This window comes from Thalassoglobus sp. JC818, assembly GCF_040717535.1.
GTDB lineage: Bacteria > Planctomycetota > Planctomycetia > Planctomycetales > Planctomycetaceae > Thalassoglobus.
The window spans coordinates 922,742-980,412 of record NZ_JBFEFI010000001.1 but is presented as its reverse complement, the minus strand read 5'-3'; the positions used below and the strand labels follow the sequence as shown (position 1 = coordinate 980,412).

Below are 57,671 nucleotides of genomic sequence, written 5' to 3'. Positions count from 1 at the left end.
GAAGCAAGTCGAAACGTCAATTCGAAGCCATATCCGCTCCACTCCGGATCGTCACCTTCTTTCTCGTACAGGTCAGAGAATCCATATGTCACATAATGGAAGTGTGGCTGTTGAGAGCGGCTCGGATAAGCACTGACCCCGGTCAGCGGATCGGGACCGCCGAGGGAGTAAGGGATTACCGTTCCCCAGTGCAGCGGCTCAAGATCGCCGTAAATTGCTTTGGCTGAATCATCGATTGCGGACCAGCCGATGGGTTCACCATCTTCAAATTCGTCAGAGGAGTCATCGGACATTGGTCACTCCTGATTGCTGATGCTGAAAGCCTGTTCTCGCCATCACTTGAAGTGATGGCGCAACAAGTGTCGTCCTTCCTCAAGAATTCGCTTTTGTCATGATGGCGTCAAGTTTCAACATGAAAATTGTCGCATCTCATTCAACGGGGATACTGACGTTTCGAACGCGATCACTTCATAGAGTGCTTAGCCACGACTCCAGCGGACACCTTCTTTGCCATCTTCGACTTCGACTTTCAGCTCTTTCAAGGCATCGCGAATTTTGTCCGCGACAGCCCAGTTCTTGTCGGCTCGTGCCTGTTGTCGGATATCGAGAACAAGATCCATGAGCCCGTTGACGAATTCATCATCAGCGCCGGACGACTTCTCGACAGGACGTTGAAAGACACCGACTAGCTGCGCCAGTTCACGCAGGAGAGTGACCATCGCGGTGAGTTGTTCAGACTGCTCCGGTGTGCATTTCTCTTCAAGCTTCTGCTGTTGAATGAATCCGTTGATCGCGCGCCGCATATCAAACAGAATTCCAACTGCTCCGCCGGTGTTGAAGTCGTCGTCCATGGACTCCAGAAAACGGCTGCGGAGGTCTTCGAAGGACTTCGCGAGATCGTCGCCGAGCAGCCTGAGTTGGACCGATTCTTCTCGAACACTTGGGATGCTGAGGGTGTAGGGATCGACTCCCGTGATACGCTGGAACGAGTCGAACAGACGGTAGAACCCGTCGAGGCTCTTTTCTGTTTTGGCGATGTTTTCGAGCGAGAAGTCGATCGGGCTGCGATAGTGAGTCGACAGCAGGAAGAATCGGACCACTTCCGGATGGTGATGAGCGAAGACAGCCGTTTTCACAGATTCCGCACCAGCCGATCCGGCCAGCTTGTTGGCAATTTGTGCGTCGGTCGAGTCCGGGGCAGGGGAGTCACCGTGTCGATCGTGACCTCCGCCAACTTTTCCGGTATTCTTGCCCGATTGCATCAGGCCGTTGTGCATCCAGTATTTAACGAAAGTCTCTCCAGACGCTGACTCTGACTGGGCCAGTTCGTTCTCGTGATGCGGAAACATCAAGTCGAGTCCGCCCCCATGAATGTCGATGGATGGTCCCAGCAGCTTACAACTCATGACCGAACACTCGATGTGCCAGCCAGGTCGGCCCGGTCCCCAAGGGCTGTCCCAGGCAGGTTCGCCATCTTTGGAGCCTTTCCAGAGCGCGAAATCTGCCGGGTTTTTCTTGGCGTCGTTCGCCTCGACTCGAGTGCCAGCCATCATCGCGTCTACGCTGCGCCCGCTGAGTTTCCCGTAGTCGGCATCAGCGGTTACGTCGAAGTAGACGTCCCCATTCAGCGGGTATGCATGACCGCGATCGATGAGTTGCTGAATCATCTCCTGCATGTCATTGATGTAATCAGTGGCGTACGGAAAATGGTCAATCGTGTTGACGCCCATGAGGTTCAGATTGTCGAAGTAGTCTTCGGTCATCTGTTCGGCGAGGGCTTTGACTTCGACGCCGAGTTCCTTGGCTTTGTTGATCAACTTGTCATCAACGTCGGTAATGTTGATGACGAAGGTGACGTCGTATCCGGCGTATGTCAGGTAGCGTTTGACGGTGTCGAAGATGACTGGGCCAACCATGTGTCCGATGTGGGCCGGCTTGTAGACCGTTGGTCCACACAGATACATCGTGACTTTACCGGGTTCGATGGTTGTGAACGGCTCTTTTTCGCGAGTCAGCGTGTTGTAAACTCGTAGTGACATCAATAGACCTTCCGTGCCTGTCGTTTACAGACGGTTCCCTGCTATTCCGGTTTAACGAGTCGCTTCACTTTTTGTCTGTGAACTCGCTTAGGCGATTCGGCATTGTGTTCGCGGGATTGACTCGTACAAATCTGCGAAGACTGATTCAATCAATGCTCGTGGGAGAGAAGAATCGTCTCTCCCTCGCCTGAAGGCATAGATTAGCGAACATGAGCGCGCTGTCCAAGATTGAGTTCAGAGAGCCAGCGAAGCATGCAGGCGATCCGCACAAAATGCGAAGAGCCTCAATTCGCTTCGAGTTTATTCGTCCCACTGAATTGATTCACATTCTTCGAGAATGGAGTTCTCGGACAGATCGAAGTGCAGGGGCGTGACGGTGGCCCAACCGTCGAGGAGTTCTTTGACGTCCGTTCCCGGGTCGAGTTCGTGATTGAGGATTGGATCGAGTCCGCTCCAGTAATATGGCCGGCCGCGTGGATCGATGCGTTTATCGACGGTTTCCGTGTGACGGCGGACTGCCATGCGAGCCATTCGAATTCCGCGCGGACCCTCAGGAGTTGTGTCCGGGAAATTCACATTCCACAACGTTCCGGGTCGCGGCACGGTCTTCAACAACTTCTCGATGAGCGGCACAGCTCGATTTGCGACCTGATCGTAATCGGGAGGTGTGCCTTGTGAGAGCGAAAGGGCGACCGATGTGATTCCGAAAAATGCTCCCTCAATCGCAGCGGCAACAGTCCCCGAATAGAGAACATTGATGCCGACGTTGGCTCCTGAGTTGATACCACTTACGATCAGATCGGGCTCTCCGTCACAGAATTCGAGAACTCCCAGCTTCACGCAGTCGGCCGGACTTCCATCGACGCCCCAACCGAAATCTGTTCCTCCCTCGAGAACTTTCTTGGCTGTGATCGGTCGCAAGTACGTCACTAAGTGACCGACGCCACTTTGCTCAACCAGTGGAGCAACGACAGTGACTGAACCGATTTGTTTCAGCGGATCGACGAGTGATCTCAGACCGGGAGCGTAAATGCCGTCATCATTGACGAGAAGAATTTTCATAGTAAGCCATCAGGAATCTGAGTTCGGCTGCATAACTGCAAACTCAGAGTAAATGCGGACTGCCAGCCGTTGACAGACCAACCCGGCATGATCCGGTGATCTGTTACGACTTTCGCGGAGGATGCTACCAAACAGTTGCTTCAGCATCTGGGCTGTGAGCGAACCGAATTCCCTGATTCGGAATTGGCAGCTGATAGGAACTTGAGCCCGCGAAGACAGTAACTTCTTGCTCGTCGCCGCTCTGAATGACGTTCCCGGTTGAGTCGACAGATGCGTCCTCCGGTTCTTCTTCGGGAGCTGATTCATCATTCGAATCGCGAGCAGGGGTTGGCTCGATATTCTCGAATGGAGAAGGTCGGGTCGGTGCTTTGATTTCCGGATGCCGTCTTTCTAGGGTTTGAACTTTCAACTTCAAGCGAATCAATTCGGCTCGCATCGAATTCACCATCGACTGAAGTTCGGTGAGATTGTTCGGCGATTCCCGATCTTCGCCCCAGGAACTCGATTGCGGTTCGTTTTGAGGTCGTTCGTCGTTTTCCGTTTCCGATGAACCTTCGAGGGCTCGTCTGCGACTTTGTTCGGAACGCTCGCGTTCGATTCGGGTCCGTTCTTCGTAAAGTCGTCGAAGGCGTTCGGTATCAGGTCGCTGTTGTGCTTCCTGCGGGGAGAGACTCCGAAGTGCATCGTTCCAGGCTTCGCCAAATTCTCTTGAAGATCGCTCGGAACGTGACGGTGGTTCGCCTCTTCGTTCATCTTGCGGGCGTCGGCGGGATTCGTTCAATTGGCGAGTCAGTTCTTCGATCTGCCTTTGGGAGTTTCGAAGCTCGAGTTCCGCCCGACGTCGATGCTGTTCTGCCAAGTTTCTCTGTTGTTCGGCCTCTTCTCGCATTGCCCGTTCGCGTTCATGAACGTGTTGGAATTCACGATGATTTTCAGTGAGAACTTCCGCCTCGACACGGAGCATTTGCGAGAAGTGTCCCAGTCCAGCGTGTTCGAGATGTTCAGCCGCTTCGTGAATGTTCCGGATTCGATCGTCGATTGTAGTTTCTTTCGGGAGAGTTTCATGTCGGTGGAGCGATGCCAACTCATCACGGTGTTTCTCAATCACTCGCTCGACCTCTTCGGCTCGTTCGTGCTTCCCTGCCGCACGAAGCTCGTTCACCTCGCGTTGCAAGTCTTCGATTCTCTCGTTGATTTCTCGCCGCTCCGCGATAAAGCGTCTTTGCGATTCGTTGCGTTCTCGGGCGAGGTCCATCATCTGCTGACGCAGTTCATCCGATTCAGGACCACGCCCTTCACGTCTCAGTTCCATATATCGACGTGAGAGTTCTTGCATCCGTTCACGGAAATCTTGATCTTCCTGAGCAGTGGAGACAGACACGCACACGCCAAGTTGAGCGAGAACGACGATCGTCGCGACGAGCCATTTCATGTGAGTTGCAAGCTGCATTTGAGCACTCTCCGTAATCTGACGTGTTCGAACGACCCGCAGAAAGCGAGTCATATTCAGTGTACCGGTCGAATTGACCCCGCGCGAACCCAAGATCTGTGATGAATGCTTAAAGATAGAGTCAATTGGCTCGCGTCGAGAGGGATTGTTTCTCGGTGATGCGTTGGAGAGAACGACGTCGGTGCGTGATCAATTGTCAGATTACTTAATTGCTTTCTTCGCGGTTGATGATCTGTTTGAGCCGGTCGCGAATGTCACCGGGAAGTGCTTTGTCGACGTGTCCACGAGATTGATTCAATTCGTCGAGTTCCAAAGCTTGCTGGGCGGTTTCTTCTCCCGAGCGACCAGTGTCCGCCAGTGTGATCGCTAGTTCGGCGAGTCGTTGAGGATCGTTAGGATACCGCTCAACGCTCTTTTCGAACGCGCTCACAGCTTCATCTGCGTCCTCTTCAGACTGAGAGACGCGAAAGCGGTCCGTCCAGAATTTTCCCAGCCACCAGTACCGTGTCGAGTTTTGAGGATCGCGAGCGATGGCTTCGCGTTGGAATTCAATCACTTCATTGAAGAGTTCCTCGTCGCTTCGTCCTGAGTTTTTCCAAGCTGTGTAAGAGAGTTGGGCGAGGAGTTGATACGGTTCGGGATCGAGAGTGTCTGCGTTTGCTGCTCCAAGGAACTCCTGTCGTGCGAAGAGTTGAGCGGAGTAATTTGCGTTGCCTTGATACATCGACTCGCGACCGAGAGTGACCCGTGCTCCAGCCAGTTCGACCGGCAGGACACCCGTCAACAGGCTTGCGACTAACAAAACTCCCATCGAGCCAGCCAGAATTTGCTGACCGGTCCGTCCGATGGTGACCGGCGTTTGTGTGGTTGAAGATGATCGACTCAGAGCAACTGCGCCGAAGAACAGAAGGATTTGCACGATGGCTGGCATTTCGATTCCGCCACTCGCGAACAAGTGAAGGAACAATGCCGTTAGCCCACAAATGGCTGTCACAGTCGTCGGGCATTGAATGATATTCAACCAGTTCAGGAGTGAGACAACGATGAGAGCTGAGAGAAACAACGCGATCAGTTGATTGTCGATGGCTCCGCCGAATGCAAACGACGTGATCAGCAAGAGTCCGAAGCACCCCATCTGAACCAATTTTCCAGGCACGACTTCCTGAGACTTCTTGCCCGCATCTTCATCTTCGGGAGCTGAGGTCACGATCCCCGACGAAACAATACTGACCGTCCAAACGACGAGCCCGATGAGTGCCAGCAATCCTCCGTTGGCCCAGATATCGAGCAGGAAATTGTGGGGATCAATTACCTCTTCACTCGCACCGGGAAGCTTGTAGTGAAGATAGTTCGCGCGGAAGTTCCCGGGGCCGACTCCAAACACAAAGTGGTCGCTCAGCATTTGTGTAGTCGCGATCCAGTATTCAAGTCGGTACTGAAGACTCTTGGGAGCTTCCGAAATAACTTCCGGGTCGAGTCCGCCTGTCCAGACAGCAAGTAAAGCCAGCAGAGCAACGATCACGGCACCAGCTGAAATTGAGTAAGTGACAGTCTTGCGAACCGATTCAGATGCCTTTGCCTTCGACTTTCGAAAGAGCACCAGTGACTCAAGTCCGATTCCTAATCCTGTCGCGATCCATGCAGTGCGACTCTTAGTCAGAATGAGACACAAAACAACCAGGGCGAGGAAGCCGACACCCGTCAAACGTTGGCTTAACGTCCACCCCGAAAACCTCTTTAGAAACAACGGAAATAGAATCAGCAAACCGGCACACAACAGCCCAGCGAGGGAATTCGCCAAGGCGAATCGTCCGATTGGTTCGACGCTATCACGAATCCGAGCCACGAAGGAAAGCTTGCCTTGTGTGTCGAGGCTGGAATAGCTGGCGCCGAAGCTTTGAGAGAGTTCTTCATAACGCGAAATCTCGTGTGATGAAAGCGGTTCGCGTTTTTCGACTCGTTCTTGCAGCGTCACCAATTCATCGAGTTGTCGAGCTTGTTGCGGATACCAGACATAGTGTTGCCAGATCCCGAATCCGGAGAGCACGATGACACTCGTCAATAGCGAAGCTGTGAGTGTGCGACCGGTCAGCTTGTCCCGCAAGCTTGTCCGCAGCAAACCCCACAGACAGAGCAGGGACGTCCACTCCCAGACGATGTTCAATGCCGCTCGAAGATTGCCTCCTGTTCGAAGCAGTACTAGCGCAGAGAGAAGGTGGCCAGCGACGACCAGCACGATCGCAAGATCACTCCAGTGCGGAGTCCAGAAGAGCGGTTCTTTTTCTCTCGACTTCAGCCAGAGTGTGAGAGCAGCGAATCCGAACCACGCCATCGCGAGCCAGAGAGTTCCTCCGAGTTCGGCTCCTTCAGTCGGAACGAAGAAGCGACACTGGAACAGACCCACGAGGATGACTGTTTCCCAAAGCGGCGGGGGAATTTCGTTTGCGGCTGGATGAGAGCGAGCGCTGGATCGTGTCACGCGACGTCAACTTCCTCTTCAAATTGTGCAATGCACTCAGATAAATCGGCAGCTCATTTTCGATGGCGCGAACGTCACATAAAATGAGAGTTCATTCCAATTGATCTTCAGGAAACGCTGAAGCAATTTTATCTCTGATCTGCAGCGATTCGTGCCATTCATCGCAGCATGTATCAAATGGAATATGTTCAGGCGATTGCAGAGATACCATGAAAATCGACTCAGCACAATTCAGGCAGTCTGACTCGAAGAGAGAGCAGAATCAAATCATTCCGAGATCGATGGTAGGGAAATGACAAACTCGGTTGCGTCTGTTTTTTCGTTCGACAGAGTGAGTTGCCCGTGGTGCATCTGAATGACTCGCCACGCTTTGGAGAGTCCAAAACCAAGACCGCGCCCCGCTTGTCTGCCGGAATAAAAAGGATCGAAGCAAAATCGCCGTTCGCTCTCGCTGAACCCGGCTCCGTCGTCGATCATTCGCAGAATCGCAACGGGGCGGTCTTCGATGACTTCATGCAGACAGTCGACGATGAGCTTTCCCGAATCCTCCATCGCGTTTAAAGAGTTCCGAGTTAGTTCCGCGATGACTTGCTTGAGCTGCAGTGGATCTGCGTCGACGGGGACATTCTTGTGTCGATTCCCCCACAGGGAAATCTTTCGGCGCGTGAATTCGTCGGAGAAATGAGAGATGGTGGATTCGACGAGCTCCGTGAGATTCACTCGTTCGAGCTGCGGGGCAGGGGGGCGGGCGAACAACATGCTGTCGCCGATCATGTCCCGGATCCGAATGGTTTGCGCACCGATCGTTTGAAGCCATTGCAGTCGTTCAGGGTGCGATTCACCCTTGATGAGTTGTTCGGTTCGACCCTTAATAGCAGCGAGGGGGTTGTTGATTTCATGACCCGCAGCAGCTGCGTATTCGGCGAGCGAGTGGAGTCTCGCTTCGATGAGGCTGTCATCCCAACATTGACTGACCGCGAGCAATCTCGCCGTTGCTGAGAGAAGTTCTGGCGATACGGTTTGAGATGATGATTTCGAAAGCCCAAGGAAGCCAATCGATTTTGTTTCGACTTCTAATGGAGTCCAGTTCAGTTCTTTGAGCAGTCGGCTCGACTCAGGGAGACTTGCGATTAGAGAAGACTCTTCGCTGCCTGTCGGGAAAACGATCTCGTCTGGATTGCCAGTTTCGTCGACGAAGAGAGCTTCACCAGTTGCGGTGAAGGGGTTTCTCCAAAGCAGAGCGTAGCAAGAATGTGCGCCGAACGACATCCACGCGTTGAGGATTTTCACTCTCAAGTCGTTCGCGTTGTTAAATGGAAGTGTCGATTCGAGAAGATTCAGAACTGTAGAGGATTCCGATGTCGGCTGATTCTGTTGCACAACCGACCTCCGCTTCATGACCTGAACACCACCGCAAGGAAAATCGCCCTACGTATGGATGGCGATCTGATAATTGTCGCCTGTAAACCGAGTTTTGAAACACTCCGAAAAACAGCTGGCCGGTTAGCAGAAAACTGCCCTGTTCGGTGTCGGGGACATGATGTTTCTGTGCGAGTTGCCCGCCCAATTGACTCGCCAGTGATACGTGATCGTAAACAGTGCATTCGTCGAGAGTGCCGATGAGGCCCGCTGGTGACCTTCGACAATCGACGGCTGCGACGGCCTTATCGATCTGCGCTCACGGAAAGATCGAGAAGCTTGCAGACACGTTGCAAAACGGTTTCCATTTCAAATGGCTTCTGAAGGAAATCGTTCGCGCCGGCTGCTTTCAGTTCGTCGATCTTGTCAGCTTCGACCAAGCCTGAAATGCAGATGATTTTGACATCGTCGAGCGTGGAATCGCTTCGAACTCTCTGGCAAACTTCCTTACCATTAATGTCCGGAAGCATGACGTCCAGAACGATCACGTCGGGGCGATATTCTTTGACCATCATCCCGGCATCGAATCCGTTGTTGACCGCACGGACTTCGAATCGACCGTCTGATTCCAGCACGTCTGTCATCAAGTCGACAAGATCTTGATCATCGTCGACGACCAGCGCTTTGCGTTTTCCGCTTTCCAGCGCATCGGTGGGAATTCCGTTATCCTTCATGAACTTATAAAGCACGTCACGAGGGATGCGTCGGAAGCGCGAACCGGGAACGCGGAAGCCTTTGAGTTGGCCCGAGTCAAAGCAGCGAATGATGGTTTGTTGGCTGACTTTGCAGATTTTGGCAGCCTCACCAGTCGTGAAAACAGTTTTCATACAGGTCCCTCCGTTGGTTTCAACAGTGGCGACGATCTTTGAGGACAGTTTCAACCATGAGGTTGTCCTCAATGCATGTCGACCACTCGTATCTGGCCGTTCTTCATTCCATGAAGGTTCGCCAAGCTTGTTCGGTCTACCAGTAGTGTCGATCTTACCGACTTTCACACTTAGACCGATTGTATCTATCCTGCTGATTCGGTCAATGGGGATTATCGTGTCCCTAGTTACCGTTGCTTGTTAAGTTTCTTAAAGGGTTGTAAGCGAGGTAAATGCTGTATTTGCCCCATGTTACCGCTTGGAACTGCAAGTCACGGGGCGGAACGGAAGCACGCCTCAATTGCTCACGCATTCGCGGAATCTGCAACGAAAAGAATTGCACCCGTTAATACGTGCGCAGCATCACATCAGTGGATCGGACTTTGTCTGTGCGATCTGGGAATTTCGCCGAGCGACGGGATCTGCCGAGAATCGGTGCGGAGCGTCTAGCTGTATTTCGGGACGTTGGGTTCGCTGACTTCTTCCAGCAGGCGATGGATGATCGTGTCGGAATCGTATCCTTCAGCCTGAGCTTGGAAGTTCGGCGAAATTCGATGTCGAAGAACTGGCACAGCGACGCGACGAATGTCGTCGAACGAAATCGTGGGTCGACCGTCCATTGCTGCGACCGCACGGGCTCCGTGAATGAGGTATTGACCGGCTCGCGGACCGGCTCCCCAGTCAATAAGCTCGCGGACGAAGCTTGGCGAGCTGGAATCATGGGGGCGGGTGGCACGGACCAGTCGAGCGACGTAGGTGACAATAATCGGAGCAATCTCGATCTGATTGATTTGTCGCTGTAGATATTGGATCGATTTGGCAGAGAGGACCTTGCGGACCTCCGCTTTTTCGCCGCGAGTTGTCATTGTGAGGATCTGTTCTTCCTCTTCGACGTTCGGGTAATCGACCTTAATGTTGAACATAAAGCGGTCGAGCTGTGCTTCCGGAAGGGGATAGGTTCCTTCCTGCTCGATTGGGTTTTGTGTCGCGATGACGAAGAATGGATCGGGCAGGTCGTACGTTTGCTGACCAGCGGTGACTTCTCGCTCCTGCATGGCCTGCAACAGCGCGGCTTGGGTTTTGGGCGGCGTACGGTTGATTTCGTCGGCGAGCAGAATGTTCGTGAAGACCGGGCCCTGAACAAATCGAAAGTTTCGCTGGCCGGTCTCCGACTCTTCCAGCACGTTTGTGCCGGTGATGTCCGAGGGCATCAAATCGGGAGTAAACTGAATCCGGCGGAACTCGACATCGAGAATTCTGGCGATCGTGCTGACGACCAACGTTTTCGCCAGTCCAGGAACTCCAACGAGCAGGCAGTGGCCACCGGTGAAAATTGCCGAAAGGATTTGCTCGATCACAGCATCCTGACCCACGATCACCTTGTGGAGCTCGTCCACCATGAGGTCGTGATGCTTTTTGAACTTCTCAAGAAACTCGTCGAAATCACGCTTCTCGGTCGCCAAGGGATTCCTCACTGAGCCGGAATTGTTCGGTGGATGTCTATGAACCGTGTCGCGACTTATTCTGTGAGTCGCAACGGGTCCCCATGCTAGCGGGATCAAAACGATTTGGCGACAACGTTCGGTTGGTCGCCTGTCTCTTTTCTGATGTGAAATGAATCCGCAAGGCCAATTTCATGAGGTGAATGCCGTCGGACAGCATTTTTACAGGCGGGCATTTCGAACAGAAACGGCGCTCTGAACTGCTCCGACAATCTGCTTGTGATTGTTGGCAACCGCAGACTCTCAACGAATCCACAGGGCAGGGCGGTCGGTGATTTACGTCGATCGATGCCTGAAAAATGCAGTCTGCGGATAATTGATACGTCTCATACGAGTGGTAGATGGGGAAAAATCCACACAAGCAACATAATCGGTACAGTTTCCCAAATCCTCGATCCGATAAGAGCATCAGGTCTATTCCTCACTGCGCCGTCGAATTCACCAGAGTTTCGACCATGTGCGGTGATGAATGACGTTGAGGGAATAAAGGTCTATTCCTGGCTCGTCGGCCGGCTCACCTGAGCACGCCGATGGTCGGCCAACCTGTCAAGGACGTACTGATGCGGATTCAGCCCTGGATAAAGGCGGTTGCCAGCGCACTGATGCTGGCTACTGTTCAAACTGAGACATCAGGCCAATCGCCCGTTCCACCGGGACCGGCACCCCCGCCGGGAGCCTATGTCGCCCCGGGGCAAGGGGGAGGGCCCATGATGCCCCACTACCCACCACACCTGGCAACGGACCCTACAGCGATCTATCCACAGAACGCTCCACAAGGGTTTCAACCGTGGCCGGCGATTAGCCCGTTTTACCCACCCAACGTTGGCATGGATCAACATGTCAGCCAGGATGGGTTGTGGTTCCGGAATATCTTCTACCGTCAACGGAAGTATTTCGGCTCCGTCGAACTGATGTCTGTTCAGTTCCGCGATGCAGGCGATGCCCTCATCGGCTCGCCGTTTGCCCCACTGGCAAACTTCGATATCCAACGCCCAATCGGGGTTCCGATCGACACGATCTACGAATACCCGAGCGTTCCGAACCTCAGCCCGGATGTCGAAGGCTACTTCGCAGTGAGTCGAAGAATCTTCCTCGCACCGGCTCTGGATACGAATGCCAACGTGTTCAACGGACAGATCAACGGATATTTCTATCCTCCCCGCAACAGCGGAGACATTGATAGTCCGACAAGCACGCTCGGAACTCAGATTCGCTGGGGATACGAGAACGAAGACGGCACCGGCCTGATGGCAAATGGCTGGTGGGCGTTTGAAGACACAGGCTCATTCAAGAAAGGGGCAACCCATATCAATGGTGTGCCTGTGAGCCAGGACCTGACACTCATTCTGGATGGTCAGAACCTCCTCATTCACGGTGTTGTTCCTCTTTATAATGGAGAGCCTGTCTTCCCTGACTTTGGTCTCGGAACATCCGCCAAGTTCGACGTTCTCTTCGAAGTTGAACAGAAGACCGAAGCTGGGGGTACCAACCTGAGCTTCTACACTCAGCCTGTTTACAATCGCGGCGGAGTCAAGATTCGCCCGATGGTGGGTGCTCGATACACCTACTTGAAAGAGCAGTTCCGATTCCACGGGATCGACAGCGGTTTCACCTACACACTCGATGAAGACACTCATCGTCCTGAAACGAACAGCATCGTTCGTCTCTACGATCAGTACGATGCCCGACTCGAAAATGGTGTCACAAGCCACATTGCCGGTCCGGAAGCTGGTTTCCGAATTGACCTCGGAGACGACGACGCCAGCTTCAAAGCCTGGGCGGAGACAATCCTGGGTGTGAATGCGAATCACGAATCGATCGACATGTCCGGTGACAACATCGGAGATCCTCTGTTCGACGCACGATTCGTCAACATCCTTGATCCACGCATGCTGAACCCAGCCAACCAGTCGAAGTTCAGCGACGAAAAGTCATCCACACACGTTTCACCATTCTTCCAGCAATCGGTGATGGCAGAGTTCGCAGCTTTCCGAAGCTTGCCACTTATCCGCAACATCTCTGCTCTCGAGCACAGTTCTTTCCGGTTCGGTTACACATTCACCTGGATCGGAGCAGTCGCTCGACCAGCTGACTCGATCGAATGGAGAGGCTTCCCACTCTATCCCAAAATCGATACCGATCGCGAAGAGTGGTACATGCATCAGCTGAATTTTGGTCTTGATTGCAGCTTCTAAAGACCTTATGAACTGACAATCACAAATCGGGAAGGCGGAAAGCAAACAGCTTTCCGCCTTTTCGTTTTTCTCTGAAGTCTAAGTACATAAGGATACTCTGAAACCATGGGATGCAGAGTTCTATTGCTGATCGCGTTAGTTGTTTCGTTGGGATGCGGACAGGCAGAGCAGGGGGGAGAAGCACCTGCTGCTGTTTCACTGCCACGCGTGGAACTGGGAACTCAGGAATGGTCCACTCCACTCACAGCTGGAGAACTGTCTGCTTTCACGACGATCGTTGAGCATCTTCCTGACCGATCCGTCCCAGATTTTTCGTCCAGTTCGGTCGATTTCCGGGGAGCAGAGGAGTTCAACTCTGATGAACTGGTGACATTCATCCGAGACGAATATCGAAGCGCACTCGACATGCAGGCACTCGGCGAAACTTGGTGCCAGAATCCTGAGCTCGCAAAGCGATTCAAGCAAATGGGCGTTGATCCGGAACTCTTCGCAGCTCTGGCCACTCGGATCAGCCTTGCGTGGGCTGCTTCTTCAATCCGCCATGAAATCCCCATTCTTGCGACTGAACGCAAACTCGGAGAACGGCTCGCGCATCTGAAACGGCGTCATGATCACCCGGAAGCGGATATGACAGCCAATGAAAAGCAGTTGTTGATGGAAGAGATCGAGCAAACCGTCGCGATGTCTGAATTCTTATTGCTCCTCAAGACTGTGCCGGCTGAGAGCATTAATCAGGTTCGAGCGCTGTCGCCGAAATTGAAGACATTCTTGCCCGATTCCAACGCGTCCGCACAGTTTGAGAACGTCATCGAGAGTTCTCCAGAAGTGATGCGTGTCGGACACACAACTGAGTGACATCGACGCTCTCGTCGAGAACAGGGGACTGCCGTCCATTTGTCACTGGCGGTCGGCTTCGATATCGTCTGTGCGAGGATTCATACAGATTCTTTGCGTTCGAACTGTCACAATTCCTTGGATTTGCGACGCGAAGACAGACTTCGAACGCATATCAATCTTTGTTGCGAGAAGAATTGAAATTCAACTGACGGAGACTCGTACAATTCGGTACGAGGTTTCATCAGATCAACCCAAATTGATCATAAACGAAATACGACGACTGGGAGACGGAAGATGGCGGAAAAGGTTGTGATTATCGGTTCAGGTCCCGCCGGATGGACAGCTGCAATTTATGCTGCGAGAGCCAGCCTGGAGCCATTATGTATTGAAGGGGAAATGACCCAGGAAAACTGGGATCTCGGACGTCCTCCACTCGGACAGCTTGCCATCACCACGGAAGTCGAAAACTTCCCGGGTTTTCCGTCTGGGAATCTGGAGAGCTACCTCGACGACGCCATCGCTGACGATCGTCGTCGAATCATGGGTCCTCACCAGAAAGAAGGGGTGAGCGGACCTGAATTGATGGAATTGATGCGCCAGCAGGCGATCAATTTCGGAACGCGAACGATGATGGAAGATGTCGTCGAAGTCGACTTCTCTCAACGCCCCTTCATTCTGAAGACCTCCAACGGAGAAACGATCGAAGCCCAGTCGGTGATTGTGGCGACAGGCGCACGAGCTAATTACTTAGGTCTGGACTCAGAAAAGAAATTTAAGAATGCAGGGGTCTCAGCCTGTGCGGTTTGTGATGGAGCCCTGCCAAGATTTCGCGATCAACCCCTCGTTGTTGTCGGGGGAGGAGATAGCGCAATGGAAGAGTCCGACTATCTGTCTAAATTTGGCTCGAAAGTTTACATCGTCCATCGTCGGGAAGAATTTCGCGCCAGCAAAGTGATGGCTGATCGGGCACTTAAGAACCCGAAGATTGAAGTTAAGTGGAATTCGGTCATCGATGAAGTTCTCGGCGACGACGAAAAAGGTGTCACCGGCGTTCGTATCCGAAGCACGGAAGATGATAGCCAGACAGAAGAGATTCCGGCTTCTGGATACTTTGCTGCGATCGGACACACTCCGAATACAGAATTCCTCAAAGGCCATCTCGACATGAACGAGAAAGGCTACCTGAAGTGGACCGTTCCTTTCCGGACGAACACAAGCGTTGAAGGTGTGTTCGCTGCTGGTGATGTAGCTGACGATTACTATCGACAGGCGATCACTGCCGCTGGAACAGGTTGTATGGCAGCCCTCGATGCGGAACGCTATCTAAGCCTTCTGGAGAGTTAAACAACGAGCCATTGTTTAATGTGAGTGGCAATCGCTGCTTAAGCGGTACTTCTTTTCGGTTTCGTTGGTTCAATACATTCCCATGAAAATTCCTGCCGAGTTAAGCTCCATTCAGGAACTCGTCTTTGCGACGGAATTAGCAAAAGCGGGTGGGGATGTCTTGTTGCGTCACCGGAAAGAAGGGACGGTGATTCGAGAAAAGGCACGCAACGATCTCGTTTCCGAAGCGGATCTCGAATCTGAACGAGTCATCAAGCAGGCGATTGCGGATCGGTACCCCGATCATGTGATTCTCGCAGAAGAATCAGAGAACGGGCACGACAGCTACTCAGAAGCTGAACATCTCTGGATCATCGATCCGCTCGACGGAACCACCAACTTCGCACACGGAATACCTCATTTCGCGGTCTCGATTGCTTACTATCAGCGAGGCGTTGCGAAGTGTGGCGTGGTTTGGAATCCAGCACGCGAAGAGCTTTATTGTGCGGTCGCGGGCCAGGGGGCTTGGTTTCAAGGCGAGCGAATGCATGTCGGGACTCAAACGCGGCTGACTGATGTGTTGATTGCTGTGGGATTCTATTACGACCGCGGTGCGATGATGCGTCGCACATTGCGGACGATTGAAGGTCTCTTCGCTGAGCAGATTCGCGGCATTCGGCGATTCGGGACAGCTTCACTCGATCTTTGCGGAGTTGCCAGTGGTGATTACGGAGCGTTTGTCGAGTATCAACTCGCTCCCTGGGATTTCGCGGCGGGGCGTCTGATTGTCGAAGAGGCCGGCGGGAAGGTCACGTCCTCAGCAGGTGACGAGTTGCCAATCGCCGTATCAAGTGTGCTCGCCACAAATTCGGTGCTGCACCCTGCCATGCTCGACGTCATTGCTGCTTCAAAACTTCCCGCAGAAGAAGAATAGCGACGGCTTCTCACGTTCATTTTGACGAACGCTATTTCGTCGAAGTGTCAACCGGGGTTTACCAAAACGCCACGGGAGAGATACACTCTGTGACCTGAATACTTGGAAACGGAGTCCCGAGGTCATGTGGTACGATTTGGTCGTTTTGGCCATCCTCATCTTCTTTACGATTCGCGGTGCCGCGAAGGGCATGGTCTGGCAGTTGGCCGGAATCGCTGGCATTCTGTTGTGCTTCATTTTCGCTGACGGAATCTCAGCTGCCGCTGGCCCGTATGTGCACCTCGATCCGCCTCTGAACAATTGGGTCATTTTGTTTGGGGCGTACATCGTTTTCACGTTCATCGCGTATCTGCTCGCTGGGCGAATTGCCGATTTTCTGGAGAAGGTCAAACTCCGCGAATTCGATCGTCATCTGGGAGCGCTTTTCGGCTTCATCAAAGGTGTTGTCCTGTGTCTGATTCTGACGTTCATGGTTGTGACCGTTTCTGAAGACGCACGTGGAGCACTTTTGAAATCGCGAAGCGGATACGCAGCTGCGAAGATTGTCGACACGCTGCATCCGTATCTCCCAATTCTCCCAGAGAACTTGCGACTCGCACTCGAGGACTACATTCATCTGCTTGACCATCCGGATTTCGATCTGGATCACACTCACGATCCTGGCGATCACGGAACTCATACTCACGATGGTTCGAGTTCGCCAAACGTGGTCGATTCCGGAAACATCAATCTCGGTAATGATCGGGTGCTGCCCGGAACTCCATCGGGTGATGCGAGCAGCCAGTTGTGGAAAACTCTCAGTGGGCTGATCAGCGATCAAACGCAGAAAGCTTTGAGCGACGCGATCGCGCGCGAAGAGAGTCCGGATTCGCAGTCATCTTTGATCGCTGGTGTATCGAAGGTTCTGGAATCTGCATCGCCCGAAAATCGGAAGTTGATCGAACAGCATTTTCAACAACTGGGCAATCAAGGTTCGGAATATTTGCTCTCGTATCTCGGACAGCAACTCAACGTTGATGTCTCTCCGAGTGCGCCTCCGAACAATCCTGCTCAAACCCGCGCCAAGATCGCCGAGCTTTCGCGCAAGATCTCACAAGCTTACACATCGGTGCCAGCTCAGCAGGTTGCTTACGAACAACAGATCGTCGGGTTTTTGGGATCGCTGCCAGAGGTTGTGCAGCTCGGTGTGTTGGCAGATTGGAATGCAGATATCTGGTCGCTCGAAGATCCAGATTCAACAACGAATGCACAGAGTACGCTCGACCAAAGAATCATTCGGCAGCTGCAAGTCGCAGGGGTCTCGATCAATCAATTGGAGCCAGCGATGCAGCAACGACTGAGAGCGGCTGGGGCTGGTCAGCCTGGATCGTTTCGATAGTGAGCGTCATCTATGACGGTAAGAGATCACGGGAGTCACCAGCCACGAAGATTGGATCGTCACATCGATCAGCTCGGTGCCATTGAATGATCGTTGGATGAAGTGCATCTCTCGTTTGGATGTTGAGTCCAACCGAGAGTGAAGGGCCCGGGAGTCATCAGACTCTCCCGAAAAAGGAACATACCCCAACGTCCGATAATGTCCGTTATGTTCGATTCGGGTATGGAAAAGACCGTATGAAACGGTTTTTCGTGTTCCTCTGCGAATCACAGCGGATCATGATCGAGACTCTGGACAGCGGAGTTTCTGCGTTTCAGTGATCACCTCTCAATGGCCGAAGTGAATTGTCTCGAGGTTTTCAGAGAGCCGAGCACATCGGTCGTGCGCTTCGTTAGATGGGATGGTTGGAACTTCTCTCTGCGAGAGTTCGCGTTCAGTCATCAGCGAGCGGATCGCAACTTCTCCGGAGCACCGTCAGTGAGCCCACTGTCCGAATGGATGTGCGAGCAGGAGCCTCGAATCAGTGTCGTGCAGCGAGCGATGGTCCTCGAATTCTGACTCCCCTACCCGAGCCAGTTCTGCTTCATTCAGCGATGGTTTCAAGCGCGTAAAAACACATCCGCTTTGATCACTTTTTGTGAACGACTTGGAAGTCTTCGCGAGCCCGGCGTGAAGACGTTCAATCTTCGTCACGAATGATCTCTTGAAACCAGAGGACAAGATCTTCGACGGTGTGAGCGTTTGCGAAGTTCGCCTCGATCACCTCGTCCTGGAACCTGTGGTCATCAGCGACCTTCAGGATGACGAAGTGTTGAAAATTGAACTCAGTGGGATCGATGTGCAGATCGGTTTCGAAATTGTCGGTCGGTCGAATCTTGGAGACTGGGACATCGAAGAATTGCGCGATCGCCTCACGTACGATCTTCATGAGTTCAGGGTCGATGTCCGCTTTGGAGTAGAATTCCGCTTCGAAGAAGTCCGGCCTCTCGAGGATGCGCTGTCGTGTTTGTCGAGAAGCTTTGCGAAAGCGAAAGAGGTCGCGGAGACCGAGAATCAGGGTTGCGACAAATGCCATCGCAGATGTCATCACGGCCATGAAGATTCGTTCGCGAAGACCAGCGTCTTGAGCGAAGAGGCTTCCGAGGCCCCCGCAAAGGAGGGCCACGAATGCGATAGTCAGTGCCATGAAGATCAGCGATTGCATAGCCCAGGCGACTCTTCATGCCTGTTCGTTATGAACAGGAGGGGAACTCCGACGAGACGACTCTCAAATAGGACATGTTCAGATTGGGTTTGCACTGACTCGCACGAACAAACTCAGCTTTTGAATGAGTGAGACCGCACAAGCGAGTGCACTGGAAAGAGCAGCTTGCTCTAAGATTGCCCAACAGCGACAGACTCTTCGAAGACGCCGATCTTGCGGAACTTTTCATACCGTCGATCGAGCAGTTGGTCTTTCGGGACTTCACTGAGATCTTTCAATGCCGAGGTCAGCGAAGCGTGCAAATTGGTCGCCATCTGGCGATGGTTTCGATGTGCTCCTCCGATCGGTTCGCTGATGATTTCGTCAACAATCCCAAGTTCGAGGAGGTCTTTCGATGTGAACCGCAAAGCATGAGCGGCTTTGTCTGCGTGTTTGGCGTGCTTCCAGAGAATACCCGCACAGCCTTCCGGGCTGATCACTGAATAGTAAGCGAACTGCAAGACGGAAACGTGGTCGCCGATCCCAATTCCAAGTGCTCCGCCGCTGCCCCCTTCTCCGATGACAACGCAGACGATCGGCGTATCGATGCGGGCCATCTCTCGCAGGTTGAGAGCAATCTGGTAGGCCTGTCCTCGTTCTTCGGCTCCAACTCCGGGGTAAGCTCCGGCGGTGTCGATCAGGCAAATCACGGGCAGATTAAACTTGGCAGCCATCTGCATCTTAGAAAGGGCTTTTCGATAGCCTTCCGGATGCGCCATTCCGTAATTGTGTTCCAGGCGTTCGCGGAGGTTTCGTCCCTTTTGCTGCGCGACGAGCATCACCTTACGGTCACCGAGTTTGGCAAATCCGGTGAGGATCGCTCGGTCGTCTCCGTAGGCTTTGTCTCCGTGCAACTCGACGAATTCGTCGAAGACGAGTTCGATGTAGTCTAGCGCCTTTGGACGAGCATCATGCCGGGCGACCTGGACGATCTCCCAGGGATTGAGCTTCTCGTAGACTTCCCGCTTCAGCTTGTTGAGTTCGGTTCGGATGCGGCGAATCGATTCGCGAGTGACAGCTGTTGGATCTGGCTGTTTCTCCAGGTCCGAGAGTTGCTTTTCGAGTTCGAGGATCGGACGTTCAAACGGAAGTGGAAGCGGTGCGGACATCGTGACAGTTCAGAATATGGGGAGCGTTGTTATTCCAGTGATTCACTGCATTGAATCTTGAGGGGCGAGAATCGACGAGAATGCCGACTCCGACCCTGCGAAAACGATGCAGGAACGCTCGCATGATAATTCTGCAGGGCTTCAAGGGAAACAACAGAAGCGCTTTTAGTGCTGACTACTCGATTTGCAAGTCATCGAAGTTTGCAAGTGGGATGTCTTCCGGTGCCTTCTTGGGCTGCTCGTTTTTCGATTCAGCAGCTTGCGGGACAGACGGTTTGGGAGCAGAAGTGGGCTGCGGCGCGCTCGGTTGCGGAACACTGGGCTGCGGCATTTGCTGACCCGGCATTTGCTGACCTGGCATTTGCTGACCTGGCATTTGCTGACCTGGCATTTGCTGACCTGGCATTTGCTGACCTGGCATTTGCTGACCTGGCATTTGCTGACCTGGCATTTGCTGACCTGGCATTTGCTGACCTGGCATCTGCTGACCTGGCATTTGCTGACCCGGCATCTGCTGTCCTGGCATTTGCTGACCCGGCATTTGCTGACCCGGCATTTGCTGACCCGGCATTTGCTGACCTGGCATCATTCCGGGATAGTGCGGCATTTGCATTCCGGGCATCATTCCCGGGTACTGCGGCATCTGGCCTGGCATCTGGCCTGGCATTTGTCCCGGAAACATTCCCGGCATCATTGGATAACCAGGCATTTGCCCCCATGGAGCTCCGGGTTGGGGCTGCGGCGGAGCGGCCGGTTGTTGTTGTGCTGGTTTGGGCTGCGGCTTGGTCTCTTTGGCGAGGATTGGTTTGGGTTTTGGCTTGGGAGCCGGTTTTCGTTCGCCATCCTTGCTGCGATCGCGTTCTGCGTCTCGACGACTATTGAGGCGATCTTCTTGTGCTTGTGCGTCCCCTGCTGCCATTGCGTCGGCTCGTTCTTTAGCGACTTTGACAGGATCTTCCTTGAAGAACTTGAGGTTTCGGACTTCGGCGTAAACCTCCTGCATGTTGGCGTGCCGTTCTTTCGGCTTCTTGGCCAGCATCTTCAGAACGAGGTTGTCTGCCTCTGGAGTAATGTTTTCGTCAAGCTCAGAAGGGCGAGCTGGTTTGTCTCGCACGTGCATCATCAGCAAGTCGTTGGGATTCGCTGTTCGAAATGGCGGATTTCCGACGAGAGTTTCGTAGAGGAGAATTCCGAGGCTGTAGATGTCGACAGAAGAAGTCGTGGCTTCACGTCGCACCAGTTCTGGAGCGATGTATGTCCGCGTTCCCTGGATGGTCACCTTGCTCTTTTTGGTCATCGCCCGCAGGATCGCATTCGATGGGCGACCAGCGAGTGAGAAGTCGATGAGCCGGACTTCCCCGCCTTTGCTGATGAGGACGTTATCCGGTTTGATATCGCGGTGAATCCAGCCTTTTTCGTGGAAGTAACCCAAGGCTTGCGAGAGCGCTTCCATCAAGCTTTTCACGCGGGCCTGTGCTTGTGCCAAGTCGCTTCTGATCAGCCCTTTCAGGTTGCCTGAGCGAAAGTACTCCATCGTGTAGTAGCTGAGTTTCTTGGAAACCTTCACATCGAAAATCGAGATGATATTCGGATGCTGCATGGCTTTCCCGACCGTGGCTTCGTGCTTCAAAGCCGCCCTATTGGCGGGATCGGTCAATGCTTCATCGAGCATCAACTTCATGGCCAGAGGTTGGGAGCTGCCAGCCCGTTTGACTTCCCAAATCTGCGTCACACCACCAGTCGCAACACAATTGACTAATTCAAAGTCGTCGATTTTGTCTTGATCGGCCACTAACTACCTCGTTCCAATCGAAATTTCGTGGGTCGCCACTGTTGCACTGAAGAACAGATTTTCAGAAGAGAAGCGACGTGATGGGCAAACTGTCTCGTAAAACGCTATGTCTTGATTCGACATTTCACTTTCGGACAGTCGATGGGTTTTGTGTTCTGAATGCGGTTTGACGTCTCTCTATGAAGTTTACGCCATTTGAGGACGCGCCTGAAGAACGTTTTTGAGAGTTTGAGGTCAAAAGAGTTCGTGGATTTCGCGTTTTCCGAAATCGACCAGCGGGAATGGACGTCCTGCAGGTCCAGGAAGATGTGTCTCCAGATCCAATCCGAGGCTGTGGAAGACTGTCGCAACGAGATGACCGGGATCGACTGGTCGATCTGCCGGAACTCCACCGATCGGATCGCTGGCACCGACGACTTGTCCTCCCTGCACCCCTCCCCCTGCAAAGTATGAGGTGAAACACTGTGGCCAGTGGTCTCGTCCACCAGCGGGATTAACGCGGGGCGTGCGGCCAAATTCGGCGATATTGCAGACCATCGTGTCATCCAGCAGCCCGCGATCGTGAAGATCTTCGATAAGGGCTGAGTATGCCTGATCGTACATCGGACAGACGATGTCCTTCATGCCTTCGATGGATGTGAATGGTTTCGATCCGTGAATGTCCCAAGTCACCTCATTGAAGACGGTCAGGAAGGTGTTGATCGTGATGAATCGGACGCCAGCTTCGACGAGACGTCGCGAAAGCAGACAGCACTGCCCGAAGCGGTTCATGCCGTATCGATCGCGGACGGATTGAGGTTCTTTTGAAAGGTCGAACGCATCGCGGGCTTGCGAGCTGGTCATCATCCGAAATGCGCTGTGAAAATTGCTGTTGAGCAGTTGTGCACTCTCGGTTGCTTCGAAATTCTGGACGGCTGAGTCGACGATTTCTCGCATCGACCGTCGTCTTTCGAGTCGAACGGGGCCAATCTCAGATGGTGGAAGCAAGTCGGGGACGTTGAAATCTTTTTGCGATGGGTCGGCATTCAACGCGAACGGGTCATGCGCTTTTCCGAGAAACCCCCCTGCCTGTCCGTTCGGGAGATTTCCTCCACCGCGACCCATCAGTTCGGGAAGCACGACGAACGGCGGAAGGTCTGTTTTGCGGCCGCGAAGGTAACTCACCACTGCTCCGGCATGCGGTGTATTGACGCCTCCGCTGAAGAGCCGCCCCGTTTGCATCATCTGCCATCCCGCATCGTGAACGGCAGCTCCAGTGTGGTGACAGGACCGGACGAGAGAGAACTTGTCGGCAATTTTTGCGTGTTGAGGCAAAATCTCGGAAATCTGAATTCCGTCTGCAGATGTCGAAATCGGCTTGAATGGGCCGCGAATTTCGGAGGCTGCCTCGGGTTTCATATCGAACAGGTCAATATGGCTTGGTGCCCCGAGGTTGAAGATCATGATGCACGATTTATTGTCGTGCTCCGGTTTGACCATCCCCTGCTCTTTAGCCTGAAGATATTGTGGAAGCGACAAACCAATCGCACCCAATGCACCCACCTGCATGAAGTCACGTCTGGTCACACCATCGCAAGTCTGTGTCTTTCCACGGCCTTCGAGCTTGAACATCTGCGGGAGTTCCTCTGCGAAAATGGAATAATTACGTCGGGCGCGTCAATTTCTGTGCAGTGCGTCAATGCCGGACGATTTGTTCAATTGTACATCAATCGAGCGAAACGAAAAAACGATCGATCTATCAATACTAATGTGTATGTCGATCGGAATGCGAATGGAAGTGAGGAATCCTGTCGCGAAACAACCGATCGGTGGCTGCGGGAAGTTGTTGGATCGAGGGTAAAGATGCTGGTAAACGTGCGAAGAGCCTGATCGCAGCCCGTTTTTGGACAACCACTTCTCAAATTCTCACGATTTTTTCTGAAGATTGAGGCCAGCGACTGCATCTCTTCGGCTCGGAGCGGTCTTGACCTGACAGTCAGTGCTCCCATATCTTCGCGGTCCCTTCGAATTTCCTCGAATTCCATACATTTCGATCAAGTTGCGATCCCCTTCCCTGCTCTCTCAAAGCAATACAACGGGAATGAGATCGTCGCACCATCCTCCTCATTCTCATCTCACCCCCAATCAAGCGCCTGTTTGTCTTGAGGTCAATGCCTTGAGCCTGCGAGCGGAACGGTGTTGTCATGCAAGTTCGACGTCCCTCAACGTCCAGCCCCGAACGCCAACACGTTGACGCCACGACTGAAACGTCTGACAGTCGACGGTCGTTTCTCAAGCTGTGCGCTTCGTCTCTGATTTTCGGGTCGACGCTCTCCGGCTGCCACGAACTGAACATCAAACGTTGGTTTGATGACGAAGAAGCGATGCGGTTGAATGTTCAGGAGGCGATTCGTGGTGAAGATGGGCATTCCAAGCTGATTGGTGATTACATCAAGATCGCTGATTCCACCTTAGGATACATCAAGGTCCAAGGAGTCGGATTGGTGACTCGCCTGGACGGAACCGGTGAAGATCCGCCGATTTCTCCGCTTCGAACTCGCTTGCTTGATGACATTCGCAGAGAAGATATCGACGACCCGAACTCCCTGCTCCGCTCTTCTGAGACCAGTCTCGTTGTCGTGACGGCATATATTCCGCCGATCGCCCGGAAGGGAGACCGGCTCGACGTTGAAATTAACATGCCTGATGGAAGTGAGACAGTCAGCCTGAAAGGCGGCTGGCTGATGCCCTGCCGATTGAGCGAACATGCTTTGCTGGAAGGACAGGTTCATCAGGGCAATGAAGTTGTTTACGCCACCGGCCCGATTCTGATTGACGGGTTGTTCGAAGATTCCAATGGTTCGAGTGTTGCCTCGCGAAAAGGTGTCATTCCAAGTGGAGCGATCTATTCTGGACCGGATCGTATTCTCACAGTGGCGATCCGTAGCGATTACCGTCGAGTGCGTATGTCGACTCATCTTGCGAGCCGAATTGGACAGCGATTCCACGACTATGACAAACACGGGATTCGTCGCCCTTTAGCAACTGCGAAGAGCAACGCTCACCTTGAGTTGGTCGTTCAGGATCGATATCGAAACAACTACCCACGATTCCTGCAGTGTGTTCGACATATTACGTTGACGGAATCGCCTGTCGAAAAGCATCTGCGGATGCAGGATCTCGGTGAACGGATCATGTTTGGTCCGACGTCCGAACAAGCTGCTTTGCAATTAGAAGCGGAAGGAAGTGAAGGCGTCGCAGCACTCAAGCGAGCCTTAAACTCCCCTTCTCCTGAGGCACGTTTTCGAGCGGCAGAAGCTCTCGCTTATCTCGGCAAGCCAGAGTGTGCGACTGAATTGAGAGAAGCGGCTCGGAACGAACCCGCTTTCCGAATCTTTGCTCTCGCAGCACTCGCCTGTTTGCAGACAGGTGAAACGATTTCGGCGCTCGAAGAGTTGATGCACGAAGAAAGTCTCGAAACTCGCTACGGTGCGTTTCGTTCGCTCTCCACCATGGCTCCCGACGATCCCATCGTTCAGGGAATCCCCATGGATGGCGAGTTCCGAATGCATCTCATCGATTCGACCGCGACCCCATTCGTCCATATGACTCGTCGCAAAAAGCCGGAAGTTGTCCTCTTCGGAGCGGAACAGGAATTCCAGCTTCCAATGACGATTCGAGCCGGTGCTCGAATTCTGGTTCGAGGAAACACACTCGAGAACACCATCGATGTCAAACGTGTCGCTGCCGGTGAGGAAGATCAAACATTGACCGTTTCGGCACGCATCGCTGAGGTCATCAAAGCTGCGACCGATCTCGGTGCGAGTTATCCGGACATCGTGCAGATGCTCGTCGAAGCAAAGAATCAGAGCAACCTGCCCGGCAAGATCGCCATCGATGAAATGCCGAAACCGGGTCGAGTGTATCATCGCGTTCCGGAAGACTTCGCGAACGCAGACAATGTCAACGGTGCGACCTCGTCGGCACCTGCGACAATCGGAAGCGATGGGCTGATGCCGAATCTCTTCAACGAGCAAAGCAACAAGACAATCGTCACTGAAGCTCCGGAACCATCTGACCCGAAAGAGGCAGGTATGGAGCCGAATGGAATTATCGTGGAATAGTCTTCGCCCACAGGGGTGTTAATTAAATCGCTCTTAAGATTCGAACCTTCGGGGAGTTAAATCTCCCCTCCCCTATCTGCTTTTAAGTTTCTGTGGAATGCTCAAGTCGTTAGAACTCTTTGGATTCAAGAGTTTCGCGGATCGAACCCTGTTCGAATTCTCGAAAGGGATCACTTGCGTCGTTGGGCCCAACGGAAGCGGTAAGAGCAATGTTGTTGATGCACTGAAGTGGATTCTGGGTGATCAAAGCGCCAAGAGCCTCCGTGGTAAGGAAATGTCCGATGTGATCTTTAATGGATCATCCGGGCGCCGTTCCAGCGGATTCGCCGAAGCCACGCTCACCTTCGACAACTCCACCGGTCTACTTCCTGTCGATACCCGCGAAGTTCAGATCGGTCGACGACTCTATCAAAGCGGCGATTCCGAGTACTTGCTGAATCAGGCTGCCGTCCGCCTTAAGGATATCCGTGATGTCTTCATGGGGACCGGTGCGGGAACGGCGGCGTACAGCATCATCGAACAGGGTCGTGTCGATCAGATTCTGCAGGCGAACCCCACAACTCGACGTGTTGTGTTCGAAGAAGCTGCCGGTATCAGTAAATTCAAGTCGCGCAGAATCGACGCCGAACGGCGACTGGAGCGCGTGGCTCAAAACCTGCTTCGACTGACCGATATCGTCGACGAAGTGGAGACCCAGCTCAATTCGACACGTTCACAAGCCAGCAAAGCTGTGCGCTATCGCGAGTTGAATGAAGAACTCAAAGCACTCTGGACGGGACTGGCTGCCGATGACTTCCGGTTGATCTCGTCCAAGATTGACGACGAACAAGCCCGACTCGACGAATTGGAAGAAGAACTTCAGGAGTGTCGCGACTCCTTCGGCGAGCTTGAACAGCAAAAGTCATCGATCGAAACTGCAATCTCTGATTGCGACAGCCAGTTAATTCAACATGAACGTCGGATCGCAACTTATCGTGAAGAGATTACTCGTTCGCGTTCTGTCATTGATCACCAGACATCGCGGCTGGCTGAAATCGCCGCCGACCTGAAGAAGCTTCGGAAGCGATCGACACTCTCGCTGCTGCGTGCTCAAACGATCGAGAACGAACATCGGGCGACGGTCTTGCGAGTTGATCAGTTCGAGGATCAATTCGTTGAGGAGCGAGAGGCTCTTGTTCAGCGGGAAGAACTTCTCGAACAACTTTCCGAAACGCAAAAAACAGCTCGCCAGCGTATCAACGAGATTCAGAATGCCCTCAAGCAATTCGATTCCCGTCGAACAAACAATCTGGAAAAACTCGCTGGCCTCGAAGCTCAAAAGGCGGAAGTTTCCAAGTCTCAGGAACAGCTTCAGCGGCGGCAGGAACAAGCCGATGCGGGAGTGGAAGCGTCGACTCGTCGCAAGGAAGTCCTCGAACAGGAACTTCACGAAGCCGAAGAGACTCTTCAAGCTCAACGAGAAAATGTCGCGAGTGTTCAGCAGGAACGAGAAAACCGTGTTCAGCAGCGACAACTGACAGAGGAAACACTCCTTGAACTTCGACAGCGAGTCAGTGCTGACCGCGCGCGATTCAGTGTTCTGGAAGAACTAGAACAGCGGCAGGCTGGTATTGCCATCGGCGTTCAGGAGATTCTCGATCGGGCTGTCGCAGCCCACTACCCTCCCTGGAATCAGGTCCTTGGAGTCGTTCGTGATCTGTTGGAAGTTCCGTTGGAGCTTGGCCCAATCATCGATGCTGCGCTCGGAGAACGTTCGCAGTGGATCGCGGTTTCCAACCTGACTCCGATGCTCGACTATCTAAAACGAGGTGCCGTTCCGATTGATGGCCGGATCGGTTTCGTGGCTGTTCAAACTTCCGATCGAACGAACAGTTCCCCGCTCGACGGTGATGATGGGGTGGAACTCACGGGGGAAGACGGAGTTTACGGTCGCGCAGATCGTCTTGTTGCTGCGCACGCGCGAACACCCGGATTGGCCGAATCTCTGCTTTCAAAAACGTGGATTGTCGAATCTCTGGCGGATGCTCAACGTCTGGCTGCAAACACGCCCTCCGATCTCCGGTTTGTCACGCTTCAAGGTGAAGTCCTGACACCGCAGAACGAATTGCTGGTGGGACATATTCCTCACGAATCCTCGATCGTTTCCAGAAAGAGCGAATTGCGGGAACTGAGAAGCGGCATTCTGCAAAGTGAGCGACGGATTGAAGATCTCACGGAACGAAAGAAATTGCTTGAGATCGCCATTCAGGAGAAACACGCTGAGCTGGTGAGTGCACGTTCGCAACTTGAAAAGTTCTCTTCACACGTTGCTGAAGCAGCGACGAAGCTTGAAAGCGAGCGGCAAGAATTTGATCGTCGACAGAAAGCCGCCGATGAAATTCGCTCAACGATCGAATCGCTCAGCCAACGTCTGAGCCAAATTGATGGAGAAAGCCACGAACTTCAACGAGACTCTGAGGAATGCACGCAAGAGATTGAAACGTCGCAATCAGAGATCCAGTCGATCAAAGATCAACTCGCCGATCAGGAACAGGAGTTTCAGAAAGCGAAAAAGGAACTCGAAACGTATCAACTTCGATTGGCGAAAGCAGAAGAACGTCGTTCCAGCTTAATCAGCGAACGCGATCGTTCCGAACGAGATTTGAGTCAGGTACGTGTTGCAGTCGTTGAGTTTGCCGAGCAAGTTCGGGAACTGGAAACGGCACAAGCGCGTGGAGAAATGACGGTCCTGCAGGCGGAAGCGACGATCGCTTCGCAAACGTTGATTCTGGAAACCATTGTCGCCGAGACTCGCGAAGACTTTTCACGAAGAAACCAGCTTCGAGTTCAACGCAAGCAAATTCAGGAAACCGAAGAGTCCGCCCATCGCCGCCGCAGAAGCCTCGAAGATCAACAGCACCAGGTTGAATTCACATTGCAACAGCTTCAGCACCAACTGACAGCCACCGCTGATCGGATGGTTGAAGAATTCCATGTCCCACTTTCGGAGCTGGTCTCAGGCGGTGCTTCGGCTTACAAGATCTATCTGACAGAACAATACGGGGAAGAAGTCGCTGCCGAGATCACTCGACAACATAGTTCAGAGAGCGAAGAAGGTCTCGACGCCGAGGACGACTCGTTGTCTGAAGATGAGGAAGTTCAATCGTCTCTGGAAATTGAAGACGAGTTACAGGAAGAAAACGAAGAATCTGACGCTGAGGAGCCGGAAGAAACCGACGAGTTTGTGATGCCGGATTCGATTCCGACCTATGAAGAGGTGCGTGACGAACTGGAGTCACGCGTTGATCGATTGCGTCGCAAAGCGAAGATGATGGGACACGTGAATCCAGACGCTCTGGAAAGCCTGGAATCACTCGAAACCCGCTATCAAACACTCAGCCACCAATTGAAAGACTTGCAGCAAGCGAAGTCGGTGCTGGAAGAGATTATTCGCAAGATCAACAAGGAGAGCCAACGTATCTTCCTGGAGACGTTCGAAAACATTCGTGTGCATTTTCAGGAACTCTTCCGGAAATTGTTCGGCGGCGGCGATGCGGACATCATCCTCGAAGATCCTGATGATGTGCTGGAATGCGGAATCGATATCGTCGCCCGACCACCCGGGAAAGAACTTCGCTCGATCACCCTGCTCAGCGGGGGCGAGAAAACGATGACCGCTGTCGGTCTGCTCTTTGCCATGTTCAAGAGCAAACCGAGCCCTTACTGCATCCTCGACGAAGTTGATGCAGCTTTGGATGATGCAAACGTGGACCGCTACGTGAACGTGGTCAAGGAGTTCGTCGCGACGACGCAGTTCGTGATCATTACACACCGCAAGCGCACGATGACTGCTGCTGATATTCTCTACGGGGTCACCATGGAACAGGCTGGTATTTCGAAGCGAATCTCTGTGAACTTTGAAGACGTCGACGACAACGGAGAAATCAACGTCGCTGCTTAGAGCAAGTTGCTATGTCCGGTGCACTTCTCTTTATCCGCTCTAACGTGATGCTTCTAGGAAATGCTTGCGACAACAGCTTCATGTCGGCGTTATCGATCGTGAGCGATTGAGGTTCCCTGCCCTGTTCGAATTACGGGCGACATTGACGCCGGTTGATGAGACATCCGACCTCATTGCCTGCGGGTTGCAAGTTCTCGTGAATCTCTCAACAATCTCAAACTCGTAGAGAGCGAATCCGCAGATCTGTGTGCGGTCGCTGATCCGGGAAGAGTCCATTCTGAACGGTACGCTTTGCGAGACCTGTAAGCCCGAGCCGACAGCCAGAAATTTCCGATTGGAAATGGGCTGCGTTTGTTCTGGTTGGACGAGTCTTGCGAATGGCTGAATCGACTTCTTCTTCCCGTCCTATCGGTGTCACACAGTTTTCAGATGAAATTTCAAGACCAGATTGAGAATGTGATCCTATGGCCGCCAATCCTGAAGTTCTCCTCAGCGCCTTTGCAGATGAAGCAGCGAATCGGAAAACAGCGATCGAGCAGATGTCGTCCCTGGCTGCGTTGGGACTGAAGTTCTACAGCCCTCGATTTGTCGATGTGACCGGCAACGGGACCGTGAAGCACGTTGTTGAACTCGACGATGAAGAACTGAAACAACTGGCAGCGATTCACGAAGAATACGGGATGTCGGTCGCCAGCATTGGCTCACGCATCGGCAAGGTGAAACTGGTCGATCAGGAAGATGGATCGCACAACAAGTTCGTTCCGTTCGATGAATACATGGCTGGCGAGGTCGCTCAAACAGTCCGTGCTGCTGTCGCGCTGAATGCAAAACTGATCCGTGGATTTTCTTTCTATCAACCAAAAGGCGAAGAGCCGGAGCGGTATGTTGATCAGGCTGTGGAACGAGTCGGAGAGATCGCCGACGAATTCGCAAAACACGGCATCGTTTACGGACTGGAAGTGGAAGCGAATCTGATCGGACAGAACGGGCGCTTGCTTGCAGAATTGGCCACCAAGATTAATCGCGACAACCTGGTTGTGATTTTCGATGGAGGAAATCTCTCCTCACAGAACATGTCGCCCGTTCAGTGCTTCGAAGAGTACGAAGCGATGCGTCCGCATATCGGCTGGATTCACATTAAAGACTACGCCATTGATTCTTCGCTCGAGTGGAAGGGTTACGTCGACGAAGAGCGACTTAAGAATTTCGTGCCGTCGAACATTGGCGACTCAGGACACGAAATGATTCTGCGCGACTTCCGCGAGCACATCCCTGCCCTTGATGAACGGATGCGACGACTCGGCGGACCTGGAGTTTTTCTGGAACTCGAACCACATCTGAAAGGTGGAGGACAGTTCGGCGGATTTAGTGGCCCTGACGGGATGGGCGTCGCAGTTCGTGCTCTCTGCTCTTTGCTCGACTATGTGAACATCGACTACCGTTTGCGAACCATGCAGGACATTCGCGAGCTACGCGGCTTCTAATCATCGAACGTCCTCTTCGTGAAGCTTTTGGATGAGCGCAAAAAATTGAAGCGAGCGAGACTTACAGGATCTCGCTCGCTTCTTCTGTTTCTGTCCTTCAGGTTTACACGCAAACCATCAAACCCGATTAGTTTTCGATAGGAGGTCGCTGACGATTTCGTCCCTGTCCTTGTCCATCACGATCAGGGCGACCTTGTCCTTGTCCGTCACCACGATTTCCGCCTCGACCGCGAAACATTGATCGTCGATCGAGTTCAAAGTCTGCACCCTTCATCGCGGCGAAGGTCTCTTTCTGAGCGTCGGTGAGAACTGCTTCGAGTTTTTCATCAGTCTCTTTGGTGAGCGCTTCCATTTTCGTTCGGACTTCCATGAAGCCTTCTCGTCCACCGGAACGTGCTGCTTCCATGAGTTCTCGTGAAGAGTCTTCCATCGAGCTGATGATCGAATCAATCTTCCCGGTCTGATCTTCGGAGAGTCCGAGCTTAGCTGCGACATCTTTGTCTTGCAGAGCACGTGGGCCTTTGATTTGAAGAGCGATCTGCTGGAGTCGTGAGTTCTGTTCGTCGCTGAGCAACTTGGCCAGTTCGGCTTCTGCGTCTTTGGTCACAGTTTCGCGGGCTTCCCGAGCTTTCTCCATGGCGGCTTCCCGTTCTTCCCGGGACATATCACGGAAGTTACCGAAGTCGGCCATCATTTCGCGGGAGTCTTCACGCACTTTGTTTTGCAGGTCACGAACAGCGGCCAAAGCGTCTCCGCTAAGTCCGATTTCTTTCTGGACCTGCTCAAGTCCAGCCAGAGTCAACAAGCTTGTCTCATCACCTCCACCTCGGCCGAACCCTCCTCGACTTTGACCGCCACGACCGCCTCCGGGAGGTTGAGCTTCAAGGGCTGGAGTGAAAACGACAAGCATCGCCAAGGCAGCGATTGAAAGAACTGAACGCATCATCGGAACGGTCTCCACTGAATGTGAGTAGGATTTGAGAGGTGAAATGGATCAAGAATCCGTGAGAATGCATTGAGCGTTTGATTGCTCGAAGAACTCGCAGATTGAACGAGTTCAAACAGCAACGTCACGATGCAGCTAGAGCAAGTTGCTCTTTCCGCTGCACTCGTTTGCACTGTTTCATAAGTGAAAAGGCTGTGCTTGCTCGTGCACACAAAATGCAGCTAGTTCTGATCGGGCTAGCGTCGCTGCACTCATCTCGTACAAAATTCAACCCCGGTCATTCGAGCGAAGTTCCGGTGGAGTTTGTCGTAATCAGAAAAATTGCGAGTGCTGCCGACATGAGCTGTGCGGACAGCGCAGCTTTTTCTATGGCAGGGACGACAATGTTCCCTGCAGGCCTATGCCATCGGATTGAGAAGCCGCGCTCGTCTTTCGCGCAAACCCCTCACCCTCCGACCAGCGTTCCCGAATATCTTCGATTCCTAAATCACTGTCTTGTACTAGATGCGGGCACGATCCTCAGATCTCGTTTCAGTCTGCTGAATTCAATCAGAGGCCGAATCGCAGAAAACGAGGCTCAACCGAACTTATACACGAACGAGTTTGGTCACCCGGCCGGTGACCACCCATTCTGCACAGTAAATGTTTCCATCTGCATCGAAGCAGGCATCGTGCGGATGAATGAACTTTCCATCCTCCCACTGATCTGGCGTGCGACGCATTGCAAAGCCATCGCCGAGAACGCGTTCCCGCCAGGCTTCGTCTTCACCGAGTTGTGCCAGAACTTGATTGTTCTTGTCGAGCAGCGTGATCCGAGCGTGGAGATCCGGGACCAGCATGATTTCGCCTTGAATGTCGATATCGGCCGGGAAGAGGAAACCGTCGAGAGTCTGGACGTGATTTCCATCGAGGTCGAACCATTGGAGTCGCTTGTTCGCCCGGTCAGCGACGACGAGCTTGGCGGTTCCATCTCTCTCATCGAGCCACTGCCCGTGCGGAGTTTGGAACTGGCCAGCTTCGGTTCCAGAACCGCCGATCACGCGTACAAACTTGTCGTTCTTGTCGTACTCAAACAGATAGTTGCTGCCGTATCCATCACCGAGATAGTAGCCGCCGTCCGGCCGGAAGCTCGTGTTCGTGGGTCGGTATCTCACGCCCTCACCAAGAACGCCGCTGTCTTTCTGAAGTTCTTTCCGACCGCGTTTCCAGACAACTTCTCCGTCGAGAGTCATTTTTGTGTACCACAGTGAACTCTCGCTTGGGGAAAGGTAGATGAATTCGTCATTCCCTTCTCGGCGAATGTCGATTCCGTGGCCTTTTCCGTTGTTGTTGATGACATGCTCTTCACCCATCGCTTTGATGAACTGCCCTTTGTCATCGAAGACGAACAGCGATCCGGGGGTTCCCTGATGAGTGATGTAAATTCGACCTTGTGAATCGACGGCGGTTCCGTGTGAGGCCCCTCCGTATTCGTGATTCGCTGGCAGGCTGTCGTTCCCCCAGTAGTGATGGCATTCGTAAGTGTGTTCTCCCGATCCAACGACGGGGAGTTTGCGACCAGCTTTGTCGGAAGCATTCAGGAACATGGGAGCCCCGGCAAAAGCGGTGGCTGTGGCGACAGTGGCTTTCATGAAGTCGCGGCGAGAGTGCGTCTGTTTCATCGAATGCGATTCCGCTAAGTAGGTCGGTTGATCAACAAGGACTGATCTGAAGAATAGCGGTTCAGAAGCCGTTCCCGCAAACCATGAGGCAATCTGTTTTGTTGGGACAAAGATAAGTGTTGCTTGTCCGCTCGATGAGTTGATCACTATCCCTGCTGTGGGATGCACCCATTGAAAGGTTTGCACTTTGGCCGGTCGATTGTTGGCGTTTGTGCATGAATGCCGATCACCTTTCGACATCTTCGAGCGTCAAAATGCAATTGAAAGAGTCGTTTGAAAAGCTTGTTGACCCACCAAAGGGTGAAGGAAGCCTCCAGCATCATGGTTGAGAACACAACTCGATCTGCTGGAACATTCGGCGGCAAAGCGATATGCAAACGAAGACGCTAGAGCTTGGTCCAACATGAAGAGCAGAGTTGGGCGCGTCGTGCCGGAAGAAGTTCGACTTTTCTGTTGTGAAGTCGAAATGAAAGAAGCTTGAAGATTCGCTATCAGAGAAAGTCACAAGACGAGCTTGTTGAGTTGCGATTCAATCACTCAGTCCGAAACGTCTTACGGTCTCCACATCCTGCTAGTTGAAAGCAATCCAAAGGTCGTCCAATTGCTGTGACGAGGGAATGCTTCTCAACGATGATCGCAAGATTCGTGGAGACCGTTTCTGGGCGGAGTCAGCGTTACGAGAGTTGCCGTTTCGGGGCTGTGTCTCGAAGTGCTTTTGAAAGCAGAGCAAATGCTGCTTGCAAATCTTCGACTGAAGAAACTTGATCCTTATCGAATTCCGTGACGACTCGCGGGTGTCGGTTGTTTGTGTCACGACGATGGTTTTGACTACGGCGATTCGTGCGTCCTGGGCGTAGAACAGCCATTTATATTCTCCTAGAAATGTTGGCTTTGAGTTCGTCTCAAATCTCGAACTGGTCGAAGCTCTCGCTGACCGAATGGAAACATAGCGAAGAGCGTGCCAATTCGATTCGACTCGCGTTCAAAGAACGACTTTACGTTTCGAAAACTCAACTTCTTCAACGTGTCTATTGTCGATTTCGATGCAAAGAAGTTGCGTTTTTTCCGATCATTTTTGTGGAATTGCTCGTCCCGGAATCTGAATCCTCACCGTTAGTCGTGATGGCATTGGGAGTTAACGAGGCTCGAAGATTTCTGGAACGAAGATCTGTTTCAGCGCGATTTTGAGGGGCGAAACGTGGCGGGGAGTGGGAGTGTCATTGTCACAAATTGAGCCACGATGGTTGCTGGCAGATCGCAATCGCCGAAGAAGCATCGATTTCGAGGCACAATTGATCAAATTGACGACTTTTGTTTTGACAACACACGTGCGTGTTCGAGCACTTTCTTCGCTGCACTTCAGAGCCTGAGCCCAGCGAGATGAGCGATGGCATTCCATTCTTCAATGGCGTTCATTGAATCTGGGGCTGCATCAGGATCGCAGACAGCATGACTTCCACTCTCGCCCATTTGGAGTGACGTCAGGCTCTGACATCATCGCGATGCTCATTGACGAAAAGGTGTCTGTCGCATCTTCGTATGTGCAAATTCAGAAGCTTCTGTTTCCTGATGACTTTGTGCGGAATGCGTCGCTATTGGTTTCCAAGTTCCCAAGGGAGCGGCTAGGCTTTCGAATGTCGAATTGAAAAGAATTGGAGAAAGTTCTGTGAAGTCGACTGAAGACCCGGTTTACCGGCATTCAAAACGGGAAGCGATTGCGATCTTGTCGCTGTGGGCGGTGAGTTTCCTGTGGACGGTTCCGTACTGCTACGCGTACGGATACAGGAAAGCGGGTGAAGACCTCGAGCTTCAACTCTTTTGGGGCTTGCCTTCCTGGATCGTCTGGGGAGTCGCAATTCCATGGGTGGTCTGCGGCGTTGTGGCGATTGGGATGTGTGCGTTCTACATCCAGGATGACGATCTCGAACCCGTCTCTTCTGACATCGATTTGTCAGACGCTCCCAACCCGGATTAGACGGGTTCTATTGAACTCACGCGATTACATTCTCAGAAGCTTCCAGTCTCTACATGAAAGATGTCGGTATGGGAGGGGTTTCGGTTTCAGGTGTCCTCGCTGTCACAGCTTCGAACGCCGCGATTTGGACATTCGGCATTTATACGATCGCGGTCTTCGTCATCGCAGCATTCGCGAATCGCTTGCTTCAGGGAAAGAGCTTTCTCAGTGAGTACTTCCTGGGAAGTCGCGGCCTGGGGATGTGGGCATTCGCCCTGACTTTCGCAGCGACAAGTGCTTCAGGTGGAAGCTTTACCGGGTTCCCAGCCAAGATTTATTCGCATGGATGGATTCTGGCGCTGTGGATTTCGAGTTACATGGTCTACCCGATCTGCACGATGGGTTTACTCGGGAAGCGTGTGAATCAAGTCGCCCGAAAGTCCGGAGCTATTACGATTCCCGATGTCCTCCGCGACCGATTCGAGAGCCCCGCGTTCGGCATCGTCGCCATGCTGTTGATTGTCTTTTTCCTTTCGTTCAATCTCATCGCCCAATTCAAAGCGGGCAGCGTCTTGCTGCAAACACTGATTGAAGATGCAGACATTTTTCAATCGCTCAGTCATACCTGTGGGCTGCTGATTCAGGACCATGCTTTTTTTGAGGGAGTGGAACCGGGGTACTTCTGTTGTCTGCTCGCTTTTGGAATTCTGGTGATTCTCTACACCACCTACGGCGGGTTTCATGCAGTTGTCTGGACAGACGTGTTGCAAGGCATTGTGATGGTGTTCGGCGTGGCGATCATGCTTCCGCTGACGCTGTCCCAAGTTGGGGGAATGCAATCGGGCACAGAACTGATGTCGAAGATGATTCCACCGCGAATTGCAACCGGTCGACTTGAATTCGACCGTGCGATCGATCAGCCAGTCACGCTTAAAGATCTCTGGTTCGGTCATACCGATGGGGAGGGAGAAGAACACCTCTATCGACTCAGTGGTTCGATCTCCTTGCCTGCCGGAGCAAGCTCTGCCGAGAATGTGACGTTCGTGGAACTCATCACTCCAGAAGAGATTGATCTCCAATGGGAACGTCTGGAACAAAGGCGTTCCATCTCCAAATCGATGAAGGTGCAAGAGAATATCGCCGAAGCAATTAACTCTGGCGATGAAGAGGGAGGCGGCATTGATGTTTCAATGCCTGAGACAAGTCAAGCCTTCTGGCCGTTTGATGCTGGTTCCAACCCGTCCGTGAAACCGCTGATGGTCGCTCATTTCGATGAGTTTCAATCGTATTCTTACGGTGCCGGCGAGCCGGGGAATTATGTCTCCGGACCTGCTCCGATGGGACCGACGAAAGATGAGCGAACCGATGAAGAGGTCGCGGCGGCCGCTGGTTTTCTGCCTCTCGGAATGGCCATCTCTTTCTTCTTTATGTGGGCGATCTCGGGGACGGGACAGCCTCAATACATGGTCCGGTTGATGGCATTCAAAGACTCGAAGACTCTTCGTCGAGCCATCATGACAGTCACGATTTACTACGGGCTGATCTACTTTCCGCTCGTCATGATTTTCTGCTACTCCCGAATTTTGCTGCCGGGAATGGAGAATGAAGCAGACCAGATTATGCCTGCCATGGCAGTTACTCTGACCGAAGGAGTTGGACACGGATGGCTAGCCGGGCTGTTGATCGCTGCTCCGTTTGCCGCCGTGATGTCGACTGTCGACAGCTTCCTGCTCGTGATTTCTTCTGCCCTTGTCCGAGACTTGTATCAGCGAAACATTCACCCATCGGCCAGCGTCAAAACAGTGAAACGGTTGAGCTACCTGACGACATTAGTCATCGGTTCGATTGCCATGTTCTTTGCCATCAACCCGCCGAAGTTCCTGCAAGACATTATTGTGTATGTCGGAAGCGGACTGGCAGCATGTTTTCTTTTCCCTGTCGTGGCACTTCTCTACTGGAAGCGTGCGAACGTATGGGGCTGTCTGGGAAGCATGCTTGTGGGGTTCGGAGCACATCTGTTGATGCACATCGCCAGTTGGCTGAGAGGTGGCGAGTTCACGAATCCCATCAATCTATTCGGGCTTTCTCCAGTCGTCATTGGTCTCACAGCTTCATTGCTCGCTGTCCTGATCATCACTCCGCTGACTCCCAAGCCTTCGGAAGAACTTGTTGAGAAATACTTCACTGTACCGACGTCAGCATAACCGGTTCTGCGGCTTCCCATGTGTCTCGTATGAGCTTGCGAACGAAGTTATGAAACGAAAGAAGCGAAGAGCCAATTGACTCTTCGCTTCTCAGTCTCACTGTGCTTTTGCTCGATCATTGTGTATCGAGCTGGGTCTTATCAGGCGTTGGCCTGGTTGCGTCGTTTGCGACGAATCACTCCGGCAGATGCCAGACCGAGGGTCACGAGCGCCAGTGAAGAAGGTTCTGGAACTGACTGCAATGAAGCTGAGTCGACTCCAACGATGTCGAACGCGAATTGTCCGTTACGAGCAAATCCGTTGACATCCCAGAACTTTCCGGAGGAGTTTCCAGTGAACTTCTGAGTGAACTCTGGATCTCCAGTGAAGGCGAATCCATCTGAAAGGTTTCCAGCAATTCCGCCGTTCAGGAAGTTGTCGTACTGCGACAATGCCACAGTGTAGTTTCCTGGTCCAAGACCGAGGATTTCCATGTAAACGTCGTAGGTGCTGCCTGTGACTGGATCGATATTCACATCTGGGAATCCGCCATCGTCATTGAAGTCGATCACGTTTCCACTGGAATCGAACAAGTACAGGATCGGATCGAAACCACCAGCGGAAACAACGTTTCCGTCAGCTTGTGTTCCGCCGGCGTAACCGAACGACTGCAGAGTCACGTCCGAAGCGGAATTCAGCGTGAAGTTGAACAGCTGAACAGTGTCATCTGTTTGGAACTCCCCGCTAAACGAGAAGAATCCCGCTTCCGCTTGAGAAAGCATGCCCATCATCATGACGATGGACCATGCGGCCATAAATTTTTTCATTCTTCACCCACAATTCTTCTTAGTTATTGATTGCTCTTTTTCTCTCTCACAAATGTCTTCCCTGCAGTGGAAGCACGTGGGTTTGCAAACTTGCCCAACTATGCGAGAGGATTTTGAAATGGGCAAAGAGTCAATTCTCAAAAAACTTAGGACCTCCCTGACATGCGGATACGGGGGTTTGATTTGATGCAATTTCTCCACAAATCGACACAGGCTGAGGCATCGGACCACGGAACTCACGGAGTAACTCACGAGCCCTGAAATCTCACCAAATGGCAACAGAATTCATTCGAGCGGCGAAATCGACTAGAACTAACCCTTAGATAGACTTTCAGTTTGGATGGGTCGTAATGGTCATACAAATTCGACGGCTACTTGTGGCAGTACTTCTTCTCGGCAGCCTCACTTTTCAGAAAGGTTTTGCTGAGATCCCCGTTCTGAGCGTTGATGGCCAACCGCTGGCGGCGAATGTGGCGCGGCTCATTGAGTGCCGAGAGGCGATCGGAGACCCGTTTCCAGAAGCGCTTCTCAACGAACTCAAGAAAGCTGTTGAGAGCCGTGATTCGTTGCGGATTCAGGAACTTCTCGATTCCGAAGTTCTACTGGCTGTCCACTTGAATCCGGAGTATCGGGTGAAGGTGACTCGCGGACCAAAAAAGGCGGTCCTCACACAACATGGCTATCAGCCGTTTCTGGTCAAAGTCATCAACGAGTCAACACTCACGGAGCGCTTAAGAGTCTCTTCACCTCAGTCGGGGAATGTCTACTCCGGTGTCTCACCATTCATTCTGCAGCGACAGCAACAGGAACATCTCGGTGATTCCGACTCGCAGGAAACCAGTCCGACCAGCTCGAATGACTCAGCATCCGAGAGGATTTTCCAGTTCGAACTCTTCGATGATCCTCCGTTGACGGATCGACTAAGTGGGCTCGAAGTCGAATATGTTTTGCTGCTGGCTTACTGTTCCGAGGAAGGAAAACGCGAAGCGACGCTCGCATTCGATGTCGGTCAGGGAACTCAGGATCTGGGCTTTCGCGGGGAGATTCCGATACTCTTCGAATGTCAACCTGCGGTGCCGGTTCGTCTATCCATTCATGATGAAGATGGAACGCCTACGACAGCAAGGTTAATGATTCGCGACGCAAAGGGACGAGTTCTTCCGCCGCAACCGAAGCGGCTGGCTCCAGATTTCTTCTTTCAGGAGCAGATCTATCGACATGATGGAGAATCGATCCGCCTCGCTCCCGGCGAATACTCAATCATAAGTTCGCGTGGACCGGAATATGTCGTTCAAAAGCAACAGGTCACAATTGATCCGCAACAAGAAAACACAGTCGAAGTTCATCTTCAGAGATGGGTGAATCCGATGGAGTTCGGATTTTATAGCGGAGATCATCACATTCACGGAGCTGGGTGTTCGCATTATCAAGATCCGACACAAGGCGTTTCTCCGGTCGACATGTTTCGTCAGGTGAAGGGAGAAGGGTTAAACGTCGGCTGTGTTTTGACGTGGGGCCCCTGCTTTGATTTTCAGCGGCGGTATTTCTCACCTCAGGCTGACCTCGTCAGCGAACCGATGACGCTACTGAAATACGATCTGGAGATCAGTGGTTTCGGTTCGGCAGCCCTCGGTCACGTCTGTCTCCTCAACCTTTCCGATCAGGTTTATCCCGGGACGAACGGGACAACCGACGGTTGGCCGACTTGGACAGTGCCTGTCATGCGTTGGGCCAAAGATCAGGGAGGTGTCACCGGCTATCCGCACTCAGACATGCGGATTGATGAAGAGAAATACGCTGATTGGATTCTTCGGCGGCATGACAAGAATGGAGACAAAGAAGTCAGCATCGACGAATCGGAAGCGGCTCTTCTTCCCGACAAGTTCGGACTCATTGATGAAGACGCGACCGGGACTCTCTCTCGTGCCGAAATTGTGAGAGTGGCTGATCGCGCAGCGAACACGCTTCCCAATCTCGTTCTTCCCTCCATGAACGGATCTGGGGCGATGGAAATCTTTGTCAGTGCATCCGAAGGAGTTTGTGACTTCACCAGCGCCATGGATACCGGCCGGATTGGTGAGTGGAACACCTGGTATCACCTGCTCAACTGTGGACTTCCGATCAAGTTGAGCGGCGAAACGGATTTTCCGTGTATGAGTAGTCGTCGAGTCGGTCAGGGGCGCGTTTACGTCAATCTCGGAGAAGAAGAACGTCAGCAGATTCAGTTTTCTGACTGGTGTGAGGGATTGGCAGCCGGACGGTCGTACGTCTCAGACGGATATGCACACGCTCTCAAGTTTGAGGTCAGCGGAGTCGAACCCGGAACCGGTGCGCTCCTCTTGAAAGGACCTTCCGTGGTGCTTGTGGAAGGTCTAGTCAGCTTTGCGCCGGAAACACCTGTCGCTGTGGCTTACGGGACCCAACCCAATTCAGACGGGCGACGTGAAGTCGGGGACACGCGGATTCTGCACGGGACGAGAAGTAACCAGACGATTCAGGGAGGCGATCGCCGCGTTGAAGTCGTGAGAAACGGTGAAGTGGTCGCTTCGCAAGTCGTTCCCGCGGATGGAAAACCTCATCGAATTGCTTTGTCGGTGAATGTGTACCAAAGCAGCTGGATCGCTTTGAGACACTTTCCTCAACTGCATACAAACCCCGTCGACGTCATCGTCTCGAACGAGCCGATTCGAAGCTCGGAAGAGAGTGCGGAATGGTGCGCTCAGTCCGTCGAACTCTTGTGGGCATCTCGCAGCCATGTGATCGCCGAGAATGAGCGTGAAGAAGCCAGAGCAGCCTATGATCGGGCGATTGAAACCTATCGGGCTCGACGGATCGAAGCAAAACGCATCCGCGAATCGCTCGTCATTCCGTGATTCATCGCCCGAACAAGCCAGTGCGCCCTGAAAAGGAAAATGAACTCAGATGGTCCTCGACCGATGGGTTGAGTGTTCTGATCGCGAAGACTAGGCAAGTGAGAGTGAAACTCTGCCGTTTAATCGGGGACAGTTGATGCGTTCACCGGTTTCTGAATCTCTTTCCGGCTTTGAGAGCTGAAACATTCGCGTTTTGACAGCGTTGCGTCGTTGTAATGCGTTGCATTTTCACCCGTGGCATTCATACTTTGCCACCAACGAATCGTCTTCAATCATATCAACGCGATCGTCAAATCGACGGATCATCTCCTTCGACGGCCTATTTCGATCGTTCCAAGAATCCAGTGTGGAGAAAAATCAATGGCTGCAACTACGGATTTTCCGATTCCATTGCATGAGTACAAAGTGGTTCCTCTGGACCCGAAGCAGCCAACACTGACTGACGAACAGCGCGAACAGCTTGAGAAAAACATTCAGTTGTGTCGCGATGCCATTATCTTCTTCACAGCCATCGGTGGAGCAAAGGGACTCGGCGGTCACTCCGGCGGCCCCTACGATACTGTCCCAGAAACCTTGATCATGCATGGGTTTATGGAGAACAGTCGCCAGGGAGGAACGCCTGGCATTGTTCCCGTCTTCTTTGACGAAGCCGGCCACCGGGTTGCGACTCAATATTTGATGTCCGTCCTTGAAGGCGAAATGGACATCGAGAAGCTCTACCACTACCGCGAGTACTTGTCACACCTCCCCGGACATCCGGAACGTGGCTTCACTCCCGGCGTGAAATTCAGCTCAGGCCGATTGGGACACATGTGGCCGTTTGTGAATGGTGTCGCTCTCGCGAATCCTGACAAAGTCGTCTTCATGCTGGGATCGGACGGATCTCAGATGGAAGGCAACGACGCTGAAGCTGCCCGTTTGGCGGTTGCCCAGCAGCTCAATGTCAAAGTCATCGTCGATGACAACGATGTCACCATCGCTGGACATCCATCGAATTATCTCCCCGGATACGACGTTTCCAAGACACTCGCCGGACACGGACTTCGAGTCGATACCGGAGACGGAGAGGATCTCGACAGCCTTTATAGTCGCATGTGTGCGGCAGTCACCGAATCCGGTCCTGTCGCTTTGATGAACAAGCGAAAAATGTGCGTGGGGATCGAAGGTCTTGAAGGCAGCGCTCACGGTCACGATGTCATCGGGACGAAAGTCGCGATCGACTATCTCAAATCTCGCGGACGTGCAGAAGCTGTTGACTACCTCGAGTCAGTTGAAAAAGGACCAGGCGGACCGTCTTACGAAGGTTGTGACGCGAGCAGCGTCGGCAAGAATCGTGACCTGTTCGGAAAGATCTTGAACGAAATTCTCGACGCCATTCCGGAAGAGCAACGCATCGCCTCGGTCAAAGTTTTTGACTGCGATCTCGAAGGCAGTTGCGGCCTCAACCATGTCCGAAAAGAACATCCCGAAGTTTTCGTTCGGGGCGGAATCATGGAGCGCGGAAACTTCTCAGCAGCGGCCGGTTTCGGATACGAGACAGGCAAGCAGGGAATCTTCGCAACGTTTTCAGCATTCCTGGAAATGGTTGTTTCCGAAGTCACCATGGCCCGCTTGAATCAGAGTAATGTCCTTGCTCACTTCAGCCATGCTGGTTGCGATGACATGGCCGACAACACCTGTCACTTCGGTCTCAACAACATGTTCGGAGACAACGGACTTCCGGACGAAGATCGAGACAACACTCGACTCTATTTCCCTGCTGATCAGCACCAGTTCCGCAAGTGCCTGAAATCGATTTACAACGATCTTGGGTTGCGGTTCCTCTTCTCGACCCGCTCTGGTGTTCCAGATCTATTGAATGAAGATGGTGAGAAACTGTTCGGCGATGGATACGAATTCGTGTCCGGAAAAGATGACGTGATTCGCGAAGGAACCGCGGGTTACATCGTCACTTTCGGGGAAACGACATATCGTGCCCTGGATGCAGTGATCAAGCTGAAGGCCGCCGGGATTGATTTTGGTCTGATCTGCAAAGCGACTCTCAACGTCTACGACGAAGAGATGATGCAGAAGCTGGCCGCGTCACCAGCGGTTCTGGTTGCTGAATCGTTCAACGTGAAGACCGGTCTCGGTTCACGGTTCGGAACAGAACTACTCAAGCGAGGATTCACCGGCCGGTACAACAACATCGGAACACATCGTGAAGGTTCCGGCGGATTGTGGCAGCAGATGGGATATCAGGGGCTGGATTCCGAAGGGATTCAGAACACCGTTAAGGAACTCTTGAAGTAATCCTCTCAGCGAACTTGTTCAATTCGACTCCTCGTGACTGGCATTGGCTCGGTCACGAGGAGTTTTTGTTTGAACAGTGACCTTGCGTGCAGAGTTTTGGTTCGGCGCTCCCATCGCTCTCAAAGTGAAGCCCACTCACCTGACGGCTCCCCTGCCCTGTCACTTACAACAGCGAGAGGACTTCAGGTTCGAATGCGTAGAGAAAGAGCCTTAGATCGAAGTTAGCTTTGTCCGATGTATCGATTCACGATCGGGCTGTAGGCGTCGATTCGTCGATCTCTGAGGAAGGGCCAATGGGTTCGCTGCTGGTCGATCGTCGAGAAGTCACACTCCGCCATCAGGATCTCAGCTTGATCCTTGCTCGCTTTGGCGATGATGGTCCCGGATGGGTTGCACAGAAAACTCTGACCCCAGAACTGGATTCCTCCATCGGGATCACCTTCGTGTCCAATCCGATTTGCGGCAGCGACGTAAACCCCGTTGGCGATCGCGTGGCTTCGCTGGATCGTTTCCCAAGAGGAATGCTGGGCTTCGCCGTACTCGGCTTTCTCTGCCGGGTGCCAGCCAATCGCAGTCGGATAAAACAGAATCTCAGCTCCAGCAAGCGCTGTGAGCCGAGCTGCTTCGGGGTACCACTGGTCCCAGCAGATCAGGACGCCAACTTTTCCGAATCGCGTCGAAAAGACTTTGAATCCCAAATCGCCGGGAGTGAAGTAGAACTTCTCGTAGAACAGCGGATCATCGGGGATGTGCATTTTCCGATAGAGGCCAAGCTCTGATCCGTCAGCGTCGAAGACAACAGCGGTATTGTGATAGAGACCGGCTGCCCGCTTCTCGAACAGTGACGCCACGATGACGACTCCGCATTCCTTGGCTAGCTGCGAAAATGCTTTCGTGCTTGGTCCTGGAATCGTTTCCGCGAGATCGAAGTTCGCGTGATCTTCGCTTTGGCAAAAGTACTGAGAGCGGAACAGCTCCTGAGTACAGATGATTTGTCCGCCCTGCTCTGCAGCTTGGCGAATATCAGAAATCGTCGCTTCCAGGTTTTCCTGAGGGTCGGTCGATGCGGATCGTTGAATGAGTGCGACATTCACTGGGTGATTTTGCATGGGCATTGGGAGACATTCCTCACGAAGTTCCGAAAATCGACACAGCATGCTGCTCGATTGGAAAAACAGATTGCGGAAAAGGTCGAGCGAGCGATTGCTTCGCTGGACGGGTGCGCTGGCCGCGTTTGCATGCCAAACGTCCGTGCGGAAGTTTGCATGATTGGGTGGAAGAGTACGGTGTGACCGCCCGAAGGTCTACAGCTGCGTGATTGAGATTTCTGACGAGTCACTTCGAGATGGTGGGGTTCTCGTACCAGATGACTCCGAGATTGTCGCGTTCTTCGCAGGTCAGCAGGTCGAGATCTCCATCCTGATCCAAATCGATTGTCTGCAGCAGGTCAAACTTCACTCCATCTTCGAGTCCGGCTATATCGATGAATGACCACTCGTCGGACATGACGTTGTCTCTCTTGAGCCATTCGAGTCCGCGTTTTTCCCCGGAGTGCTCACACGAGAAAACGAGGTCGTTCAGGCCATCAAGATCGATGTCGAGTATCGCGATTCCTTTACCTGTGCCTGCATCCGAAGGCATCGGAATTTCATGTTCTCGCCAGTTTTGACCAGAAGCGCCAACACGTTCGTACCATGTGATCGGACCGTTCTTCACAGCGACAGCGATGTCGGATTGGCCATCATGATTGAGATCCCCCTGACTGAGAAACATGACTTCTCGATCAGTTCCTCCGATGGTGTGACGCGTCCATTGAGGAGTTCCGGAACCGTCTCGTTCGTATTCGAGCCAATGCAGACCTCTCCTTGAGAGCTTACGGTCGGTGTAGAGAATGTCATCATCACCGTCGCCGTCCATGTCGGTCACTTCGATGCTCATGATCCAGCCGACTTCTGTCAGCGGGTGCCATGTCCACTCGGAAATTTCACGAGGGTCTGAGGGCGATTGAAGCCATCCGAGTTGGGCATTGTTTCCCTTAGCACCGACAACAAGGTCGATCCCGTTCTGGTGGTCGATATTCATCGGAGTGCAGAACATCCAGAGACCTTGAGATTTCATTGCAGGGACGGCCACCGTGTCCCATGACTCTCCGTTCTGCCAGTGAAAGTAGACCGAACGGTTTTTTCCTTCGCAGCAACTGACGACCTCCATTTGGCCATCCCCGTCAAGGTCCGCGAAGACAGCATCCTCTGGGGAGGCAACGTGCCCGGCGATTGAGAGCGGCCACGCACTGTCGGCAGCCTTCGGTCCCGGGTTGGTGTAGACGCGAATCTGGCCACCTTCTTCCCACCCAGTGACGAGGTCAGGATGTCCGTCGGAATTGATATCCGCGACGCGGATTCCGTCTGCTCCGCGGGAAGTGTTGTCGATGGTGTGGCGGACCCAGACAGATTCTTCAGCGAATCCGATCTGAATGAAAACAAAGCATCCCGCGATGACCGTCGCTGTTTTGAACATACCGATAGACCTTGATTGCCTGGACTCAATGCTCCTCCGACACTTCAACAACTTCGGATGCGAAATTCAATTGAAAACGACGTCACCCTCAAGAGAGTGACGTCGTTTCGGCAATTTCAATTTGTTTAGCGAATCTCAAAACAGCTTTACTGCAGGTTTTCGTCCGCGAAGTTAGCGATCATCGTGCCCATGGCTTTCAAAATGGCTCGATGTGTCTGAGCGTCGCCTGTCAGTGTGTTCTCGGATGTGTTCTTGAGTTGGATTGTCAGAGTGTCGTCTTCCCCTTTCATGGCTTCGACGACTTTTGAGATCCATTCGAATGTCAAGAACGCGCTGGCTGCCTGTCGGCCGGTGCCGACTTCATCTTCTTCTCGCTGCGAGATTCGGTTCTCGACGCGTTCTTGTTGTCGGTTGAACGCTGGTGAGAAGATGCTGGCTTCGTCGTTGAGCAATCCATTCAGCGACTCGACGAGTGGAGTTGCTTTGGCTTTCACGGAAAGAACTGTTCCGTCGCTTGCGAGGTTCTGAGCAGACTGAGCTGCTTCGATTCGCTTCGAAAGTTCTTCGACGGCGTTCTCACCAAAGGCGAGCCAAAATGCTTTGTCGCTGGCCGCCACATATGCAGAAGCGACCGATTCACCGTACAGGTCAATCAGAGCTTGTGGAACGTTCTTGCCGAGACCGATTTTCGAGATTTTGGTCCCACCGACATCAGCGACGCCGTTTTCAACGGTCCAACCTTCGATCGACTCTGGGAGCTTGTCGACAATCGCTTGAATCGAATCTTGGCCGATGCAGCGGACTCCGAGAATCAACACGTGGTGGTCACCCGAAGGAACAACGTCAACCATCGCATCCAGCAGCGTCATATCGGTGCTGCGAATCAGCACGTCATTCAACAGCTTCGATGATTCTTTTCTCGCTACCTTTTCTGCATCACTCGCATTCTTGTCTTCATCGATTTGTTCTTGAGCGACGACTTCTGACTTCTTGTAGAGTTCGATGAGTCCCTTGGCAGTTCGATCATCGTGTGCGAGATGGACTCTGGCTGTCAGGATGGCATCGATCGGTTGTTGAATCGCGGCAAAGTAGCTCGCGTTATCGCTGATCCGTGCAATGTTCTCTGCAAGTGGAGTGTTAGGGATCGCAGAAAACTCAAGAGTCGCACCGAGGACATCGGTCTTTCGATCGAGATCTGTGCCCACTGTGAATTCTGAGCATTCGACAAACCACTGCTGGAAGATTGCCAGCTGCTCGTTCAACCAGGCCTGTCGAAGTTCGTGGGCATTCTGTGTTTCGTCAGTTCGCTTTTGAATCGATTCGATGGTAGAAGTACGCATTGAATCGAATGCGGTCGAACGAGCATCCATTTTCGCGGCGTCGTGAACGACATGTGCGAACAGGCCGTAACCCTTTTCGACGAGATCTTTGTGCAGGTCCGCTGGATGCTCCATATCTTTTGGGATCCATTCCTGTCGCGGGAAAATAACCGCGTAGTCAGGATCTCGGAGTGAACGCAGCCAACCTTCGTAAACGTTCCCGGTCAATTCGTAGAGGTTCCGATCTTTTCGATCCCGTTCCGGGACAATGTCGATGGGATCGAGATTGTCATCGAGAAATTCATCCAGATCACTGACCGGGATGATGGCCTGGATCTCTTGTCCGTTTTCAGCGGAGAAGAGCATGTCGAAGCGGATCGGATTTTCCTGATCGACTCCGATGAGAAAGATGTCGATGTTGGGGAAGATGTTGTTCTCGAAAGACTCCTGGCGGCCAGCGAGATCGGCGACCAGATACTCCATGTCTTCCAGCAAGCTTTGAGCGCTGCCAATACCTGCGATGAGCCGACTCGATTCCGGTTCAGCGCCTGTCGCCAGCGTCGCCATGCCAATGACGGCCGAAAACGTCAACAACAATAAACCATTGTGATGGGCGTCAGACTTCACGTGTGTTTCCTCTCTGCGTGTTCTTCTGTCTCACTCCGTTGTGGAACGACAGAGAATTGACGATTGCAAAGAATATGCGTTTTAGGACGATTCCGAGAATAGGCAATGACGCTTCGATGAGCAAGATGCAACATATGGGCGTTCTGTCGGCAACTCGCCAGAAGGACTCTTCTGTAAATGCCAAGTTCCTTCGCTCACGTGAAGACTTAAAGAGTTGTTGATGCATACTCGTCAAATCAATCGGAGATTGCCTACACTGGTAAAGACCATTTCTGGTGATCTTTCTCGGCTGGATGACCGAAACCAGTCTCAAGATCACTTCATTTCCTTAGCCAAAAACTCAGGGATCATTCATGTCTCAACTCAATCGTCGTATTTTTCTCGGTGCGGCAGCTTCAGGAATCGCAGCAACAGCCGGGCTGACACGCACCGCGACAGCTCAATCCACCAACCGAAATAACGAAATCGGCATTGGTGTCATCGGAATGGGCGGACGAGGCAACGAACTTTCCAATGGATTTCGCAGTGCTCCGGGAGCACGGATTGTTGCAGTCGCCGATCCAGACGAACAGCGCTCCGGTCAGGCGGGCGAGAAATTCGAAGCTCAGTCTTATCAGGACCTTCGCAAATTGCTCGACGACAAAAACGTCGATGCTGTTGTTGTCGCAACATGCAACCACTGGCACTGTCTGGCGGCGATCTGGGCGATTCAAGCCGGGAAAGATGTTTACGTTGAGAAGCCCCTTTCGCACTCTCAGTGGGAAGGGGAACAGGTCGTCAAAGCTGCTCGAAAAGAAAACCGAATCGTTCAGATCGGAACTCAACAGCGATCTGACCCGATGCAGGCTGAGATCAAACAGTTCCTTCATGAGGATCAGGCACTCGGAAAGATCCTTTATGCTCAAGCCAATCGGCTAGGACCACGTGCTTCGGTTGGAAAACGCGAAACACCGCTGCCGATTCCAGAAGGTATCGACTACGACCTGTGGTGTGGACCAGCCGCGATGGACGATCTCTATCGCAACAGCTTCCACTACGACTGGCACTGGGACTGGAATACAGGTTCTGGAGAAATGGGCAACTGGGGTGTTCATGTTCTCGATGATGTTCGCAATATCGCATATCAGGATTCCGTAAAAACACCTCAGCGAATTCTTGCATGCGGCGGACGCGTCGCTTGGAACGATGCTGCCGACTCACCGAACGTCCATTACGTCTATTTCGACACAGGCACGTTCCCAACTCTGATTGCTTTGAGCAATCTGAACAAAGCTCCCAACGAGCGTGGCGGATGGCCGACGAATACCGGCTTGCCAACGGACGGTCCTTCGTCTGGTTATGTTGTCGCCTGCGAAGGTGGCTACTATCTCGGACAACGTGGTCGAGGAAAGGCAGTCGACAAGGAAGGACGCGAAATTCGCGCGTTCAAGGGCGGCGATATTAATGCTCTTCACAAAGCCAACTTCCTCGATGCCGTTCGGTCGCGAGATCGAAGCAGCCTGAACGCAGAAGTCGAAGTCGGACATCACTCGACCGGTTGGTGCAATCTGGCCAACGTCGGATTCCGGGCTGGTGAAGCCTTCGATGCGACACAGGCTCGTTCCATCGATACTTCTCAGGAACAATGGGATCTGTTGTTGAAGTCGATGGAGTCTCAACTCGGAAAGTTCGACGTGAAGCTTTCGGACATGGAAATTCGAATGAGCCCGATCCTGACGCACAATCCGAAAACCGAACGGTTCGAAGGTGAGCACGCCGATTCCGCGAACAAATATCTGAAACGAGAGTACCGCGAGAAGTACACCGTTCCGGAAATCAGCTAAGTTTCCGCCATGTGATGATTGCCCAACGTTCTGATTCATGTTTGATGACATGCGTGGGACTTGAGTGGTCTTACTTGGTTGTGAAAATCATCCGCAGCAATTTGACTCGACGAACTGCTTCATGAAAATCTCGTGAAGCAGTTCATTTTTTTGACACCCATCAGTTCTCTCCAGAATATGCAGATCACATCTGTCAACGAGATCGAAGATCCACGAATCGCGGTCTACCGCCACGTTAAGAAAACGAATTTGACTCGATGGTCAGGTCAGTTCATCGCTGAAGGTCAGAAGGTTGTTGAACGACTTCTGCAGAGCGGCTTGAGTGTGGAGTCGATTCTGATCCGAGAGGGTAAGCTCGCACTTGCGGAGGAGTGGTCCAAACATAACGTCCCGGCGTTCGTCATTCCGGATGCGATGTCTCGTGAGTTGCTCGGATACAACTTTCATGCTGGGGTGCTGGCCTGCGGATTGCGGCCGGCGAATCCGCCGCTCGATGAACTTCTGAGTACCGATTCCAACAAGTGTTTGATTCTGGCCTGTCCATTTCTGACGAATCCAGAAAACGTCGGCTCCATCATTCGGCTGGCGAGAGGGTTCGGCGTGAGCGGTCTCATCGTCGGTTCTCAAACGAGTGACCCGTTCTCAAGAAGATCGATTCGAGTTTCCATGGGAAACGGTTTTCGAATCCCGATTCGTGAGAGCCAGAGTCTGCTGGGCGATCTCAATCAATTGCGGCAGCAATGGAACTTCAAAATCCTGGCAGCTGCGCTGTCTGACGATGCGATTCCTCTGTCTGATGTTCGGCGGCCCGAGCGATGTGTCCTGCTGCTTGGAAACGAAGATACCGGACTTGAACAAGAGTATCTTGCCTCGGCGGATCAGATTGTAACAATCCCCATGCAGGCGGACGCTGACTCATTGAATGTTGCCATGGCAGCAGGGATTTTTGTACACCATCTCTGTCATTCTTGAAGAATTGTATGACGTCATACTGCCGTGCACTTTCAATGCGTTAAGAATCGAGCCACTCCATTTCTGATTTGCTGCAATTCAAGCGAGCAATCTTCACTTCATCAAACAATGACTTTCTGGCGAGTGCAAAGAACCCATGAATGTGGTTTCGTCGCGGTATTGCTGATCGGCTTCATCAGGCGACTATTGAGTTGCCAATTCCGCAGATATGACCGTTCATATCCCAAGTTCGTTCACAGTTTGAGAACAACAAACCTCGAGAACAGCAAACCCGGCAACTCGATCGAAGAATCGAGTTGTCTTCATTTCGTCTTTACAAGACTGCAGTTGGGAAGCTGTCAGTCGAGACTCAATCCCGGAGGAGAAACATGAATTTACGGCTGATTGGGCTGACGGTCTTGATCCCGTTGGTCGGAATGACTTCCAGTGCTGCTTTTTCGGAAGACTGGCCTCAATGGCGGGGCGTGAATCGCGACGCTGTGTGGGATGAGACAGGAATCGTTACCGAAATCTCGGATTCCGGATTGAAGGTGAACTGGCGAACTCCCATCGCGGGCGGTTACGCAGGTCCTGCGGTCGTCGGCGACCGGGTTTACGTGACTGATTTCATTCGAGAATCGGGCGATCCCACCAATGGGCCGGGGACAGTCAACGAACTCGCTGGTACTGAACGCGTTTTGTGTCTGGATGCATCGAACGGCGAAATCATCTGGACCAACGCTCGCGAATGTAAGTACCGAATCTCTTATCCGTGTGGTCCCAGGACGACGCCCACTGTGGATGGTGATCGAGTGGTCACGCTCGGCGCTGAGGGGACCCTGCTCTGTCTCAACCGCCACAACGGAGAAGTCCTCTGGGAGAAGAACTTTCCTGAGGAGTATCAGGCGAAGACGCCAATCTGGGGATTCTCATCGCATCCGTTGATCGATGGGAACATGGTCTACTGCGTCGTGGGCGGACCTGGAAGTATTGCCGTCGCTTTTGATCTTGAAACAGGCGAAGAGAAGTGGCGTGCCCTGACCGCATCAGAACAGGGTTACTGCCCTCCAACGCTCATTGAAGCTGGCGGTCGGAAACAACTTCTCATCTGGGATGCTGACAACCTGAACGGCCTCGATCCGGAGACCGGAGAAGTTTTCTGGTCCGTCGCTTTGAAACCAAGCTACGGCATGTCCATCATGGCCCCGCAGGTGTCAGGCAATCTGCTGTTCGCGAGCGGAATCGGAGATGTCGGCGTTCTGTTGAAGCTCAATGAAGAGACTCCGACCGTCACAGAGCTGTGGCGAGGACATCCACGCAACTCAGTTTATTGTGCCAACAGCACACCTTTCATTGACGGGCAAACACTCTTCGGTGTCGACTGCAAAACAGGCGGGCTGCGTGGTGTCGATCTGGAAACTGGTGAGCGACTCTGGGAAACGTTTGAGCCAACAACCGGTTCTCATCGCATGGGGCACGGAACAGCGTTTCTGATCAAGAACGGCAGTCGATACCTGCTGTTCAGTGAGACAGGTGATCTGATCCTCGCCAACTTGACTCGCGAGGGATATGAAGAAGTTGGTCGCTTCCATGTTCTGGAGCCGACCGGAGAAGCGTTTGGACGCAACGTCGTTTGGACTCATCCTGCTTTTGCGAACGGTCAGTGCTACGTTCGAAACGATGAAGAAATCGTTTCCGTCTCACTGCGTGCTGATGAGCAGTAACACCGATTGACGAATGCTTGACGAAACTGAAATCGGCCGTGGAGGGGAAGCTGATCCCTTCCACGGCCAATTGTTCATTTAGAGCAAGTTGCTCTTTCCTGTGCACTCGCTTGCACTGTTTCATAAGTTAAAAGGCTGTGTTTGATCGTGCGAGATCGTGCATACAAAATCAGAAAGTGCTCAAGTCTTGAATGACGGTCTATTTGTTCACTTTACGAACAACCACGAGCCAATCCTGATCTGCATCTGCCGGCGGTGTGCCGAGTTTGACGGAAGCACCTCCTGATACGGATGCGACCGAACCACTCTGCAATTTGCCCCCTGCTCTGGGGTTGAACCATTCGACGCTGTATTTTCCGTCAGCTTGGGAAAGATCCAGATCGCTTGTTCCCCCGTTTGCCAGATAGACCAGATAGGTCTCTGAGTTCTTGGCAAAGCAGTACTTGGAGTTGTCTTCGTCCGGAACTCCCACCAGCGAGTTTTGAGTTGTCATTTCCCAGAACGGGATTTCATTCTCGTGGAAGAAGTTAATGGCGATTCGGCAATAGTCCCAGCTTCGATCCCGACTTCGCCAGTCTTCGCAGACAAGATCGTTCTCGGCGTACTTGTAGCCGAAGTAGTACTCGACGCCAGCTCCGCCTCCCATGAGTGTTCCCCAGAGAGTCTGTTGACGAACGCGATGTTCGGTGTAGGTCATCTTTCCGTCGACATCGTGACCGTCGTAACCTTTGTATCCAAGGTCAGGACATTGAGCATGGGCAGCGCTTCCTGATTCGTCGAAAGCGACGATCCATGGTTTGCCAGCTTCGCTCGACTTGCGGACCCACTTGGCAGTTTGCCAGTGAGTGTCATGAATTCCGCTGTTTTGAAGCGACAGTCCGGTCAGCTTCGACTTGTTGCCAAGCAGTGGATCGTATCGCATGTCCTGTTCATTGGGGAATGAGTGCAGAACTCGGTTGTGCTGGTAAGCGTCCAGTTCGGCGATGTAGTTGAGCATCGCTTGATGTTCATCTGTGCTCTGAGTGTTTTCCTCGCCGAGATTCCAGTTCAAGGCTAGGTTGTGTCCGAACCGGGCAATCATCTCCCGGCAGTACAGTTTGCGTTGTGGTCCGAGCGCTCCGCCATCGAGAGATTCAGGCACGTAATCTGATTGTCCTCGGGCGCGGTTGTCGTCCATTTCGGTCTCCTGCAATTTGAAGTGCAGGTACATTCCCATGTTCGTTCCGTGGTCGAAGACGATTCCCCACTGATCAAGCTTGCTGCAGTCATAGTGCATCTTGTCTTCGCGCTGAATGAACGGCCAGACGTTGTCACCATCGCCACCTGCGTTGTAGGTCAGGAAAGAAAATGCGTTGCAGCCTTTTCCGGACAGATAGTTGATGGCTCCAATCAGGCCTTTTCCTTTTCCGTCTTTCCAGTTGGGATCTCCATCTTTCCAGTCCTGCAGATGCGGTGCGTAGGACTTGAGAGGAACACGATCTGGCTTGCCAGCGACGGTGCCATCGAAGTCTTTGTATCCCAGGAGAGTCTCTGGAGCATCAGCACCAGCTTTGAGGAAGTACTGCTTGCTGCCAGCGAATTGAAGATAGTGTTTACCGACATACTGCAGACGGCCGACGCTTCGAAGGTCTCTTCCAGACTTGTCACTCTTCGCGACGGTGAACTGACCGTCTTGTCCGTTGAAGGGAGTCAGAGGCTCGCTGCTCGCAGACTTGTCGAGTGCAACGCCTTTACCGCTGAGGAATTCGACTTTATAAGTCCACTCCCCTGTCTTGTCGGGGGCGAAGTTCGCACGCCACATGATTCCCGAAACAGCCGACGAGTTCGCAGCATTTCCATCGGCATCGAAGTAGCCGGGAATCACGTACTTGGTCCCATCTGCATGAGTGAACGTGACCGTCATGCGATAATCGGTGAATGGATTTGGTTCGTTGTCCTGTTCGTGAGCATACGGTCCATTCAGATTCACCGTGACTTTATGCCACTGCTTAAGTTCTCCAGTGACAGTGGTTTTGCCGTCACCATTCGGCTTGCGTGGTTGAATCAACGCAGCAGTGCTGACTGGCGTCGTCGGGCTTCCTGAAGCTGTGTCGGAAGCACTTGCTGTCGCTTGAGCGATCAGGAAAGGTTGAGCTGCTCTCTTGGTTTTCGCGTCTTTCGGAACGAACTGAATCGCAGCCCAGCGAGCGCGGCTGAATTCCTGACCATCGGCCGAAGCAATCTGCGAAGTGATGTGGATTTGTGCTCCTTCGGTGATTGAAACGTCGGACCAGGTCTTGGTGTACTGGTCGCCTTCTTCGAAGGTTTGTTTGCTCAGGGGGCAAACAAATTTCCCGATCGAGCGATCATCGACGGCGACTTCGTACTGTGATTTGCCATCGTTTTCTCCAATCGCGACTAGCGTGACATCGTAGAGACCGGTCGGAAACGGAAACGTCTGTTCGGCGTGTGCGGACTTGTGTTGTTCGGGGTTGATCGCGAGCCACTTGCCCTTGTCGAGATAGTAGTTTGTTCCATCCAGCGTGAAGTTTGCTGCCGGAAGTTGAAGGATACGTTTTGAACCTGATGGAGTCGGTTGTTGGCTGTCATCGGTTTGTTCCGGAGCAACGTACGCATAAGTCTTCGGAGCTGACCCGGAATGGACGACGCTCTCTGGTCCGACGTCTTCGGGACGAGTGAGGTTGGAATCAGTCGTCATCAGGAACTTGTCGAACTCAAATCCATCTTCCCGCATTGAGAAGTGAATCGTGTGTGTCCCGGGCTCTTTGATGTCGAGGTAGATCTTGTGGGGTTCACCACAATGGACTTTTTCAGTCCGCTGTTTGCTGTCCCAGCGCCACGTCCGTTTGCCTTCACACCATTGGAGTCGTTGACCGCTCTCTGGCCATTCGCCATTCAGTCCGACGTGCAGCCCATTGTCTTCCGACCCAGTTGAGAAAGCACGAACCCACACGTAGTAGCGTCCGGGAGTCGAGAAGTTGACTCGGTAGTCGAGAACCGCCATGTCTCCGGGATTTGGAGAGAAATTTGTACCTCGGATCAGCTTGTCGTCGTGCGTGCGACGCGTGTCTGGAAGGATTTCGAGGTAGGCTCCGCCACTTGCCCCAGCGACGTGAGATGGATCCCCATCCGGCGTGACGTCCGGAGTTTCATCTGCGGTCGTCAGATGGAACTTTCGAGTTTCCGTCTTGCTTTGATTCTGAAAGTGTTCCGCCTCAACGGCAACAAGTCCGTTGGTCTCCTTGAACACAGTGTCAGCGGCGGAAAGCAACGTGGAGGAGAAGAGCGAGGCCACGACCAGGCCCAGCAGCGTGCGAGTGCGAAAGCTCATAGATCTCTCTCTATCTAGGAAGTTGATGAGTCGTTTCACTGCATTGAACGAGGACCCGTACGACTGAAGCGACATAGTGCCCCAACCGATTGGGCAACAGAGTGCAAATCGGGTTGTGTCCGATGGTTGTATTCAGAACCGAGAGTTAAGGACTGACGTCCGTCACGGGAGTCTTGGTAATGGCGGCTGCCACAGCTTCTGCAACCTCGGTCGTCGACGACACTCCGCCGAGATCGGGAGTTCTGACAACCTGTGCCGCGAGAACTTCGGCAACCGCAGTTTCGATGGCCGCTGCCGCAGCCAAACAGGAATCGTCGTTGTGACGTTCCCCGAGCCAGTCAAGCATCATCGCTGCCGAAAGAATTGTCGCGAGTGGATTGGCGACATTCTTCCCAGCGATTTGTGGAGCTGTACCGTGCGACGGCTGAAACAACGCATGGTTGTCTCCGATTTCGGCAGATGGACCTAATCCGAGACCACCCACCAGCCCGGCTCCGAGGTCGGACAGGATGTCTCCAAACTGGTTCTCCATGACGAGCACGTCGAAGTCCCAGGGGTTCTGGACCATGTAAAGGCTCATCGCGTCGACATACACAGCGTTGTGTTCAATATCCGGAAATGACTTCGATGTGTCGTTCACGACCTTCCTGAAGAACGCCATGCTGCGGAAGACATTTGCTTTATCAACGCAGGTGACAACTTGCTTTCCGTCGGTCGGTCGTCCGGATCGTCGACGAGCCAGTTGGAAAGCATATTCAGCGACTTTGGAAGTTCCCTTGCGAGTGACGATCAGCGTGTCTGTCGCGACGTCATCACCGACCATTCCTCCTCCACCAAACGAGGCGAACAGTCCTTCGAGATTTTCGCGAATGATCACAAAATCGATGCCGGGACCTGTGTTCTGCAGAACGCAAGGGGCTCCCGGGTAAAGCTTGACTGGTCGAACGGCTGAATGGAGACCCATCGCTCGGCGGAGTCCGACCATCATTGTCGGTTGGACTTCGGTCCCGTCTGGCTGACGGACATCCGGGAGACCGATGGCAGATAGCAGGACTGCGTCGGCGGCGAGGCACCCTTCCAAAACCGCGTCGGGCAGTGTGACACCTGTGTCGCGGTAGTTCTCGGCGCCTGCTCGATAGGAGATTGTCTCAAAATCGAGATCACTGAACTCCATCGCAATCTGTTCCAGGACAAGTTCGGTGGCAGCCATGGTTTCCGGGCCGATGCCATCACCTGGGAGTAGTGCGATTTTGTATGAACTCATCTCGTTGTACTCTTTCCGCTTGGAGCAAGTTACCCGTCCTTGGGAACTCACTTGAATTACTTGCTTCGATATTTCGCTACGTTTGCGTGAGCGAGCCAATGCAAACCGGCGAGGAAATGCTTTCAGGTTTGTTCAAAGAACGCTTGTGACTCGATGCGATACTTGAAACACGCTTCGACGAGCAGTCGCTCGATTTGTTTGAGAAAGTGTTTCCTGGCCATCAT

Annotated in this window: 36 protein-coding genes (1 of these 36 cut by a window edge); 15 read left to right on the top strand and 21 right to left on the bottom strand. The window is 52.8% G+C overall.

The annotated features are described in order from the left end of the window. The 8 genes from AB1L42_RS03500 to AB1L42_RS03465 all read right to left on the bottom strand — a co-directional run. Positions 1-293 carry the 5' end (the start) of a suppressor of fused domain protein gene (locus tag AB1L42_RS03500; protein ID WP_367051235.1) on the bottom strand. It extends 778 nt beyond the left edge of the window, so the window shows 293 of its 1,071 coding nt (coding positions 1-293); the start codon lies at positions 291-293; its stop codon lies off the left edge, out of view. Between the two features lie 186 nt (positions 294-479). Beyond that, positions 480-2,039: a cysteine--tRNA ligase gene (gene cysS, locus AB1L42_RS03495; RefSeq protein ID WP_367051233.1), complete on the bottom strand. Its 1,560-nt coding sequence runs from the start codon at positions 2,037-2,039 to the stop codon at positions 480-482. Positions 2,040-2,339: 300 nt separating this feature from the next. Continuing rightward, a complete protein-coding gene (surE, locus tag AB1L42_RS03490; protein WP_367051231.1) occupies positions 2,340-3,101 on the bottom strand; it encodes a 5'/3'-nucleotidase SurE in 762 nt (253 codons plus the stop codon). A 124-nt stretch (positions 3,102-3,225) separates the two neighbouring features. Further along, positions 3,226-4,551, bottom strand: a complete 1,326-nt coding sequence (locus tag AB1L42_RS03485; protein WP_367051229.1) for a hypothetical protein — start codon at positions 4,549-4,551, stop codon at positions 3,226-3,228. 205 nt (positions 4,552-4,756) lie between these two features. Next, positions 4,757-7,030: an O-antigen ligase family protein gene (locus AB1L42_RS03480; protein WP_367051227.1), complete on the bottom strand. Its 2,274-nt coding sequence runs from the start codon at positions 7,028-7,030 to the stop codon at positions 4,757-4,759. A gap of 267 nt (positions 7,031-7,297) precedes the next feature. After that, positions 7,298-8,410 carry a HAMP domain-containing sensor histidine kinase gene (locus AB1L42_RS03475; RefSeq protein WP_367051225.1) on the bottom strand — a complete coding sequence of 371 codons (1,113 nt, stop codon included), beginning with the start codon at positions 8,408-8,410 and terminating at the stop codon, positions 7,298-7,300. Between the two features lie 284 nt (positions 8,411-8,694). Continuing rightward, positions 8,695-9,276: a response regulator gene (locus AB1L42_RS03470; protein WP_367051223.1), complete on the bottom strand. Its 582-nt coding sequence runs from the start codon at positions 9,274-9,276 to the stop codon at positions 8,695-8,697. A gap of 485 nt (positions 9,277-9,761) precedes the next feature. After that, positions 9,762-10,778 carry a MoxR family ATPase gene (locus AB1L42_RS03465; protein WP_367051221.1) on the bottom strand — a complete coding sequence of 339 codons (1,017 nt, stop codon included), beginning with the start codon at positions 10,776-10,778 and terminating at the stop codon, positions 9,762-9,764. A 599-nt stretch (positions 10,779-11,377) separates the two neighbouring features. On the opposite strand from AB1L42_RS03465, the gene AB1L42_RS03460 reads away from it, so the two are divergent. The 5 genes from AB1L42_RS03460 to AB1L42_RS03440 all read left to right on the top strand — a co-directional run bounded on the left by AB1L42_RS03460 (position 11,378) and on the right by AB1L42_RS03440 (position 17,484). Further along, the gene (locus tag AB1L42_RS03460; protein ID WP_367051219.1) at positions 11,378-13,012 is read left to right on the top strand and encodes a hypothetical protein; all 1,635 of its coding nucleotides are present in this window, start codon (positions 11,378-11,380) and stop codon (positions 13,010-13,012) included. 105 nt (positions 13,013-13,117) lie between these two features. Beyond that, positions 13,118-13,867, top strand: a complete 750-nt coding sequence (locus tag AB1L42_RS03455) for a hypothetical protein (protein ID WP_367051217.1) — start codon at positions 13,118-13,120, stop codon at positions 13,865-13,867. A 276-nt stretch (positions 13,868-14,143) separates the two neighbouring features. After that, a complete protein-coding gene (locus tag AB1L42_RS03450) occupies positions 14,144-15,193 on the top strand; it encodes a thioredoxin-disulfide reductase (protein WP_367051215.1) in 1,050 nt (349 codons plus the stop codon). 82 nt (positions 15,194-15,275) lie between these two features. Continuing rightward, the gene (locus tag AB1L42_RS03445; RefSeq protein WP_367051213.1) at positions 15,276-16,106 is read left to right on the top strand and encodes an inositol monophosphatase family protein; all 831 of its coding nucleotides are present in this window, start codon (positions 15,276-15,278) and stop codon (positions 16,104-16,106) included. A gap of 124 nt (positions 16,107-16,230) precedes the next feature. Next, positions 16,231-17,484: a CvpA family protein gene (locus AB1L42_RS03440; RefSeq protein WP_367051211.1), complete on the top strand. Its 1,254-nt coding sequence runs from the start codon at positions 16,231-16,233 to the stop codon at positions 17,482-17,484. A 679-nt stretch (positions 17,485-18,163) separates the two neighbouring features. Here AB1L42_RS03440 and AB1L42_RS03435 read toward each other — a convergent pair. The 4 genes from AB1L42_RS03435 to AB1L42_RS03420 form a co-directional block, all read right to left on the bottom strand. Further along, positions 18,164-18,688 (bottom strand): hypothetical protein, encoded by a 525-nt coding sequence (locus AB1L42_RS03435; protein WP_367051209.1) that lies wholly within the window; start codon positions 18,686-18,688, stop codon positions 18,164-18,166. A 170-nt stretch (positions 18,689-18,858) separates the two neighbouring features. After that, the gene (locus tag AB1L42_RS03430) at positions 18,859-19,836 is read right to left on the bottom strand and encodes an acetyl-CoA carboxylase carboxyltransferase subunit alpha (protein WP_367051207.1); all 978 of its coding nucleotides are present in this window, start codon (positions 19,834-19,836) and stop codon (positions 18,859-18,861) included. 175 nt (positions 19,837-20,011) lie between these two features. Then, complete coding sequence (locus tag AB1L42_RS03425) at positions 20,012-21,628, bottom strand: serine/threonine-protein kinase (RefSeq protein ID WP_367051205.1); 1,617 nt, start codon at positions 21,626-21,628, stop codon at positions 20,012-20,014. Positions 21,629-21,862: 234 nt separating this feature from the next. Beyond that, positions 21,863-23,239: a DUF1501 domain-containing protein gene (locus AB1L42_RS03420; RefSeq protein WP_367051203.1), complete on the bottom strand. Its 1,377-nt coding sequence runs from the start codon at positions 23,237-23,239 to the stop codon at positions 21,863-21,865. A gap of 572 nt (positions 23,240-23,811) precedes the next feature. Here AB1L42_RS03420 and AB1L42_RS03415 point away from each other — a divergent pair. The 3 genes from AB1L42_RS03415 (at position 23,812) to AB1L42_RS03405 (ending at position 31,155) form a co-directional block, all read left to right on the top strand. After that, a complete protein-coding gene (locus tag AB1L42_RS03415; protein WP_367051201.1) occupies positions 23,812-25,731 on the top strand; it encodes a flagellar basal body P-ring protein FlgI in 1,920 nt (639 codons plus the stop codon). Positions 25,732-25,828: 97 nt separating this feature from the next. After that, positions 25,829-29,671 (top strand): chromosome segregation protein SMC, encoded by a 3,843-nt coding sequence (smc, locus tag AB1L42_RS03410; RefSeq protein WP_367051198.1) that lies wholly within the window; start codon positions 25,829-25,831, stop codon positions 29,669-29,671. Between the two features lie 464 nt (positions 29,672-30,135). After that, complete coding sequence (locus AB1L42_RS03405) at positions 30,136-31,155, top strand: TIM barrel protein (RefSeq protein WP_367051196.1); 1,020 nt, start codon at positions 30,136-30,138, stop codon at positions 31,153-31,155. Positions 31,156-31,282: 127 nt separating this feature from the next. Here AB1L42_RS03405 and AB1L42_RS03400 read toward each other — a convergent pair whose 3' ends face one another. The 3 genes from AB1L42_RS03400 to AB1L42_RS03390 all read right to left on the bottom strand — a co-directional run bounded on the left by AB1L42_RS03400 (position 31,283) and on the right by AB1L42_RS03390 (position 34,628). Then, a complete protein-coding gene (locus tag AB1L42_RS03400) occupies positions 31,283-32,101 on the bottom strand; it encodes a hypothetical protein (protein WP_367051194.1) in 819 nt (272 codons plus the stop codon). 587 nt (positions 32,102-32,688) lie between these two features. Continuing rightward, positions 32,689-33,762 (bottom strand): peptidase, encoded by a 1,074-nt coding sequence (locus tag AB1L42_RS03395; RefSeq protein ID WP_367051192.1) that lies wholly within the window; start codon positions 33,760-33,762, stop codon positions 32,689-32,691. 674 nt (positions 33,763-34,436) lie between these two features. Further along, the gene (locus AB1L42_RS03390; protein ID WP_367051190.1) at positions 34,437-34,628 is read right to left on the bottom strand and encodes a hypothetical protein; all 192 of its coding nucleotides are present in this window, start codon (positions 34,626-34,628) and stop codon (positions 34,437-34,439) included. A gap of 800 nt (positions 34,629-35,428) precedes the next feature. Here AB1L42_RS03390 and AB1L42_RS03385 point away from each other — a divergent pair. Further along, on the top strand, positions 35,429-35,737 hold the full coding sequence (locus AB1L42_RS03385) for a DUF997 family protein (RefSeq protein WP_367051188.1): 309 nt from the start codon (positions 35,429-35,431) through the stop codon (positions 35,735-35,737). A gap of 53 nt (positions 35,738-35,790) precedes the next feature. Beyond that, positions 35,791-37,920, top strand: coding sequence for a hypothetical protein (locus AB1L42_RS03380; RefSeq protein WP_367051186.1), 2,130 nt, complete (start codon positions 35,791-35,793; stop codon positions 37,918-37,920). 140 nt (positions 37,921-38,060) lie between these two features. Here the strand turns inward: AB1L42_RS03380 and AB1L42_RS03375 are convergent, their stop codons facing one another. After that, complete coding sequence (locus AB1L42_RS03375; protein ID WP_367051184.1) at positions 38,061-38,726, bottom strand: DVUA0089 family protein; 666 nt, start codon at positions 38,724-38,726, stop codon at positions 38,061-38,063. Between the two features lie 350 nt (positions 38,727-39,076). Between AB1L42_RS03375 and AB1L42_RS03370 the strand changes: the two genes are divergently transcribed. Both AB1L42_RS03370 and AB1L42_RS03365 read left to right on the top strand, forming a co-directional pair. Beyond that, positions 39,077-41,599, top strand: a complete 2,523-nt coding sequence (locus AB1L42_RS03370; RefSeq protein WP_367051182.1) for a CehA/McbA family metallohydrolase — start codon at positions 39,077-39,079, stop codon at positions 41,597-41,599. A gap of 360 nt (positions 41,600-41,959) precedes the next feature. Next, positions 41,960-43,891, top strand: a complete 1,932-nt coding sequence (locus AB1L42_RS03365; protein WP_367051180.1) for a transketolase C-terminal domain-containing protein — start codon at positions 41,960-41,962, stop codon at positions 43,889-43,891. A gap of 221 nt (positions 43,892-44,112) precedes the next feature. Here the strand turns inward: AB1L42_RS03365 and AB1L42_RS03360 are convergent, their stop codons facing one another. The 3 genes from AB1L42_RS03360 to AB1L42_RS03350 form a co-directional block, all read right to left on the bottom strand. Beyond that, positions 44,113-45,000: a carbon-nitrogen hydrolase gene (locus tag AB1L42_RS03360; RefSeq protein WP_367051701.1), complete on the bottom strand. Its 888-nt coding sequence runs from the start codon at positions 44,998-45,000 to the stop codon at positions 44,113-44,115. 226 nt (positions 45,001-45,226) lie between these two features. Further along, complete coding sequence (locus AB1L42_RS03355) at positions 45,227-46,408, bottom strand: VCBS repeat-containing protein (protein WP_367051178.1); 1,182 nt, start codon at positions 46,406-46,408, stop codon at positions 45,227-45,229. Between the two features lie 146 nt (positions 46,409-46,554). Further along, positions 46,555-48,354: a hypothetical protein gene (locus AB1L42_RS03350; RefSeq protein WP_367051176.1), complete on the bottom strand. Its 1,800-nt coding sequence runs from the start codon at positions 48,352-48,354 to the stop codon at positions 46,555-46,557. Positions 48,355-48,707: 353 nt separating this feature from the next. Between AB1L42_RS03350 and AB1L42_RS03345 the strand changes: the two genes are divergently transcribed. The 3 genes from AB1L42_RS03345 to AB1L42_RS03335 all read left to right on the top strand — a co-directional run bounded on the left by AB1L42_RS03345 (position 48,708) and on the right by AB1L42_RS03335 (position 52,852). Then, the gene (locus AB1L42_RS03345) at positions 48,708-50,177 is read left to right on the top strand and encodes a Gfo/Idh/MocA family oxidoreductase (RefSeq protein WP_367051174.1); all 1,470 of its coding nucleotides are present in this window, start codon (positions 48,708-48,710) and stop codon (positions 50,175-50,177) included. Positions 50,178-50,354: 177 nt separating this feature from the next. Further along, positions 50,355-51,149, top strand: coding sequence for an RNA methyltransferase (locus AB1L42_RS03340; protein ID WP_367051172.1), 795 nt, complete (start codon positions 50,355-50,357; stop codon positions 51,147-51,149). A gap of 368 nt (positions 51,150-51,517) precedes the next feature. Continuing rightward, positions 51,518-52,852, top strand: a complete 1,335-nt coding sequence (locus AB1L42_RS03335) for a PQQ-binding-like beta-propeller repeat protein (protein WP_367051170.1) — start codon at positions 51,518-51,520, stop codon at positions 52,850-52,852. 199 nt (positions 52,853-53,051) lie between these two features. On the opposite strand, the gene AB1L42_RS03330 is transcribed toward AB1L42_RS03335, so the two are convergent. Together AB1L42_RS03330 and AB1L42_RS03325 are read right to left on the bottom strand one after the other, a co-directional pair. After that, entirely contained in the window at positions 53,052-56,183 is a 3,132-nt protein-coding gene (locus AB1L42_RS03330; protein ID WP_367051168.1) for a DUF5060 domain-containing protein, read from the bottom strand. Positions 56,184-56,328: 145 nt separating this feature from the next. Beyond that, positions 56,329-57,447 (bottom strand): isocitrate/isopropylmalate family dehydrogenase, encoded by a 1,119-nt coding sequence (locus AB1L42_RS03325; RefSeq protein WP_367051166.1) that lies wholly within the window; start codon positions 57,445-57,447, stop codon positions 56,329-56,331. Positions 57,448-57,671 lie beyond the last annotated feature (224 nt).

Coding starts and splice junctions, on each gene's coding strand:
- AB1L42_RS03340 (WP_367051172.1), top strand. CDS start 50,355: ATGCAGATCACATCTGTCAACGAGATCGAAGATCCACGAATCGCGGTC.
- AB1L42_RS03470 (WP_367051223.1), bottom strand. CDS start 9,276: ATGAAAACTGTTTTCACGACTGGTGAGGCTGCCAAAATCTGCAAAGTC.
- AB1L42_RS03330 (WP_367051168.1), bottom strand. CDS start 56,183: ATGAGCTTTCGCACTCGCACGCTGCTGGGCCTGGTCGTGGCCTCGCTC.
- AB1L42_RS03430 (WP_367051207.1), bottom strand. CDS start 19,836: ATGTCCGCACCGCTTCCACTTCCGTTTGAACGTCCGATCCTCGAACTC.
- AB1L42_RS03420 (WP_367051203.1), bottom strand. CDS start 23,239: ATGTTCAAGCTCGAAGGCCGTGGAAAGACACAGACTTGCGATGGTGTG.
- AB1L42_RS03355 (WP_367051178.1), bottom strand. CDS start 46,408: ATGTTCAAAACAGCGACGGTCATCGCGGGATGCTTTGTTTTCATTCAG.
- AB1L42_RS03390 (WP_367051190.1), bottom strand. CDS start 34,628: ATGGCTGTTCTACGCCCAGGACGCACGAATCGCCGTAGTCAAAACCAT.
- AB1L42_RS03460 (WP_367051219.1), top strand. CDS start 11,378: ATGCGGATTCAGCCCTGGATAAAGGCGGTTGCCAGCGCACTGATGCTG.
- AB1L42_RS03435 (WP_367051209.1), bottom strand. CDS start 18,688: ATGCAATCGCTGATCTTCATGGCACTGACTATCGCATTCGTGGCCCTC.
- AB1L42_RS03335 (WP_367051170.1), top strand. CDS start 51,518: ATGAATTTACGGCTGATTGGGCTGACGGTCTTGATCCCGTTGGTCGGA.
- surE (WP_367051231.1), bottom strand. CDS start 3,101: ATGAAAATTCTTCTCGTCAATGATGACGGCATTTACGCTCCCGGTCTG.
- AB1L42_RS03395 (WP_367051192.1), bottom strand. CDS start 33,762: ATGAAACAGACGCACTCTCGCCGCGACTTCATGAAAGCCACTGTCGCC.
- AB1L42_RS03400 (WP_367051194.1), bottom strand. CDS start 32,101: ATGATGCGTTCAGTTCTTTCAATCGCTGCCTTGGCGATGCTTGTCGTT.
- smc (WP_367051198.1), top strand. CDS start 25,829: ATGCTCAAGTCGTTAGAACTCTTTGGATTCAAGAGTTTCGCGGATCGA.
- AB1L42_RS03485 (WP_367051229.1), bottom strand. CDS start 4,551: ATGCAGCTTGCAACTCACATGAAATGGCTCGTCGCGACGATCGTCGTT.
- AB1L42_RS03455 (WP_367051217.1), top strand. CDS start 13,118: ATGGGATGCAGAGTTCTATTGCTGATCGCGTTAGTTGTTTCGTTGGGA.
- AB1L42_RS03450 (WP_367051215.1), top strand. CDS start 14,144: ATGGCGGAAAAGGTTGTGATTATCGGTTCAGGTCCCGCCGGATGGACA.
- AB1L42_RS03380 (WP_367051186.1), top strand. CDS start 35,791: ATGAAAGATGTCGGTATGGGAGGGGTTTCGGTTTCAGGTGTCCTCGCT.
- AB1L42_RS03365 (WP_367051180.1), top strand. CDS start 41,960: ATGGCTGCAACTACGGATTTTCCGATTCCATTGCATGAGTACAAAGTG.
- AB1L42_RS03375 (WP_367051184.1), bottom strand. CDS start 38,726: ATGAAAAAATTTATGGCCGCATGGTCCATCGTCATGATGATGGGCATG.
- AB1L42_RS03345 (WP_367051174.1), top strand. CDS start 48,708: ATGTCTCAACTCAATCGTCGTATTTTTCTCGGTGCGGCAGCTTCAGGA.
- AB1L42_RS03445 (WP_367051213.1), top strand. CDS start 15,276: ATGAAAATTCCTGCCGAGTTAAGCTCCATTCAGGAACTCGTCTTTGCG.
- AB1L42_RS03325 (WP_367051166.1), bottom strand. CDS start 57,447: ATGAGTTCATACAAAATCGCACTACTCCCAGGTGATGGCATCGGCCCG.
- AB1L42_RS03415 (WP_367051201.1), top strand. CDS start 23,812: ATGCAAGTTCGACGTCCCTCAACGTCCAGCCCCGAACGCCAACACGTT.
- cysS (WP_367051233.1), bottom strand. CDS start 2,039: ATGTCACTACGAGTTTACAACACGCTGACTCGCGAAAAAGAGCCGTTC.
- AB1L42_RS03370 (WP_367051182.1), top strand. CDS start 39,077: ATGGTCATACAAATTCGACGGCTACTTGTGGCAGTACTTCTTCTCGGC.
- AB1L42_RS03440 (WP_367051211.1), top strand. CDS start 16,231: ATGTGGTACGATTTGGTCGTTTTGGCCATCCTCATCTTCTTTACGATT.
- AB1L42_RS03405 (WP_367051196.1), top strand. CDS start 30,136: ATGGCCGCCAATCCTGAAGTTCTCCTCAGCGCCTTTGCAGATGAAGCA.
- AB1L42_RS03360 (WP_367051701.1), bottom strand. CDS start 45,000: ATGCAAAATCACCCAGTGAATGTCGCACTCATTCAACGATCCGCATCG.